42 protein-coding genes, 1 tRNA gene and 2 pseudogenes (1 of these 45 running past the window's edge) are annotated in these 57,671 nt (G+C 59.6%); 20 read left to right on the top strand and 25 right to left on the bottom strand.

Translation table 11 applies throughout. The annotated features are described in order from the left end of the window. Positions 1-145: 145 nt before the first annotated feature. From Ga0102493_RS02070 to Ga0102493_RS15870, 9 genes are all read right to left on the bottom strand, one after another. Positions 146-940, bottom strand: coding sequence for a hypothetical protein (locus Ga0102493_RS02070; protein ID WP_034901658.1), 795 nt, complete (start codon positions 938-940; stop codon positions 146-148). After that, the gene (locus Ga0102493_RS02065) at positions 927-1,928 is read right to left on the bottom strand and encodes a hypothetical protein (RefSeq protein ID WP_174544528.1); all 1,002 of its coding nucleotides are present in this window, start codon (positions 1,926-1,928) and stop codon (positions 927-929) included. The genes Ga0102493_RS02070 and Ga0102493_RS02065 overlap by 14 nt, the downstream gene beginning before the upstream one ends. Positions 1,929-1,938: 10 nt before the next feature. Further along, the gene (locus Ga0102493_RS02060) at positions 1,939-2,481 is read right to left on the bottom strand and encodes a 4'-phosphopantetheinyl transferase family protein (RefSeq protein WP_051697665.1); all 543 of its coding nucleotides are present in this window, start codon (positions 2,479-2,481) and stop codon (positions 1,939-1,941) included. Between the two features lie 191 nt (positions 2,482-2,672). Next, the gene (locus tag Ga0102493_RS02055) at positions 2,673-7,334 is read right to left on the bottom strand and encodes a MupA/Atu3671 family FMN-dependent luciferase-like monooxygenase (RefSeq protein ID WP_034901660.1); all 4,662 of its coding nucleotides are present in this window, start codon (positions 7,332-7,334) and stop codon (positions 2,673-2,675) included. Positions 7,335-7,361: 27 nt separating this feature from the next. Beyond that, on the bottom strand, positions 7,362-8,366 hold the full coding sequence (locus Ga0102493_RS02050) for a glycosyltransferase family 2 protein (RefSeq protein ID WP_081845563.1): 1,005 nt from the start codon (positions 8,364-8,366) through the stop codon (positions 7,362-7,364). 4 nt (positions 8,367-8,370) lie between these two features. Further along, complete coding sequence (locus tag Ga0102493_RS02045) at positions 8,371-14,862, bottom strand: type I polyketide synthase (protein WP_051697667.1); 6,492 nt, start codon at positions 14,860-14,862, stop codon at positions 8,371-8,373. Beyond that, positions 14,855-15,658, bottom strand: coding sequence for a WecB/TagA/CpsF family glycosyltransferase (locus Ga0102493_RS15580; protein WP_081845550.1), 804 nt, complete (start codon positions 15,656-15,658; stop codon positions 14,855-14,857). Before Ga0102493_RS15580 ends, Ga0102493_RS02045 begins: the two co-directional genes overlap by 8 nt. Further along, on the bottom strand, positions 15,648-17,099 hold the full coding sequence (locus Ga0102493_RS02035) for an exopolysaccharide biosynthesis polyprenyl glycosylphosphotransferase (protein WP_181443738.1): 1,452 nt from the start codon (positions 17,097-17,099) through the stop codon (positions 15,648-15,650). The genes Ga0102493_RS15580 and Ga0102493_RS02035 overlap by 11 nt, the downstream gene beginning before the upstream one ends. Next, on the bottom strand, positions 17,084-17,404 hold the full coding sequence (locus Ga0102493_RS15870; RefSeq protein WP_150132396.1) for a hypothetical protein: 321 nt from the start codon (positions 17,402-17,404) through the stop codon (positions 17,084-17,086). Before Ga0102493_RS15870 ends, Ga0102493_RS02035 begins: the two co-directional genes overlap by 16 nt. Before the next feature lie 447 nt (positions 17,405-17,851). Between Ga0102493_RS15870 and Ga0102493_RS02030 the strand changes: the two genes are divergently transcribed. The 4 genes from Ga0102493_RS02030 to Ga0102493_RS02010 all read left to right on the top strand — a co-directional run bounded on the left by Ga0102493_RS02030 (position 17,852) and on the right by Ga0102493_RS02010 (position 23,793). Beyond that, the gene (locus tag Ga0102493_RS02030; protein ID WP_081845551.1) at positions 17,852-18,496 is read left to right on the top strand and encodes a polysaccharide biosynthesis/export family protein; all 645 of its coding nucleotides are present in this window, start codon (positions 17,852-17,854) and stop codon (positions 18,494-18,496) included. A 261-nt stretch (positions 18,497-18,757) separates the two neighbouring features. Beyond that, positions 18,758-21,541, top strand: coding sequence for a TonB-dependent receptor (locus tag Ga0102493_RS15865; protein ID WP_150132395.1), 2,784 nt, complete (start codon positions 18,758-18,760; stop codon positions 21,539-21,541). After that, positions 21,538-23,004, top strand: a complete 1,467-nt coding sequence (locus Ga0102493_RS02015) for a GumC family protein (protein ID WP_051697669.1) — start codon at positions 21,538-21,540, stop codon at positions 23,002-23,004. The genes Ga0102493_RS15865 and Ga0102493_RS02015 overlap by 4 nt, the downstream gene beginning before the upstream one ends. A 27-nt stretch (positions 23,005-23,031) precedes the next feature. Continuing rightward, a complete protein-coding gene (locus tag Ga0102493_RS02010; protein WP_051697670.1) occupies positions 23,032-23,793 on the top strand; it encodes a CpsD/CapB family tyrosine-protein kinase in 762 nt (253 codons plus the stop codon). Between the two features lie 973 nt (positions 23,794-24,766). Here the strand turns inward: Ga0102493_RS02010 and Ga0102493_RS16565 are convergent. Both Ga0102493_RS16565 and Ga0102493_RS16560 read right to left on the bottom strand, forming a co-directional pair. Continuing rightward, positions 24,767-25,084, bottom strand: a complete 318-nt coding sequence (locus Ga0102493_RS16565; RefSeq protein ID WP_418251671.1) for a hypothetical protein — start codon at positions 25,082-25,084, stop codon at positions 24,767-24,769. Then, on the bottom strand, positions 25,021-25,185 hold the full coding sequence (locus tag Ga0102493_RS16560) for a transposase (RefSeq protein WP_418251651.1): 165 nt from the start codon (positions 25,183-25,185) through the stop codon (positions 25,021-25,023). Before Ga0102493_RS16560 ends, Ga0102493_RS16565 begins: the two co-directional genes overlap by 64 nt. A gap of 446 nt (positions 25,186-25,631) precedes the next feature. Between Ga0102493_RS16560 and istA the strand changes: the two genes are divergently transcribed. The 4 genes from istA (at position 25,632) to Ga0102493_RS15570 (ending at position 30,200) form a co-directional block, all read left to right on the top strand. Next, positions 25,632-27,134, top strand: a complete 1,503-nt coding sequence (istA, locus tag Ga0102493_RS02000) for an IS21 family transposase (RefSeq protein ID WP_034901634.1) — start codon at positions 25,632-25,634, stop codon at positions 27,132-27,134. Further along, a complete protein-coding gene (gene istB / locus Ga0102493_RS01995; protein ID WP_034901636.1) occupies positions 27,131-27,967 on the top strand; it encodes an IS21-like element helper ATPase IstB in 837 nt (278 codons plus the stop codon). Before istA ends, istB begins: the two co-directional genes overlap by 4 nt. A gap of 89 nt (positions 27,968-28,056) precedes the next feature. Beyond that, positions 28,057-29,198, top strand: a protein-coding gene (locus tag Ga0102493_RS01985; protein ID WP_150132394.1) for an IS3 family transposase whose coding sequence is annotated in 2 segments (ribosomal slippage) — positions 28,057-28,270 and positions 28,270-29,198 — 1,143 coding nt in all. Because the reading frame shifts where the segments join, the coding sequence is not laid out codon by codon here. A gap of 241 nt (positions 29,199-29,439) precedes the next feature. Next, positions 29,440-30,200 (top strand): IS5 family transposase gene (locus Ga0102493_RS15570; RefSeq protein ID WP_150132387.1). Its coding sequence is split into 2 segments (ribosomal slippage): positions 29,440-29,773 and positions 29,773-30,200, totalling 762 coding nucleotides; the frame shifts between segments, so codons are not numbered across the junction. Between the two features lie 201 nt (positions 30,201-30,401). On the opposite strand, the gene Ga0102493_RS15860 is transcribed toward Ga0102493_RS15570, so the two are convergent. Further along, entirely contained in the window at positions 30,402-30,995 is a 594-nt protein-coding gene (locus tag Ga0102493_RS15860; protein ID WP_150132393.1) for an isopropylmalate isomerase, read from the bottom strand. Between the two features lie 438 nt (positions 30,996-31,433). Continuing rightward, positions 31,434-31,784, bottom strand: a pseudogene (locus Ga0102493_RS01970) (integrase core domain-containing protein); the annotation flags it as partial. Between the two features lie 63 nt (positions 31,785-31,847). Between Ga0102493_RS01970 and Ga0102493_RS01965 the strand changes: the two are divergent. Next, a pseudogene (locus Ga0102493_RS01965) lies at positions 31,848-33,047 on the top strand (IS256 family transposase). A 181-nt stretch (positions 33,048-33,228) separates the two neighbouring features. On the opposite strand, the gene Ga0102493_RS01960 reads toward Ga0102493_RS01965, so the two are convergent. From Ga0102493_RS01960 to Ga0102493_RS01950, 3 genes are all read right to left on the bottom strand, one after another. Continuing rightward, entirely contained in the window at positions 33,229-33,531 is a 303-nt protein-coding gene (locus Ga0102493_RS01960; RefSeq protein WP_034906658.1) for a HigA family addiction module antitoxin, read from the bottom strand. Continuing rightward, on the bottom strand, positions 33,521-33,811 hold the full coding sequence (locus Ga0102493_RS01955) for a type II toxin-antitoxin system RelE/ParE family toxin (protein WP_034906655.1): 291 nt from the start codon (positions 33,809-33,811) through the stop codon (positions 33,521-33,523). The genes Ga0102493_RS01960 and Ga0102493_RS01955 overlap by 11 nt, the downstream gene beginning before the upstream one ends. A 668-nt stretch (positions 33,812-34,479) precedes the next feature. Further along, positions 34,480-35,550, bottom strand: coding sequence for a COG3904 family protein (locus tag Ga0102493_RS01950; protein ID WP_034906654.1), 1,071 nt, complete (start codon positions 35,548-35,550; stop codon positions 34,480-34,482). Between the two features lie 859 nt (positions 35,551-36,409). Here Ga0102493_RS01950 and Ga0102493_RS01945 point away from each other — a divergent pair. From Ga0102493_RS01945 to Ga0102493_RS01905, 9 genes are all read left to right on the top strand, one after another. Next, positions 36,410-37,732: a S41 family peptidase gene (locus Ga0102493_RS01945; protein ID WP_051698455.1), complete on the top strand. Its 1,323-nt coding sequence runs from the start codon at positions 36,410-36,412 to the stop codon at positions 37,730-37,732. Beyond that, on the top strand, positions 37,729-38,754 hold the full coding sequence (locus Ga0102493_RS01940) for a GlxA family transcriptional regulator (protein ID WP_069297425.1): 1,026 nt from the start codon (positions 37,729-37,731) through the stop codon (positions 38,752-38,754). Before Ga0102493_RS01945 ends, Ga0102493_RS01940 begins: the two co-directional genes overlap by 4 nt. A gap of 2 nt (positions 38,755-38,756) precedes the next feature. After that, positions 38,757-39,494 carry a DUF4336 domain-containing protein gene (locus Ga0102493_RS01935; protein ID WP_034906652.1) on the top strand — a complete coding sequence of 246 codons (738 nt, stop codon included), beginning with the start codon at positions 38,757-38,759 and terminating at the stop codon, positions 39,492-39,494. 112 nt (positions 39,495-39,606) lie between these two features. Next, positions 39,607-40,740, top strand: coding sequence for a DJ-1/PfpI family protein (locus Ga0102493_RS01930; protein ID WP_034906649.1), 1,134 nt, complete (start codon positions 39,607-39,609; stop codon positions 40,738-40,740). 489 nt (positions 40,741-41,229) lie between these two features. After that, positions 41,230-42,090 (top strand): ABC transporter ATP-binding protein, encoded by an 861-nt coding sequence (locus Ga0102493_RS01925; protein WP_034906645.1) that lies wholly within the window; start codon positions 41,230-41,232, stop codon positions 42,088-42,090. Continuing rightward, positions 42,087-42,776 carry a hypothetical protein gene (locus Ga0102493_RS01920; protein ID WP_150132392.1) on the top strand — a complete coding sequence of 230 codons (690 nt, stop codon included), beginning with the start codon at positions 42,087-42,089 and terminating at the stop codon, positions 42,774-42,776. The genes Ga0102493_RS01925 and Ga0102493_RS01920 overlap by 4 nt, the downstream gene beginning before the upstream one ends. Next, the gene (locus Ga0102493_RS01915; protein ID WP_150132391.1) at positions 42,731-43,528 is read left to right on the top strand and encodes a hypothetical protein; all 798 of its coding nucleotides are present in this window, start codon (positions 42,731-42,733) and stop codon (positions 43,526-43,528) included. The genes Ga0102493_RS01920 and Ga0102493_RS01915 overlap by 46 nt, the downstream gene beginning before the upstream one ends. Beyond that, positions 43,525-45,510, top strand: a complete 1,986-nt coding sequence (locus tag Ga0102493_RS01910) for a M13-type metalloendopeptidase (RefSeq protein ID WP_034906638.1) — start codon at positions 43,525-43,527, stop codon at positions 45,508-45,510. The genes Ga0102493_RS01915 and Ga0102493_RS01910 overlap by 4 nt, the downstream gene beginning before the upstream one ends. Positions 45,511-45,691: 181 nt before the next feature. After that, positions 45,692-46,798 carry an FAD-dependent monooxygenase gene (locus Ga0102493_RS01905; RefSeq protein WP_069297424.1) on the top strand — a complete coding sequence of 369 codons (1,107 nt, stop codon included), beginning with the start codon at positions 45,692-45,694 and terminating at the stop codon, positions 46,796-46,798. 385 nt (positions 46,799-47,183) lie between these two features. Here Ga0102493_RS01905 and Ga0102493_RS01900 read toward each other — a convergent pair. Then, positions 47,184-47,270, bottom strand: a tRNA-Leu gene (locus tag Ga0102493_RS01900). Between the two features lie 189 nt (positions 47,271-47,459). On the opposite strand from Ga0102493_RS01900, the gene Ga0102493_RS01895 reads away from it, so the two are divergent. Further along, a complete protein-coding gene (locus Ga0102493_RS01895; RefSeq protein ID WP_034906631.1) occupies positions 47,460-48,422 on the top strand; it encodes a complex I NDUFA9 subunit family protein in 963 nt (320 codons plus the stop codon). A 19-nt stretch (positions 48,423-48,441) separates the two neighbouring features. Here Ga0102493_RS01895 and Ga0102493_RS01890 read toward each other — a convergent pair whose 3' ends face one another. Then, positions 48,442-49,323, bottom strand: a complete 882-nt coding sequence (locus Ga0102493_RS01890) for a dienelactone hydrolase family protein (RefSeq protein WP_034906630.1) — start codon at positions 49,321-49,323, stop codon at positions 48,442-48,444. 114 nt (positions 49,324-49,437) lie between these two features. Between Ga0102493_RS01890 and Ga0102493_RS01885 the strand changes: the two genes are divergently transcribed. Further along, positions 49,438-51,615: a PQQ-dependent dehydrogenase, methanol/ethanol family gene (locus Ga0102493_RS01885; RefSeq protein ID WP_034906695.1), complete on the top strand. Its 2,178-nt coding sequence runs from the start codon at positions 49,438-49,440 to the stop codon at positions 51,613-51,615. 4 nt (positions 51,616-51,619) lie between these two features. Here Ga0102493_RS01885 and Ga0102493_RS01880 read toward each other — a convergent pair whose 3' ends face one another. From Ga0102493_RS01880 to Ga0102493_RS01850, 7 genes are all read right to left on the bottom strand, one after another. Beyond that, complete coding sequence (locus tag Ga0102493_RS01880) at positions 51,620-52,123, bottom strand: DUF2306 domain-containing protein (protein WP_051698448.1); 504 nt, start codon at positions 52,121-52,123, stop codon at positions 51,620-51,622. Between the two features lie 63 nt (positions 52,124-52,186). Further along, on the bottom strand, positions 52,187-53,053 hold the full coding sequence (purU, locus tag Ga0102493_RS01875) for a formyltetrahydrofolate deformylase (RefSeq protein WP_034906628.1): 867 nt from the start codon (positions 53,051-53,053) through the stop codon (positions 52,187-52,189). A gap of 4 nt (positions 53,054-53,057) precedes the next feature. Further along, a complete protein-coding gene (locus Ga0102493_RS01870) occupies positions 53,058-54,080 on the bottom strand; it encodes an NAD(P)H-dependent flavin oxidoreductase (protein WP_034906625.1) in 1,023 nt (340 codons plus the stop codon). An 11-nt stretch (positions 54,081-54,091) separates the two neighbouring features. Then, positions 54,092-55,291, bottom strand: coding sequence for a formate-dependent phosphoribosylglycinamide formyltransferase (gene purT, locus Ga0102493_RS01865; protein ID WP_034906622.1), 1,200 nt, complete (start codon positions 55,289-55,291; stop codon positions 54,092-54,094). A gap of 11 nt (positions 55,292-55,302) precedes the next feature. Continuing rightward, a complete protein-coding gene (locus tag Ga0102493_RS01860) occupies positions 55,303-56,331 on the bottom strand; it encodes a sensor domain-containing diguanylate cyclase (protein ID WP_034906619.1) in 1,029 nt (342 codons plus the stop codon). Positions 56,332-56,550: 219 nt separating this feature from the next. Then, positions 56,551-57,270, bottom strand: coding sequence for a helix-turn-helix domain-containing protein (locus Ga0102493_RS01855; protein ID WP_034906618.1), 720 nt, complete (start codon positions 57,268-57,270; stop codon positions 56,551-56,553). A gap of 129 nt (positions 57,271-57,399) precedes the next feature. Further along, positions 57,400-57,671, bottom strand: partial view of an aspartate kinase gene (locus tag Ga0102493_RS01850; protein WP_034906691.1) — the 3' portion only. It continues 994 nt past the right edge of the window; the window shows 272 of its 1,266 coding nt (coding positions 995-1,266); the start codon falls outside the window, past its right edge; it ends in the stop codon at positions 57,400-57,402.

The raw sequence follows: 57,671 nt of genomic DNA, 5'->3' as shown, positions 1-57,671 counted from the left end.
ATCCTTGACAAGACCTTCCGGTGCGAATGAGTGCTCGGCCTTCTAAGATATTGTAACACTTCCAATTTATAACTTGTGCTGATTCGGGAAGCCAAGCAGCCGAGACCGTGAAGCCAGCTTTCCCATGAATTTACATTTCATTATTTTAGCCAGTAACAGCAGTAGTGGCTTGCACAGCCTCCCAAGCAATGTCCTGCAGCACCTCGGCCAGCGCCGGCGAGGGAGACGAATCCACCCCGAGTGCCGACGGCAGCACATCCGGTTTCATGCCGTAGATAGTCGCGAACTGCACCAGGGTTATGAAATAATTGCCGATGGCGTTCGGATGTATGTCGTCTATAAAAACGTCAGAGATATCCGACACGCCTGGCACTTGTCCGGTCTCTATGCGGTCATGCAGAAGTCCCATGGCCTGACCTGCGGGCACAAGCCGAACGGGCGGCTGGCCGGGTCCAAGCTGCGCATTTACCTCGTCGACGATCCCGGTCCAACGGACAACGTCGTTGGAGATGCGGGTGCGCCATGGAATGTGGTCTTCGTCGTCCCATTGCACCGCCTTCCCCGTCCCGCTGTGCACAGAGTGCCAAGTTTCGTAGATATAGACGCGCACGTCCGGCTTGTTGGAAACAGCCAGGTCGTAGAACTTGCGCACAAAGACGGGAGTTTCCGACCACCTCAGGTGGTTGATAAGGGGAACCGCCTCCGTCATCACGACGACCTCATATTCACCGGTCGGCAACGCACGGCGTGAATCCACGCCTTCAGCTTCTGCGGAATGCTCCCAGTTAGCTTTGATAGACGCGCCATTGATGATTTGCGCTTCGACCCGCCCGGTTCCACCAGTGGCTGTCACGGCGGTCTCCAGCATGTCCGGCATGATGGGGCCCACGAGGCTGTGGCCAATGAAAAGGATGTCAAAAGTGAGGTCACGCAGGCTCATTATGATACCGCTCCGTCGCGAAGGTTAAGGGGGCCGTGTCCGTCCCGACGACCCCGGTCAGGGGCGTGGACGTGACTACCTGCCAAACCACGGCCTGCATCAATTCCGCTGTTTCCGCCAACGGCTCTTGTGCGGGGGTCCCGTCAGCGCGAAGAAGCGCGCTCGGCAATCCGACCGGGGAACGACCGAATAAGACAGCGAAGTGCGTCAAGGCAATTAGATAGGCGCCAATGTCGTTGAAGTGGATACTGTCGAGCATCAGGTCGCCAACGCCGGATACGTCCTTCAGCCCGCCACGCGCCTCAGCAGCACGCAGGAATGCTGCCATCACCTGCCCGCCGGGGATGACATAGATCGGCTCGGTACCACCGGTTTCGGCCAGCGCAGGCCGAAGGATCGAATCCAGCCAGTACCGGTTCAGATCTGCATCTATACGGTCCAGCCAGCCTTCCGGGTCATTGGTTTCGTGCCAAGTCTCGTAAAGGTAGATACGAATTGCGGGGTTCGCGGCCCGTGCTTCGGCCGTCCAGCGCCGAAGGAAATCCCAACTTGCGAAATACGCGATAGCATCCCGGATCTCAACCATCTCGGTCAAAATGAGCGCGTCATACTCTCCACTGTCGAGGGCATCGTGGGCATCACGATATCTTGGATGAGCGTTTTCGGTGTCAAACCCATTGATCGGTTCATCGCGATCCCAGTGTGCCCTGAGGCTCGTGCCCCAGCCAAGCTGGCTTTCATAAGCGTAGGCCCCGTCGGCCAGCTGCATGAGCATCGCAGGCATGTCCCTGCCCACTAGGCTGTGGCCAATATGGAAACCTCGCAGATCGCCGGAAATCGGTTCAAGCGGCTGGGAATAGAGCTGCTGCATTCGCTCGGCGGCCAAGGGCGCGGGGATGTTGGCTTCGGGTCGTCGACCCGTATGCCAAAGATACGCCGCGCCGCCGAATGCGGCGATACCGAGTAGTGCGGTTGGGACCGCAAACATTTGCCGACGACTAGGCATGAGCGGCCTGTTTGTCGCACGAAATCAATTTTTCCCACCTCTCGGTAGATATCGAAGCAACGGTCAACACGTGGTTACCAACCAAGGCATAGCCGCCATCGAGCGTATCGCCTGTTCGAAAACTGCCGACGCTCTTCTCGAACCTGGCCTCGAATCTGTGCGATTGTGGCATTAAGCGGATAGACAGGGCATCGAACCCGAGCATCGATCCGGTCAAGGGAAACTGGCATTTGTAAGCAGCTTCCTTGGCCGAGAAGATTCCCACGACGTCGTGCTGGGTTAATGGCGCGTTCCCGCTCTCGAGCTCCAGCCCATCGCCTTCATGGACGACCTCCGCCGCGATGTCAGGCGGAAGCGTCGCGTAGGGTTCGACATCAATGCCGATTGCGGCAAATCGTTCAGATCGGCTTATCGCGGCCAGACATACATCCGAGCTGTGGGTGATGCTGCCGATGATCCCCTTTGGCCAGATAGGCGCGCGGTCGATGCCGATGGGCACGGCGAATGGTTCGGAGCCGTCCTCCATCGCTGCCATTCGTACTGCGGTCCTGCCAGCCGCAAATTCCTCCCGACGCTGTGGCACCATGCCCGCTGTGCAGGTCAGTTCTGTGGGCAATAGATCGGCGACATCGCCCAATGCCGGCCGAGCATACCCGACAGAGACCGAGGGACCCAGAAGTCTTTTAGCGGCGCGCGCAAGCTCGACTACTCGTTCAGACGAATCTATCATATCGACTCTTTCCGCCGGGCGCGCATCTCGCGGCGGCGCGACATGGCATCCTTGCGCATCTGGCCGCGACCTTGACCCGCCTCGCTGGCGGCTCCCTGAACGACAGGCGCGGCGTCATCGGCTCCGGACCCCGACGGGGTCGGCGCAAGGTGTTGCGACAACGCCCCCAAGGTGGGGAATCGGAAGATGTCCGTGATACTCAACTTCGCCGGCCCGAAGATCGCCTTGAGCTCGCGGTGGGCCTGTACTGCAAGCAGTGAATGCCCCCCGAGCGAAAAGAAGTTGTCATTGGGTGCGATCTGGGAGACGCCGAGCACTTCTCTCCAAACCGCTGCGATCTGTTCTTCAACGTTGCCCGACGGCGCTGGTGCGTCAGCAGGGGTTGAAATGGCTTTCGGCGCCAATGTCACCTTGTCCAGGGGCGCGGTTTCGGCAGGTTCGGGCAATGCCTTGCGGTCCACTTTCTTATTCGGGGTCAGAGGGAAAGCGTCGACTTGAATATAGTGTGCGGGGACCATGAAATCGGGAAGCTTCGCAGAAAGGGCAGTGCGCAATGCTACCGGAGAGATGGTCGCATCCGACAACAGGTACGCCACAAGGCGCACGTCTCCTGGGGTGTCTTCGCGGGCCATCACCACTGCCTGCCGAATCGTCGCCTGCTCTTCCAGCGCGGCTTCGATCTCTCCAAGTTCGATGCGATGGCCACGGATTTTCAACTGGTTGTCTGCCCGTCCGAGGAAATCGATCCTGCCGTCTGGTCGCCACTTGGCAAGGTCGCCTGTACGGTAAATGCGGGCGCCTGCGGGGCTGACGAAGGGATCGGGGCGGAACCGTTCGGCCGTCAGATCCGGGCGCTTCCAATATTCCCGCGCCACGCCATCACCGCCAATAAAGAGCTCACCCGGCACTCCAACCGGCACTGGCCGTTCGTCCTTATCAAGCACATAGAATTGCGTATTCACGATCGGTCTTCCAATGTTCACCGTTCCCTCATCTCCAGTCGTCAACTCTGTCGATGACCAGATCGTCGTCTCAGTCGGGCCGTACATGTTCTGGATCGGACGTCCGACGATGCCTGCGAGGTCCCGGGCGAGTTGGCCCGGTAGAGCTTCGCCGCCAATCATCAGGTGCTCGACCCGGCCTAGTGCCTCGCGTGCGCCAGGATCGGCCAGCAGTAGGCGGGCCATCGACGGTGTGCATTGCAGATGCGTTACCTCGTGACGGCAGATCTGCGCGGCGATGGAAAAATCCTCGTCGTCTAGCTCGATGTCGAGATTAGTCTGGCGCAAGACTTCGGCGAGCGGGGCCAGTCCGTCAATGACTTGCGGCACCGGTATGCCGTAGTCGATGAGGCATGCGATTTCGTTGACCCCGATCGCCTTGAGGTTCTCTACACGCCGAACGCCATCGTCGATGGTCCCGAACAGGCCCGAGTCCTCAAAATAGCGGCTGAATGCGAATTCCAGTATCGCATCCATTTCCTCTTCGTTCGTGCTGCCGAGGTCGATCTGCATCGGGTTCGTCACGCCCTGCGGCTTCTTGAACGCTGGAAAGGCCCAGGCGTATTGCTTGATCAGTCCGGCGGCACTTCGCAGATAGTCCTTCATCGGCTCGCGCGCCGTTTCACGCGCTCTGTCGCGGCTGTCGGCAAGGTAAGTGTGCAGCATAAGCGTAACAGTGTGGGCCGCCGGATCGTATCCAGCCTCTCTCAGCGCTGCGTGGTAGACCCCAATCTTTTCTGCAACCTCCTCGATACTCTGGCCCAGAAGATGCGTGAGAACATTGGCTCCGATCCGCCCGGCTTCTTTCCAAGTGTCGGGGTTGCCAGCCGTCGTGACCCAAATAGGCAGGTCCTTGGACACCGGGCGCGGCTGTGTGACCACGTCGATCGTGCCGCCAAGCGGATGGTCGAACGCCACCGGTTCGCCGCGCCAGAGCTTACGCAGTGTTTCGATAGCATCCAGCATAGCGGGCTTGTTGTTGGGCGGTGCGTTCTCGGGCCGCAGGAGGAAATCGTCAGGCTGCCAGCCAGATGCAATCGCCAGCCCGGCCCGCCCGTCCGTGAGGTTGTCGATCACCGCCCATTCCTCGGCAATCCGAGCTGAATGATGCAGAGGCGCCACGCAGCTACCGGCGCGCACACCGATCCGCTTTGTTACCGCTGCCACAGCAGCACCCGTGACCGAGGGATTTGGGTAGGGGCCGCCAAATGCATGGAAATGGCGCTCCGGCGTCCAGACTGCGCAGAACCCGTTCGCATCGGCGAACTTCGCGCCTTCAAGCAGCAGCTCGTACTTTTTCGGGCCGACACCATCATCATTGCCCCAATAGAAAAGACTGAACTGCATGCCCTTGTCGGACCGTGCTATACCATCGGATGGATTCAGCCGGGCCTCTTCGCTGACCACCACCACCTTGAAGCCCCGGGCGAGCGTGTAGAACAACTCCAGCACCGAGATGTCGAAACTGATGCTCGTCAGAGCCAACCAAGTTCCTGCTGGCTCATGCGGAACGCGATCATCCATGCCGCGGAAAAAGTTCATCACGTTCCGGTGTTCCAGAACCACCCCTTTGGGCCGCCCCGTCGAACCGGAGGTGTAGATCAGGTATGCAGCGTCATGCCCCGTGGCGGCGCACTCCGGAGCATCAGTCGCAGCGGCACCAATCCCCTCATCGCGATCGATAAGGAGGGTCTGTGCGAGACTTTCAGGCAAATGAGCAGCAAGTTCGGCAGAGGTGACGATGACCTTTACCCCGCTGTCTTCGATGTAGAGGGTGGTGCGATCGGTGGGATAGGCTGGATCTAAGGGCACATATGCCCCGCCTGCTTTCAGGATCGCGATGGCGGCAATAACTAGATCGAGGGACCGATTCAGATAGAGACCGACGAACGTGCCGGGCGCTACCCCCATATCACGCAAGACATGCGCTACCCGGTTCGCACGGGTATCCAGATCGGCATACTTGAGCTCTTGCCCCTCGAAGACAAGCGCTACCGCATCGGGCGACCGTCTGGCCTGTTCTTCGAACGCGGCATGCATCGTCTGATCGTGATCGTAGTTGACCTCCGACTGGTTCCAGGTCCGGGTGACAAGCTCCAATTCGTGATCCGACATGATGGGGGCTGACGCGAGCATGATCTCCGCGTCGTAGTCGATTGCCGCGGCGAGGCGCTCGATGCGCGCAGCAAGGAGCTTCGCCATATCTGGGTCGATCCTTGCTCCGTTATGGAACATGCGAAGCCCGGTGTCGGACAAGTGCACTGTGACCGCCGTGCCTGTGATCAGGCCAGGCTCGCACGCCTCGCTAATGCCGAATTCGGGGACGGCTACGGCGGCGATAGACGGATCCCTGAGTACGATATCCAAAGCGAAACTCGGATGCGCGCGCGCGCGATCGATCTGCGCGTGAGCATCGCCCGCGAGCGCCTTCATGGTGACGTTGCGGTCGACAGCGATGCGCACCGGGACCCAGTCGCTCATATAGCCCGAGGAACAGGGCAACGGGTCGCCAGCATAAGCGATGTCGATTGCATCCCTGTGGGTGCTTCGCAAAGCCGCAGCAGCCAGAACACCGACTATCCGAGTTCGGTCAAGGCCGTCGGGAACTACAATTGGTATTTCCCCGACAGCAGTCGTACCTTTCGAGGGACGTGACAGTCCTAGGTCCGACGGCACCGGATCGGCAAGCAGGGCCCGCACAGCGTTTTCGCGCGGAGCTGCCTGCGCCAAAGCTGCGTTGAGACTGTCCGCGCCGTCCATTGCGGGAAGCATGGCGCCCGCCTTGGTGTACTGGTTCGGATCGACGGGCGCCCCGGTCGCATCGGTCAGCCCCGACAATCTAACGCTCCCCCCCTGTGTCGCTACGAGGATATTGTCCTTTTCAACCGCAAGTACAGTTCCGGGAGCAGCCTCACCGCCGGGTAGCTGCACAGCCTTTCGGATGCTGGCTACGAAGCCGCCGAGGTCCACCTTAGGTGTGGTCAGCGGATTAAGGTAATCGCCATGATCCAGTGCGCGAACAAAAGCAGCAAGGCGGTCGGCGGACCATTTGAAATCAACCCTTCCTGCAGCATGCGGGCGATCCGCGCGGGCAAAGATTGTCCGGGTGCTGAAATCCTGAATTTCGGTGGAAAGGTTGTCGACTTCTAATGCCTCGATAAGGGGCCCAAAGCTTTCGATTGCGGCAGCGAAGCATTTCGCGTTCAGGGTAAAAGCCGTCTCATCATCGTCGATCGCAATGGCCTGGCGCATCACGATCTCACCGGCATCTACCTCGTCGGTGATCATGTGCCAGGTGATGCCGTGGTTGCGTTCGCCATTGAGAAGTGCCCAGACCGGAGCATTGAGGCCGGCATAGGCTGGCAGCGGCCCGTCATGGAAATTGATTGCCCCTTTGCTGGCGAGAGAAAGAACGTCTTCCGGTATCAAAGAGAGGTTCGCGATACTAAAAAGCCAGTCTACAGTGACGTCGCCAAGGCGCATGGCGAGACTTCTGCCGGGTTTCTCGACCCGGATACCGTTTTTCTGGGCCCAGTCCGCGATTGGTGGCGTCCGTGTAACAACCACGCCGATGGTGTGCCCGCGCCGGAGAAGCATTTCACCGCACTGCACAAGTAATGCTTCATTGCCGATCAGGATGGAGGAGAATTTTGTCATAGTGAAATCCTTCTTGGCGATCCTGAATCAGTCGACAACACGAGCCTTGGCTGAAATTGCCGGGGCAAGAGACTTGTTTGTTTTTGGGAATTTGAGGCTGTGTTGGATCAGATCACGCAGAAAACGCTCAGGCGCATGAGCTTGGCGGCCCGAGATCAAACAACGCAGGCGCCAGATTGATGCACCGGCGACATGTGCGAGAGTGGCAGCAGTTTCGTAGGCGCGCCCGTGGTTCTTGACGAAGTAGTAGCGACGGGAGTCGAACCAATAAGAGGGTGTGCGGTGCCACTCCTTCATCCCTGTCGAAGCCGAGCCGATATGTGTGACCTCGCTTTCGCGCACGTAGATGGTTCCATAGCCCGCTAGATTGGCCCTGCGGCAGAGATCAGTTTCCTCGTAGTAAAGAAAGAAGGTCTCGTCGAAATACCCGATCTCGTCGAGCATGGGTCGGCGCATCATTACGCTTGCGCCGGCCAGCCAATCGACCTGAACGGTGCACTCTGGCAAAGGCAGCGGCACGATCCAGTTTTTTAAGAATCGGCTAATCAGCCCGGTACGCGCAGCGCCTTCGAACTCGCCCGCAATCGAAGGAAACCGAAAAGCCGTTTGATGCGGGTCTCCATCCGGGCCTTTGATATAACTTCCGGCCAGACCGAGCTCGCTATCGGATTCCAGCACATCAAGCAGGGCCCGGATCGCTCCGCGATCTGGAAAGGCATCGGAATTCAGACAATATATATAGTCGGGTTTGGCCTTATCCGACATCTTCTGCTGAATGCCGAAATTATTGCCTGCACCGTATCCACCGTTGCTGCCCGACGCGACCACCCTGACCTTCCCCTGATCTGCCCATCCGCGCTGCAGGACAGCCTCACAAAGCATTTCAAACGATCCGTCACCGGAGTCGTTATCGACGATGACCATCTCGGCATCGAGCCCGTCCATTGCACGTAGGGCCGCCTCAGCTGCGAGCAGCGTCATTTCGGCGGTGCGATAATTCAAAAGGACGACAAGAATACGCGGCCGTGCCATCACGTCACTCCGCAGCCTGAGAAAACTCGATCGATCGCGCCGAACGAATCTCCGCTTCTTCTATGCATCGCTTCATCTCAGCCGCAAGAACCCGGACATTGGGTTCCAACACCATCGAGTCGTGGTCGCCCGGCACCTCGATCACGGTCAGATTTTCGGCCCACTGGCCCCATTCGTTGTCCTCAAAGACATATTCTTTTGCGGTGCTGACGTATCGATCGCCCGAGACCTTCCAGCGTCGGTCCAGCGGCGGGCGGAACAGTACTAGATTGCCGTGCCACCGTTTGAGGTCAAAGTGTGCAAGGGCGTTGATGAAGGCTGCCTCGATCGCTTTGTCGTGGAATAGCCCCTCTTCCGCAGCAGCTTCTTCCATCGGTTGGAAGCGCCGCATCTCCCACGCGTAGCGGGCCTTGACCCATTTGAACGCGTAGCCGAAACCTTTTTCGCGAAAATGGCCAAGCTTTATCAGGACCTTGTCGGGTGTGGAAAGCTTAGGGCGCAGCGGCAGCGGTGTGTCTAGCATCACCAACAGGCCGACTTCCTCGCCCGCGGCCTCCAGCTGGTGGGCTATCTCGTAGGCCGTGAGTCCGCCGCCTGAAAAACCCCCGACTAAATAAGGTCCGCGCGGCTGTATCTGCTTCATCTCAGCGATGTAATCCGCCGCCGCTTCGCTCAGCGTTTCGTGCGGTTTGTCGTCGCCGTAGAGCCCTCGAGCCTGCAGCCCATAGAATGGCCTGTCCGCACCGATAAGGTTGGCTAGGTGGCGCAGGTTGAGGACATTGCCAAACATCCCGGCAACCAGGAAGAATGGCGTCCGCTGTCCGCCCTCGCCGCTATGCATCGGCACAAGATGAGTAAAGCGGCGCGGCACCGCAGCGGACCGCCCTTTAGGTTCTGCGGCAACGTCGTCGTCACCGACAGCGTGGGCGTCATGACCAATCCGTTCCGCAATGCGCGCGGCAATGCTGGCCACGGTGGGCGTCTCGAAAAGCACAGAAATCGGAAACTCAACCCGGTAGGTCTTCTTAATCAGCGCGAAGAGCCGAACAGCGATCAGGGAATGCCCTCCCAAATCGAAGAAACTGTCGTCTACGCCGACCATCTCCAGTCCCAACAGGTCCTGCCAAAATCCAGCCAGCGTCCTTTCAATATCGTTGCGCGGCGCCAAATAGTCGCTTTCGATGTCGGGTCGTTCAAAGCTCTCGCCGATTGAGCGATCCGCTTGTGCCTGCGCCTCCGCCTGCAGTTTCAGGGCTTGGACATCGAGGGACGAGACGACGATCTGTGCGTTGGAGTGCCCAAGAGCGCGCCGAAATGCCTCGGCACCCTCTTCGGGCGCGATGCCTTGAGTAAGGTTGTGAGCAAGTCGTTCCTCGGCGGGTGACAAATCGCGGTGCTTAACCTTGGCCTGATCAAGGAAGACGACGTTGCGCAGATTGGCGGCATCGGACCGCAGGTTCGTGGCGCTCTCCAGGCGGCGGATCGAGAAATCGCTGATTTCGACGACGATCTGTCCTTCGGTATCCATGATCGTGACATCGAAGGACGCGAAGCCACCTTCCGATCTGTCAGTCGCTATTCGAACCCAACTGCGGAGCTCGGCTTGAAGCGGACCGTAGACCCTAATCGATCCATACGACACCGGCACCCATAGATGGGAGGTGTCGTACCCTTCGATGAGGTCCATTGCCCAACCCGTCGCCAAGTCAAGAAGCGCAGGATGCAGAACCACCCCTTCCTTGAGGTCGCGCTCGAAATCAAGCGGCAGGGACAATTCGGCCAATCCCTCACCGTGTCCATAGGCCATGCTACGGATAACCCGCCAGCGTGGCCCGAAGGCAAGGTTAGCTTCTTGCTGCGAGCTAAGGGTTTCGTTTTTAGCCGCACGTTCGGCTGGGCCCATACGCTCAGATATCGCGTCGAGTTCGATTTGCGCGGCACAGGGGATATGGCCAAGCGCCAAGCTCGCCTGAGCGTTCAAATGATAGCCGGTGCGGCCATCAACTGTGACGTCACTGGCTATCTCCACACGGTACCCTTCTTCGCTGCGTATCAGGGTCACCCGTATTTCGCGCGTCGTGCCATCATCGACTTGCAACGGCGAGAAGAAGTACAAGTCACTGATTTCGAATGGTCCGGTCTCGCCATTCCCGCGCAATGCCTCAGCGATCAGTTCGATATAACCGGTGCCGGGCAAAAGGGCAGTGCCGTCAATGGTGCGGTGCTCGTCAAGGATCCAACGGTCTGAGGGCGTGTAACTGGCCGTGAAAACCCGGTTCCCAGCCTCATCGAACGTCGTTTCGTCAAGAAGCGGGAAGTCGACCGGGCACGGCGCAAGCTGCGGAGCGTTGCCCTGACGCTCGGCCATCGCTTCGGCGGCCATGCCGACGTCCTTCCAGATGCCCCAATTTATCGCGACAACACGCGTGGCATCGCCGGTGCGCTTCCTGGCATAGGCGTTGAGGTATTCGTTCGCGGCAACATAGTCGATCTGACCGGCCGGCGCGGTAATCGTGCTGGTCGAGGAAAATAGCACCAACTGCTTGACCGACCCGTCCGGAAACAACCCATCGAGAACCTGGGTGCCGTGGATTTTGGCCGAGAAAACGTTTTCGACCGAACTTACATCCTTGGTTAGAAGCGGCGCATCGTCGACCGCGCCAGCCGCATGGATGACGCCGTGGATTGGCCCAAATCGTTCGGTGGCCGATGCGATTGCAGTCCGCATCTGTGACACGTTACAGACATCGGCGGTTGCGACCATGACTTCTGCGCCCGCCGCTTCCAACAGCCTTACCGCCTCAATCCGGTGGACGGTCTTATCATGGGGCGGCCTGTCACGAAGCGCACGGTCCCATTGGGCTCTGTCCGGAAGGGCCGATCGAGACACCAGAACGAGCTTCGCACCTGTCTCGCGCGCCAGCTTTTCTCCGACGCTAAGGCCGATGCCGCCGAAGCCTCCGGTGATAAACCATACACCGCCCTCCGGCGCGGTTTGGGCCCAAGACTCGACTGGTTCGAGCGGCGCAGCGCGGATTCCGAGTTCATAGCGCCGTCCGTCGCGCAAGGCGGCGTCGGAGTTCCCTGGTTCGGCCAGCATTTCTTCAAGAAGCCGAGGAACGAGGCCCTCGCGCAGGTCTTGTTCGTCTTTGCCCCGTCGCCAGCCACGTTGTGTGGATGGCAGAGTCAGGTCGATAGTGCGACAGGTAACGCCAGGCAATTCCCGAGGGATCACGCGAGTCGGACCAGCCACGATTGCCTTTTCAGGATAAAGGAGAGCTTCATCGCGCACCTGAACGGCGCCACTCGTTACGATCGTGATACTAACAGGTGACGGAAGATCTTCCTCGCTGATCGCTTGGGCAAGGAACAAGAGGCTGTAAAAGCCCTGTTCTATGTTTCGATGGAAGAAGCTTGATCCTGGACGAAACTCTTCCTCGCGCGTGACCAACCAGAAATGCGCGATGCGATCGGGCGTGATCCCACGCTGTACAAGGCTGGCCAGGAGCAGGTTGTACCCTTCGCGGCCGCGCTCCGGTGCGAGCGTGTAACTCATATCGCCCGTCTGCAAGAAGCTGTCGCCCGCACGGACCTCGAAAACCGTGTGCCCGGCGTCACGAAGCCTTGCTGCGCAATCCGCTCCAAGGCCGGCACTGTCGCAGAAAACCAACCAAACATGTCGTTCGGCTCGCGCGAGCTCATGCGTAACATCCACGGGACAAGGTGCCGATCGAGGCAACCACGCCGGAACGAAGCCCCACTCGGTGATCTCTTCGTTGCGTATCAGCGGCGACTCTTTATGGGGGCGCACACTATCAGCGGGGTCTATGAAGTAGCGCTTACGTTGAAACGGATAGGTCGGCAGCGGCACACGCCGGCGTTTCGCTTCTCCCCAGATCTGGCCCCAGTCGATCTGGATGCCACAGGCCCATAAACGGCCGAGGGTTTCGAGAAAGAAAAGATCGTCTGCAATGTTCTCGTCCGGGTGGCGGAGGGAGGTAAGCACGGCCTGCGCCTCGATTTTTCCGCTGGCTTTCGCCAGCGAACTCAGCGCCTTGCCAGGCCCAACCTCGAGATAGACACGGTCGCGTTTTCCGGCGAGGGTTTCAATCCCATCGGCGAAAAGGACGGTGTGACGCAGGTGCTGCACCCAATAAGTGGGATCGGTCGCCTCTTCGGGGGTCAGGGGCTGGCCTGTCCGGTTTGAAATGATCGGAATCTGCGGCGGTTTCAGGGTAATCGATTGCAGATAGGCTTCGAATTCCGGGAGGATAGGATCGAGCATACGCGAATGCGCGGCGATGTTGATTGGGACACGGTTGGTCTCGATCTCGCGCCTGGCCAGCCGATCGGCCAGCTCGGCAAGCTTTTCGTCCGGGCCTGAGACTATCGACAGGCCCGGCGCGTTTAGACCGGCGACATCGAGGTCGTCGCCGATCTCTGCACGGAGGCTCTCTTCGGACAGCGGAACGCTAAGCATCCCGCCCGGCGGCACCCGGTCGAAAAGCGTGCCCCGCAGGTGGACAAGTCCGAGACAATCCTCGAACGACAAGACCCCGGCCAGGCAGGCGGCGGTGTTCTCGCCCATGCTGTGACCAATCAGGGCCGTTGGCTTCACGCCCCACGACATCCAGAGCTGCGCAAGTGCGTACTCCGTGATCATTATGAGCGGAAGTTGGATTGAGGGGGTCTTCAACCTCTCACCGGCCCCAGCAGCGGCATCCCCTTCTGCGAGCCAAAGGGCCCGTATGTCATAGTCGATTTTGCCATCGAGGATATCGAGGCCGTGATCCATCGCATCTTGGAAGACCGGCTCCGTCTCATAAAGATCGCGAGCCATGCCAACATATTGTGCGCCGCCGCCCGGCAACATAAAGACTACGTCGGCGCCAGATCCGAGATCGGTATGGGTGAAGACGCGCCCCGTGCTGCCCTTTTCAAGGCGATCTGCTGCCTCGGCATGAGATTCGACCGCAACGACGCGACGCTTCTCGAAAGCACGTCGCCCCTCTTTCAGGGTGAAGGCGATGTCCTCGAGCGGCTGATCGGGGTTCGACCTGAGATGCGCGGCAAGGTTTTTCGACGCCTCGTTGAGCGCGGCCTCGGACCGTGCAGAAAGGGTCAGGATTTGAGCCGGCCAATCGCTTGGCTCGTGCGCATCAGGTTCCGGGGCTTCCTCCAGAATAGCATGCGCGTTCGTTCCGCCCACACCCAGCGAGTTGACACCGGCCCGGCGCGGACCCGAAGTCGCCATCCAATCGGCGAGGCGGGTATTGACGTAGAAGGGGCTGGTTTCGAAATCGATGGCCGGGTTCGGTCGCTCAAATCCAAGGCTGGGTGGTATCTGCCGATTTTTGAGCGCCAGCGCCACCTTGATCGTGCTCGCCACACCTGCGGCGGTATCGAGATGGCCAATATTCGTCTTGACCGAACCTATCCCGCAGAAACCGGCTTTTTCGGTGCTCTCCCGAAACGCCTGCGTCAGTGCGGCAACCTCGATCGGGTCACCCAGACGCGTGCCTGTTCCATGGCATTCTACATAGTCGATGGTATCTGCAGGCGTGCTCGCCATATCGAGCGCTTCTGAGATTGCGGCCGACTGGCCATCGACGCTAGGAGCAAGATAACCGGCTTTCGCCGCCCCGTCGTTGTTAACGGCGGTGCCGCAAATCACAGCGAAGATGTGGTCGCCGTCCGCAAGCGCGTCTTCGAGCCGGCGAAGCACAACCGCACCCGCGCCACTTCCGAAAACCGTACCTTCGGCACGATGATCAAAAGCGTGACAATGCCCGTCAGGTGAGAGGATTTCGCCGTCTTGGAAAATGTAGCCGCGGCCCTGCGGCAGTTCGATTGTCGATCCCCCGGCCAGCGCAAGGTCCGTTTCACCCGCCAAGAGACTCTGGCAGGCGTAGTGGATCGCTACAAGGGAGGTCGAGCAAGCGGTTTGGATATTGATGCTCGGACCCTTGAGGTCGAAAACGTGGCTCACCCTAGTCGCAAGAAAGTCTTTGTCGTTGCCGGTATGGCGCAGCAGGAACATACCCACGTCGTCCACAAGATCGGCATTCGAGCAAACGTTGAAATAAAAGTAACTGCCCATCCCGCAACCGGCATACACGCCGATTGGCCCGTTGAAGGCCTCGGGTGGGTGTCCGGCGGTTTCAAGAGCCTCCCATGCGACCTCGAGGAACTGGCGGTGCTGAGGATCCATCACCGCGGCCTCCTTAGGGCTGAGACCAAAAAATCCGGCATCGAAATCGGCGAATCCATCAAGCGGAGCAGCCGCTGGCACGTAGTTGCGGTGAAGTAGGCGCGCCTTATCCTCTCCGTTGGCGAGAAGCTCGCTTTCGCTGTATTGGCGGATGCACTCAAGCCCGTCTCGAAGGTTCAACCAGTACTGCTCAAGCGTTGCGCTCCCGGGAAGGTGCGCTGCCATCCCCACTATCGCGATGCGATTGTCCAGCCCGCTACGGCGATCGTCATGCCCATCAACCATCGGAAACTTCTCCCGAAGAATTTTTTCCTCTGACAAAATCCTGACCGCGCTTGAAGCGCCATACGATCCAGAAGATCCGGGGGGCTACAATCAGATATCGTCGCGCCAAGCGGCGTGGTTCGCTGAGTAGACGGAAAAGCCATTCGAGGCTTAGACGCTGCATCCAAATGGGCGCGCGTGGTTTGCGCCCAAGCAGGAAGTCAATCGAGGCACCAACACACAGCGCGACTCCTCTAGAGCGCCCAGCAGACTGGCATTTCAGGGCAATGATTTCGCTTTGTGGTGCCCCGACTGCAAAGAGGGCGTACTCAGATTGGGAATTTGCGAGAAACTCTTCAATCTTATCTATTGCGTCCGGATTATTCAAAACTCCCATTGGTGGGATATGTTGAACAATGCCGACAGCTGGGTAGCGCAGACCGAGTTCTTCTTGCATCGCAGCGTCGCCCCCGATCAATGCCACCGTCTTACCGTCGAGTTTCCCGCGTTTGAAGAGATACGCAGTAAGATCGCTTCCCGTTACGACTTCTAAAGGCATCCCTAGGGAACGAGCCAAAATTTTTAGCACACGGCTGTCACAAAGGCGAAAGCACGCAGCTGCACAAGCCTGACGGAATAATTCTGCGATCTCGGATTCCTCATCATGCAAGAGTACGAGATGATCAACGTTTGGGGTGACGACGAAAGAGAACGCGGCGCTTCGTGATAAGCGCTCCAGCTCAGCCGCCAAGCGCTCGATGCTCACGTTCGCAAAGTCGATGCCCAGAAAGCGTTGAATGTCGCTATCAGTATGCATCTTTATCCCAAGCAATCTTTATGATCGTTTCGATCATGATTCTAATGTCGAGGAGAGGCGACCAATTCTCGATGTAGTAGATGTCGTATTCCACGCGTTGTTTAGCGCGTTCCGTTGTCGCGATTTCCCCCCTTAGACCCCGGACTTGCGCAAGGCCTGTGATCCCCGGCTTGACCCTGTGACGGGCTGCGTAGCCCCTCACGGCATCAAAGTAGAATTTATCGCCGACGCGCATCATCGTTGCGTGCGGGCGCGGCCCCACCAGCGACATTTCGCCCTTTAGCACATTGAAAAGCTGCGGGAGCTCGTCGATGCTGGTCCTGCGGATAAACTTTCCGACGCGAGTGACGCGCGCATCGTTCCTCTCAGTACGCTTGACGCCGCTTACATCCCCAAGATCTGCATACATCGATCGAAATTTGAGCACAGATATTTCGTTATTGTTAAAACCAACCCTTATTTGCCTGAAAATTACGGGGCCGCGACTTTCGAGTTTAATTGCCAATGCCGTTAGGATCATGATTGGCGAGAGCAGCAAAAGCGCCAGTGTTGCTAGGACGTAGTCCAACGTCTCTTTAAGCAGTCCATCAATGTCTCTCATCGGCTGCTGCCAAACAGCGAATACGGGAAGCGATCCGAGATAATTGACACGGTAGCTCGTAGATAATTCGAGGGTCTCTCGGGGCAGGATACAAATATCAATGGAAGCTGCACTCAAGGCTTCGGTGATTTCATCCAGCCGTGATTGGGAGATTCTAGGCACAGCGAGGATGACCTGATCTAATTGACCAGTCCTCGCCAAATCAAGCAGCGCAGAAAAACCGCCGAGATGCACCATGCCATCTGTAACCTCATTTTTTTGCTGGCGTTCGTCTGCGTAGCCCAACATCCGCAAATGGGGCAGCCTTTCGAGGTTGATCAATTGGGTGACTTTCCCTGCGAGCTTCGCGCTTTCGGCGTAGACGGCAACCCTCTGGCCGATGAAGCCCCTCTGCATCAAAATGTAAGCGAGCCTTCTGAATGCTATACGGCTTAGAAATAGAAGAATTATCACGAAGGATGTGAAAAGTAGGCTCAGGCCGAGAGAAAATTCTGCAAGCCTACCCAGTTGCATGACAACCAATATGGTCAAAGTGGTGGCGAGCAGAAAGTCCGCCATCGCGGCCCCTCCAACATCTTCTCCTTGGCCTTTGAACGGCGCATATCCATCTCTGGAAGTCCGTATTAACAAAAAGTTGATGGTCAGGATGATGGCCGCGCTTTGGTGGATCTGGCCGTCATAGTACTCGCCGATCGTCAATTCATAAAAAATGATGGTCAAAAGAAACGCTAGGAAAAAGCAGCCCACGTCATTCAGGACGCCGAGCGTGCGCACCACATTTGAGGTAAAGCGCAAATGCCCATTGGTCCGACGAGGCAGTGTGGTCAGATGATCGCGCATACGCTCCCCACCACTCGGCGAATTTGCCCCGGAGTTACATGAGAAAGAAGGCGCCCTGAACGTGCGGATTCCGTCGCATCATTTGGCGCTGCCTGTTCCATCGCTTGGATCGCACGTGCCTTTCCAGCCGCAGTGATTTGGGCCTTAGCGAGCACGATCTGGCGATTATGCTCTTGGCGGGTATCCGCGAACAGAAGAATTCGATCTGCGGCCTTTTCAACCACCCGGCCTTGGCCTGCTTTCAGACCTAGCTGCCCAATTTTCGGCGGAGCCTTCTGATCATCAGCCCCGACCTCTAGGGTCATGGAGTGAGCGTCAAAGGCCCTCACTGAATTTCTCGCCTGGAACTCAAACCTATCACGGCGAACCATAACATCATCGTACTCCATGATAGCTTGCACGGCGTTTCGCCGTGCCCCTTGCGAGTTGCCAGCGGTTAGTTGCGGTTGGGCTATGCCGGCACACTCAAACGCTTCACCAATGCGGCCACCACAACCCGCTACGAGTAGGATGCCGCAACGCATAGGCCTTCCCACTCTGAAACAGGCGAAACAGTCCAGGGGAAAAAAGATCCGGCGCGAGAGGGTCATCAGGAATGGGAACGTGTTTCCGTTTTGAGCCAAATATAAACTCTGATAGCGTCAACCCTATGTAAATTCTGTTAGCACAATCTAGGCTTCGAGTGGCCCCTGTGAGGGGTCCTTTTTAGATGCGTCCCGATTTTGGGCAGTCTGATCATGGTGGGAGGTTGAATGAGGCGCGCAAGCAGTTCGTTCCGCGTAGGTTTATTCGCAATTTTGCTCATATGGAGCAATCTTGGAGGGGATGATGCGGCATTGGCTCAAGTTGGGGCAGACGCTGAGCTAAGAGATCGCCGATCGGCATCTGGCCCTGACTACCGAGTCAATTCGGGCGATCAGCTAGAGATAAGTGTCTGGCGCGAGGATGAGCTACAGCGCGAGGTGATGGTCTTGCCCGATGGCACCATGAGCTTCCCACTCATAGGGACGATCACGGCCGCAGGAAAGACCGCTAGCGAAATTGAACAGCAGATTTCGAGTAGGCTCGAAAGTAATTTCGTCGATGGCGACGTGCCCGACGTGACTGTCACAGTTGCGAGGACAAGTGGGCTGCAGTTTTCGGTGATTGGCAAGGTCCAATCACCAGGCATTTTTACGCCCGGCCGATACGTCACCATCTTAGAGGCGCTCAGTTTCAGTGGCGGCGTAACTGAATTCGCTAGCCTCAGTAATATAGTCGTGGTCAGAAAGTCTGGGGAAACTTTGACCGTCGTCCCAGTGGACCTGTCAGATGTGCTGCGTTCCAAATCAGTCAGCGCTGCGGATGTAAGTGCCCTGCCCATGATCCGAAGCGGCGATACGATTATCGTACCTTGAATCCGCCGTGGCAGTTGCGATGGTTATGCTCGGCTTGAACTATCATTATGCTTCAGGGAGCGGTGGGTTATGGTTTCCACTTTACTTATCCAACGTCATCTAAAGCATTGAATTGTCCGGCGGGCCCGGTAAGCCTCTTTCCGATTAACTGCGGGCAGCTTCATGAAACCTGGATCAAAAATCAGAACTTTTTGCAAAGCGCCTGCTGGAACGCTTCGTTCCTTCTCTCGGAAGAGGATTGTTAGAGCGAGCACCTTTCTCATGACCGGGGCCGCCTTATCGATTGAGGGCGCTGTATTGACGTCTGGCCAGGTGCAGGCTTCGACGATTTGGGGACATGGTGGGAATGAATTATCGTCAACTTTTCAGGCGAATGCCTATTATCCACTAGTGTCAGGCAGCATAAAACTGCGGATTCCCGATGAATCGGTCGAAGATCAGTCGACAATGGCCAGATCATTTGCCCCAAGGCGGATCAAAGGCGTGTCTCTTCTCAAACAAACCTTGATCAATCCATTCAGAGATGGGCCCGCGAACTCCGTGATCGCTCGCAAAGCTCTGCTTGAGGAAGATTTTTCGCCATCCATCCAGAATCACGTTCTGCCTCTGGGCTCGGATGAAGCAGGGCGCATCCGTGTTTTTGTGGGCTCCAATGTCGAAGACGCTTTGATCACTCGAGTGATTCATCCTGTGGGATTTCCAATCGTGGTGCCCGAAGGCGAAGTATCGCCCCTCTGTGAATTTGGGGCGCCCCCGGATCAAGATCACTCCATTGCGATTGGCATGCAAATTCAAAATTTTGCACGAATTCCCGTACGCAGCGAAATATTCACCCAGCATGAGGGCGCTGAAAAACGCGGGAATAATACGAATGCGGTGGCACGTGAGGTAGCGGCGACAGAAACGCCGACTGCTCCTTTGGCACCAGAGCTATGGGCGCATTCCTACCTGAGCGGGACTGAAGTTTTCGCAAGGGAAGGCAGCGAAGACACCGTATCTAATGTCGGCGACCGGGCCATTGGCATCACCGTCTCCAAAAGCGAGGCTACTTTGCTCGAGACGGCAACAGGGCTTCCAGGCAACGCCCTCGAGCATCGCGAAGACTTTGCAGGCCCAAATCCCACACCACCGCAAAGGCACTCACTTTCTGTCGCACACGAATCCAAAAGTCAGTCTCTCCTCAGCGATCTAGCTACTCACGAATATGGCAAAGTATCGCTAAGCACGGGCCCGAATGAGGCTGCATGTGGCTTTGTGACCGCTCACAATTGCCGTCCCAAGGCAACCGGCGCTGAGGCTGACAATGCGGTCCGTCCTGCGAACGCTAAACAAACCCAGACGCTACTCGGCCTTTACTTGGAAGCTGAGCATATCGGTTCGGCCATAGCGCGATCCGCTCCCAGAAGCGGGGCGAAGGCCCAATCGAAAAGAAGCCAAGAGGTTCTTACTACGACCAAAACCGGCGATGGTTGGTCCACGAATCCACGCGTGAGCATAGCTTCCGATGATACAAACATTGGTGAGAACGCTCGGAATCTATCACATCCCAAAGTGCTGCTGCCTGGCGACGTTGCGAAGGGGTTCCCTTTGCCTGTGCCACCACTGATGCTTGACGACGATCGCACACATCGAAGCGCAAGTGGATACGAGATTGGCCTACCTCGCACTTCCTTGAAAGCGCTTGACGAGGCAATGGCCGTTCGTTCAAGTTCATCTTCCTTTGCAAACGCAATGCCGTCCATTGCTACTTTTATTTCTCCGCCATTTCCTGAATGGTATGACTTGAACGTTCCCGTTATTCACGAGATTGGTGTTGATACGATCGCACAACCGGGCACTCTGATCCCTTTAGGTGCTCAAGTGAGCACGGGGACTGTGCCCGAGATTACTGATAATGCGGACCCAAGCGGCCGTATAGGGGACTTTGCCCTTGAGATAAGTGCTATAGCCGGCTTCGAGACAAACCCCTTCTTGTTTGACTTGCCAGAGACAGGAACTGCATCACTGAGGTTGAGTTTCTCACCGACATTTACAAGACAAGGGCCCAAAGGCGATCTTCGTGTCGGCGCTCGCATCGAGCATATCGAATATGCCGAAAACTTCGATGCGGTACAGAATGTGGGGGCCAACCTTGAGTCTCGCTTCATACTAGACGAACGGCTTGAGGGGAATGTTGACCTTTCTTACGATAGTGGAGTTTTTGTCACTAACCTCGCTGACTTGGGGCTCGTCAATGGCGCGCCAGATGACGTTGGACCGGTACCAGGTGGAGGTGACGTCACCCTTCTTGGGCTAGACCAGCCGCGCACCGAATACCAGGCGGGGGGCGGGTTACGTTATCGACTTAGCGAACGTGATGATCTCGACTTATCAATGTCATTCCGAGCCGACCGATTTGGAGGACAAGACATTCCAGGTCTTGTAGAAACAAATTTCCTTTTTGGACGAATATCTTACGCGCGCCAAGTCGGCAGTGGACTGGCAGTTGGCGTAGCCTTTGAAGCAAGCAACATTGACTTAGTCGAACCGCCTTCAGGGAGAATCGCCACAATTTCCCCTCAAGTGCTTGCGGACTTCGCATTTTCGCCCTCTTGGGAGCTTTCTGTAAGCTTGGGCTTGACGAGCATTCGATCAGACACAGATTTCTCCGAAGAAAACTCGAAGGCCCTAGCTGGTGACGTCTCGATTTGTCGCAGTGGCATCCGCGCCAACTTATGCCTGACCGGAGCGAGGCAGGTAGTCCCTCTTGGGATCGGCGGCGCAGGCTTGCAGTCGAATGTCGGTGCCTCGTACTCTTTAAGTTTATCAGAACGCGAGATATTTTCATTGAGTGCGGATTATGGGAAGGCGTCAGAGACGTTCCTCGCTGAGGGGCTCACCTTCGAGACTATTAACGGGTTCCTTAGCTACCAGCTGGAACTCACGGATAGGATCCGACTATCAGCAGATGCAAGGTACACGGATCTGAGGGTCGACCTCGGGCCCGATGTTTCAAATTTTCAGGCCCTATTGGGCTTCACAGTGAGTCTGGGACGGACGCAATGAGTCGAGACGACGACGAGTACATGGAGAGTAAGCCGGCAATCGGGAATTTACTCCCTTACTTGCCAGCCATAATACGTGAGAGGTGGATTATTGTTGCCCTCCCGACATTTTTCTTTCTATGCATGGGGATTGCGGCGACTTTTATATTACCGGAAGTCTACCGCTCTTCCGCTACTTTATTGGTCGAATCTCCTGAAGTCACCGAAGATGTGCTAGGCTCAGACTCCGTACCTGTCGACCGGCGGATTGAGATATTTCGTCGGCAGATCTTGAGCCCATCCAGACTTGTCGAGCTGGTCCAGAAATACGGCCTTTACACTGATGAGCGAATGGATGATTCTCTGTCCAGCGCTGTCGCGGAGATGCGTGAGGCCATAAATATCGAAGCTGTGCCAACCAGCATTCAAAGTTCAGGCTTCGGACGTTCATCTACGATCACAATTGAGTTGAGCTACGACTATACGGAGCCCTCATCAGCTCAAGCGGTAATTCAAGATATTACCGAGCAGATGCTATTCTTCGATGCAACGCAGAGTTCCGAGCAGGCAGATAACACCGTACAATTTCTAACCGAGCAAGCTACATCTCTCCAATCACAGATCGATGAAGTCGCCTCTGAAATTCGACGTATAACGGCTGCGAATGGCCTATCGTTATCCAATCCTGGCATGCTGGCCCTCAACGATTCGAGTGGGAGCTACGACGTGCAGATCATTGCCCTCCAGCGCGACAATTCGCTGCTTAGGGCGCAGCGAGCCGCGGAGCAATCTTCTGCGGAGCGCGATCCCATTGTGTCGGCTGCCGAGGCAGATCTCGCCGCTGCTCAGGCGAAATACACTGAGAACCATCCTGATATCGCACTCGCGAGGCGCAGGCTAGAAGAGGCACGACAGCTCGCAGCTCAAAATCAAGAGAGGCTTCCAGATGATACAATCGACCAACAGATTGCCGCCAACAACGCTCAGATTGACGCGCTCAGGTCGATGAAGGCGCAAGAGGTTTCACGCCAAGCGCGCGCGCAAAGTGCGTTGGCACGCTCTCCTCTCATCCAAGAACAGATTGCTCAAAAGCAACAGAGACTGGATCTTTTCAATGAACAATACGAAGCGGTAACAGAGCGATTACGCCAGGCGCAGGCAAGTGCGAAGGCGGAAAATGAGCAAAAGGGCGAGCGCCTTTCTGTAATTGAGCCCCCAAGCCTTCCTGAGGTTCCGATATCCCCAAACCGTTCTCTTTTGATTGCTGGCGGCTTGGCAGGAGGCGCTGGGTTGGGTTTGTTCCTGATCCTCGCTTTCGAGCTCTTTCTGCGCCCTATTCGCGATCCCAGTGATATTCTAGCGGTCACGGGGGTAGCGTCGCTGGGATCGATACCCACAATAGAGAGCGGGGCCGGAGATGGACCTAAGTCGTGGCTGTCACGTATAAGCTTCGGCCGACTCGCTCGTCCCGAAGAAACTGTCTGAGGGAGACAAAACATCGACAAGGATAGCTTGGGTTCGAATCCATCGCAGCAGGCTGCGGTTTCGCGATCGGACTTCCTGCTTGACAGTCTTGAGCAGGTCCCCGCAACAGATATCAGCGCCAACATCGTCGGCTTTCATGAGACTGACATCAAGGCGCGCCCATTCAAGTTTTTGCGCAGCGCACTCAGGAAGAGGATGAGGGAGTACGGATGCCAAATCATTGGCATCACTTCGCCCACCCCTAACAACGGGAAGTCATTCATTGCGTCTAATCTCGCAGCGTCGCTCAGCCGGGTCGCAAGGGAGATAACCATTCTCGCAGACCTCGATCTGCAGCGTCCCACTCTTCGCAGTCTATTCAACCTCGCACCCGCTGCTGGGCTGGGAGACTACTTGGCGGGAGAGGAGTTGTCCCTCACTGCGATCGCGCGACGGATTGAGGGCAGCAACATGGTGATCATGCCTGCATTCCCGCAAAAGGGGGCTACGGCCGAATTGGCAGCAAGTGAGCGAATGACGGACCTGATTTCAGAAATAAGGAACTTTGGTGGAAGGCCAACTATTATTTGTGATCTTCCGCCGCTATTCGTGAACGATGATGCGGTACTTTGTGCAGAACAGCTTGATGCAGTTGTCTTGGTGGTTGAGCAGGGCGTAACCACACGAAAGCAGCTCGAGACTTCGACCCAGGTCCTATACCCGACCAAGATACTCGGCACAGTGCTCAATCGTTTCTCGGGTAGCATCGTAGACCCACTCGATTATTCGGGATACTTGGATTATTATTGAGTCAACTGGAGGCTGCCCGAAGGACTTATCGAGGGTTCCCCGGAGAACAGTTGTCGTTGATCGCGCGCTATAGCCTGATTGTGCCTAATAATTGCGATTGGTGATCACGCGCCCCCTTCCCTCCGGGACTGTCAGCAATTTTGTGGCGAGGTCAAAAGTTAACTTAGAGTCGGGCCTTGAAGGAAGGACAGAAGATGAAGCGGAAAACGTTTTGTGCTTTGCATGCCTTCGGCTGCATAAGTGCAGATCATTGGTGCGCTGGAGGAGGCTGGGGCGGATGAGAAAACCGCTGAACTGGCTACGCGTCACCGGATGTAGGCAGCTACGAGCTACAACGGGACACCTCGAGAACCAGCTGTTCTCGGTCTGAAGGAGGCGCAAAGGGCCTGATAACGACCTTTAGGCCGTCAGTGTCAACCTTGTGGGTCTTGTTCTACTTGTTTTCGAGGCCGGGGCGCTGCTCAGAGTCCCGCCTTTTTGCTATGCAGGGCCTCCTCGCCTTTCGAGCCGCTGGAAGTCATAGTCGATGCCGACCATCCCGAACTTGATCTGGGCGCGGGCGATACCGAGGGTCCTGATGAATCGCCCCATGCGGTGCTTCTAGCCTACGAACGCGTGCTCGATCGTCGAGCGCTCGATGGTGGGGCCGCTTGGCATTGACCCTGGCAGTATGCTCGGGCAACGGGCGACGCCGCTTGCGCTTTTCGTGGATGTCGCTCTTGAGCATCTCGCGCTCTAGGAACGCCTCGTTCTCCGGCGACCGATAGGCTGTGTCCGCCGCAATACGCCCCCGAGCCAATGTTCTGCTTTCTGATGAGCTCGAGCAGCAATGCGCCATCATGGGCATTGGGCGCGCGTGCATCCGAGGTACTGATCAACCCATGGGCTCGGACAATGCCGATGTGGTTCTTGTAGCCGAACAGCGGGATGGCGAGATGCACCAGCTTGAACCCGTTGGGCTCGGCGCCCTCTTTCACCTTGGCTTTGCTAAATTGCAGAATCGAGGGCGCATCCAGGTCCTTCTGACGGATCTGGAAGGCTTTTCCTTTCGGCGCTCCGGGATCTTGCCCTGTTTGATCGCCGCCTTCTTGTCCTCGCTGTTGCGGTGTTGCGCTGCTTCGGAGCCCGCACATGACGGCATCGACGATCTGCCCGCCCGTCGCAGGTAGTCAAGATAGGTGAGCGAAGCATCGGAGCGCACGAAGAGTCCGTCGATCGCCTTGGCCTTTACCAGCCTCTCACGGAACAGCCACTCCGTGGCGGTATCAGCCACCTTGGCATCGAGCCACATGCGAAGAACCGCTGGAACGAAAGCCAGTCCTTGATCTGGAACTCGGTTGCTTCGTCACAGAGCGAGTAGAGAGCCTGCAGCGCCAAGATCTTCAAGATCATCACAGGATCGAAAGGCGGCCGTCCGCCTTTGCCCCGATCGCTCCGCTGCAGCGCAGCTATCAGCGGCTAGCGAATCACACTGCCTCCACCGCTGCAACCGCCACCACACTGATCGGCCTTTTCCTTGGCAATCGTTGCTTCGCGGTGGTCTGAGCCCCTAGATTTCCTCCAGAGATGAGTAGAGTCCGGCCCTGACAAGGAGACGGACGAGATGAAGCGGAGCAGGTTCAGCGAGGAGCAGATCATCGCTGTATTGAAGGAACAGGTGTCGCGCGACAATCAGGATGAGAAAGCGCGACAATCAAGATGAGAATCCGGTGTGGGGGAACCGGCGCAGGGCGTAGCCCGTAGCCGGTTCCCCCACACCGGGGCGCCCTTTGCTGGGCTGCCGAGATGATCGCGGTGTCAGGTATGGTTGGGTTTTCCTTCTGCGGAGGACCTGCCGTGTGCCTGGCCGTCACATAACCGATCATCAGATGAGGCTGTTCATGACATTGAGGAAAGATCACTCGGTAGCGCAGGCTGCGGTGAAGGCCGGGATGAGTCCCGCGACGGGCTATCGGCTGTTGCAGGATCCGCAGCGGCCGTTGCAGACGAAAGCGCCGCGCGGGCGGCGGCGTCCCGATCCGCTGGCAGGATACTTTGACGAGGAGGTCGTGCCGTTGCTGGAAGCAGCGCCCGGGCTTCGTCCGATCGCGATCTTCGAGGAGCTGCGCCGCCGGCATGGCAGCCTGCCGTTTGCGCGCCGGACGCTCGAGCGACGGATCAGGGCCTGGCGTGCGCTGCATGGGCCCGAACGCGAGGTCATCTTCCGGCAGTTGCATGAGCCTGGCAGACTTGGCCTGTCGGACTTTACCGATATGGGCGATTTTGATGTCACGGTCGCCGGCGTGCCGCTTGAGCACATGCTCTATCACTTCCGGCTGACCTATGGCGGGTTCGAGCACTGCCATGTGATCCTGGGCGGCGAGAGCTTTGTTGCCTTGGCCGAGGGGCTGCAGAATGCCTTGTGGTCAGCGGGCGGCGCACCGCGGCTTCACCGGACGGACAGCCTGTCGGCGGCGTTCCGCAATCTTGCTGCTGATGCCCGGGCTGATCTGACCACGCGATATGATGCGCTGTGCCAGCATTACGGGATGGAGCCGACCCGCAACAACACAGGGGTGGCCCATGAGAACGGTTCGATCGAGAGCTCTCATGGCCATATCAAGGCTGCGGTGAGGGATGCCTTGCTGCTGAGGGGAAGCAGCGACTTTGCCGATCTGGCGGCGTATCGCTGCTTCATCGATGAGGTCGTGACCGCGCGCAACCGGCGTCATGCTCCCTCGATCGATGCCGAGCGCCGCACCTTGCAGCCGCTGCCTGACACGCGCACGAGTGATTACGAGGAGGTGCTGGTCGCGGTCACCTCATCGGGCGGCTTCACCTTGCGCAAGGTGTTCTACACCGTGCCCTCGCGGCTGATCGGACACAAGCTGCGCGCGCGGCTTTACGATGACCGGATCGACCTGTTCCTGGGCGGCACCCAGCTGATGACCCTGGTGCGCGGCCGCGCTGGCGACAATGGCAAGCATGGTCATATCGTCGATTACCGGCATGTGATCCACTCGCTCAGGCGCAAGCCGATGGCGCTCATGGGGCTGGTCTATCGCGACAGCCTGTTCCCCCGCGAAGCCTACCGGCGGATGTTCGAGCATCTGCTGGAGCAAGAAGGCGAGCGCTCGGCTTGCAGGATCACCGTTGATCTGCTGGCCATGGCGCACGAGCGGGCCTGCGAGGCTGAACTTGCCGGACTGCTCGAAGCCGATCTTGCCGCGCGACGATGCCCTGACATCGGCGCCCTGCGAAGCCGGTTCTCCCCCGATCCCGCTCAGCTGCCCGCGGTCACGGTCAAGCTCGGCGGGCTTGCATCCTATGACAGCCTGATCGGATGGGGAGAGGCGGCATGAGCACAGGTCCGATGATCGATGCCCAGCGCCTCAGCCTGATGCTGAACGAGCTGCGCTTGCCGGCAATCAAGCATATCTGGGGCGACTTTGCCGCGCGCGCAGACAAGGAAGGCTGGCCTGCGGCCCGGCTTCTGGCCGCGCTCGCCGAGCATGAGATCGCCGAACGGGATCGGCGGCGGACCGAGCGGCATCTGGCCGAAGCCAAGCTCCCTGCCGGAAAGACCCTCGATACCTTCGCGTTCGATGCCGTGCCAATGGTCTCCAAGGCGCAGGTCATGGCGATGTGCGCCGGCGACGGATGGCTCGAGCAGGGTGCCAACCTCATCCTGTTCGGCCCTCCTGGTGGCGGCAAGACCCATCTGGCCGCTGCCATCGGCCTCGCGCTGGTCGAGAATGGTTGGCGCGTCCTGTTCACGCGCACGTCCGATCTGGTGCAGCGGCTCCAGATCGCCCGGCGCGAACTGGCGCTCGAATCCGCGCTGGCAAAGCTCGACAAGTATCATCTGCTGGTGCTCGACGACTTCGCTTACGTCAGCCGGGACCAGGCCGAAACCTCGGTCCTGTTCGAACTGATCAGCGCCCGCTACGAACGTCGCTCGCTGCTGATCACCGCCAACCAGCCCTTCGGCGACTGGAACAGTGTCTTCCCGGATCCGGCCATGACGCTCGCCGCGGTGGATCGTCTGGTCCATCACGCAACAATCTTCGAGATGAACGTCGAAAGCTACCGGCGACGAACCGCCGAAGCGCGTCGCTCAGGCCCAGGCCGACCAGCGACCTACACGACGCCCAAGGTCCTCGAAGCCGTCCGCGACAATCAGGACGACAAATAGCCCTTGCCAGCGACAATCAGAATGCGCACAAACTGTCGCGCCGCGACAATCAACTTCTCATCCTGATCGTCGCGCAACTCTCACCTTGAATGTCGCGCTACAAACAGGAGGCTGGGATGCCAACGGCGGATGTGTGCCGCCGTCACGGGATCAGCTCGGCGACCTTCTACAAGTGGAAGTCGAAGTATGGCGGACTGGAAGTGTCCGATGCCCGGCGTCTGAGCCAGCTGGAGCAGGAGAACGAGCGGCTGAAGAAGCTGCTGGCGGACTCGATGCTCGACAACGCCATGCTCAAGGAGATCAACGCAAAAAAGTTCTAGCGCCCGGTGCCAGACGGCAGGCGGTGGCTCATCTCCAAGAAGTATTCGAGGTGAGCCAGCGCCGTGCCTGTGCGGTGCTGGGCGTGGATCGGACCATGGTGCGCTATGTCAGTCGTCGGCCGGACGATGGGAAGGCGCGCGAGCGGATCAGGGAACTGGCCAGCCAGCGTCGCCGGTTCGGCTATCGGCGGTTGCACTGGCTGCTGTGCCGGGAAGGATGGACGATGAACCACAAGAAGTTCCGGCGGCTCTATCGCGAGGAGCGGCTGCAGGTGCGCCGTCGTGGCGGTCGCAAGCGGGCCTTGGGCACACGGGCACCGATGACGGTCCCGCAGGGTCCGAACCAGCGCTGGAGCCTAGACTTCGTGTCCGATGCCTTTGCCTGCGGACGCAGGTTCCGGATCTTCGCCGTGGTCGATGACTACAGCCGGGAGTGCGTGCGCCTGATCGCCGACACGTCGATCTCCGGCGCTCGGGTCGGGCGTGAACTCGATGCAGCGGTGTTCGAGAGGATGGCACGGCCCCACACGATCGTCAGCGATAACGGCACTGAGCTGACCAGCATGGCGATCCTGCGCTGGAGCAAGGAACGCAACGTCGAGTGGCACTACATCGCGCCGGGCAAGCCCTATCAGAACGGGTTCATCGAGAGCTTCAATGCCCGGCTCAGGGACGAGTTCTTGAACGAGACGATCTTCACCAGCCTTGCCCATGCCCGCCAGGAACTGGAAGCCTGGCGACAAGACTACAACCACTTCCGGCCCCACTCGAGCCTCGGGAACCGAACCCCGGCAGAGATCGGGGCAGGATCAAGCGGCAAACCGTATCGGGGGCATGCCCCCGATACGGTTGTTGCCATCACGCCCAGCGACGGGCATCAAACGGCCCAAGGCTCTACTCGTAGCTGGTAGCAACTTCGGGCTCAGACCAAAACTTCTTTCGCTCGAATCGGCGTCGTGACCAGCCCCATCTTCGACGTATCGTAGTTATCAGGTGCGCCTGCTCTTTTGAAGCGCGAAAATCAACGCTGTCCCTAAGTTGGGCAGAGTTAACGAACCAAATGAAATAACTGACCTAGGCTCAGGACCCATTAAATCACTTGCGCTGGCGGCAGTCGATTGATTCAATAGCGGCAGCAAGGAGGTGCTGCCGATGTCCGGGCTGTGGTTGTTGAGCGAGGCGCAGATGCGCCGGATTGAGCCCTATTTTCCGTTGTCGCATGGGATCCCACGGGTCGATGACCGGCGGATTGTGAGTGGTATCATCTTCGTGATCAGGAATGGATTGCGCTGGCGTGATGCGCCTGCCGGCTACGGCCCGCACAAGACGATCTATAATCGCTTCATCCGCTGGAGCCGCCTGGGCGTGTTCAACAGGATCTTTGCCCAGCTCGCCGCCAAGGGCGGAAAGCCCGATCAGCTGATGATCGACGCCACCCACCTCAAGGCGCACCGGACGGCGGCAAGCCTGCTAAAAAAGGGGCTCTACCCAGACGTATCGGCCGCACCAAAGGCGGACTGAACTCCAAGCTGCATGCAGTCTGCGATGGCAAGGGCCGGCCATTGATCATGCTGCTCAGCGAAGGGCAGATGAGCGACTACAAAGGGGCTGCGCTGATGATCGAAGCCTTCCCCAAGGCCGAGGCGTTGCTCGCCGATCGGGGCTACGATGCCGACTGGTTCCGCGCCGCTCTGGAACAGCGCGGTATCGCTGCCTGCATCCCGTCAAAAACGAACCGCAAAGTGCCCATCCCCCACGACGCGGTGCTCTATCGCCAACGCCACAAAGTCGAGAACATGTTCGGCAAACTCAAGGACTGGCGACGCATCCACACCCGTTACGACCGATGCGCCCACACGTTCATGTCCGCCATATGCATCGCCGCAACCGTCATCTTCTGGCTGCCGCAATGAGTCCTGACCCTAAATGATACCAGCTGAAAGGGGCCGGTCAGCATCCGGCCCCAGGCTGACCTTAGCGAATGGCTGGTTTTGGGAGGCGCAGAGGAAATCTCTCGCGACCGCAACTGGCTGGATCCTTGGGCGCACGCTCCTCCGGGGACCGACGGGCCAGTGATCGGCCCATTACCAAGGGCTGCCCACACCGCAACCTATTCAAGATTGTGTAGTCGAGATCTTAACCCGCAATCTCGCTCGGGTCTGCCGGTGCGAGTATCGCATGGCGCAAACCGCCACTAAAAAAATACCGGGCAATTCAAGAATTACGTTCCAGTTTAGGCCTAAGAAATTTCTACCAATCAGATCGTCAACTTTATGGAACGAAGCTGCTCTTATGACAACAAAGCATATCACAAGGTTCATACCAAGCGCAGCGATTTTTATATCGGCGCAATATCTTCGGAGGGTCACAAGAAGCCCTAAGATGGCAATGGCCCCCGCCACACCAACTAATAAGAGTACGGCCTCCTGATAAACGTGACGATCTCTGTACCAACCGCCATCCTTTGCCATGATTCTCGCCAAATCAGTAAGGAGCGATTGCAGGTCCAACTGTTTATTGATGCCAAGTCCAAGCATGGAGAGGGCGAGAAGGATCCAAAAGAAGGCTTCACTTTGCCATCGGTGACCGGAGAATTGAGACACGCGCGCCGCTCTGACCGCAAGAAACGCAGCAACAAAATAGGCAGCGACTGTAATCCAGCCCCAAACCGTTGGATCGCCTATGCCGGGACGCCAGTTAATCTCCATCTAGCGACCCAATTGTGGCGGCACTTTCTGCGCCGTTGTGCCATCCTTCATTCCCCTGTTGCAAGACTGTGATCTGCACGTCATGGCGACCGAAGCGGAAAAGAAATAGCTCAGTGCAAAACCAAATGGCCGCATATCGGCCATGCTAACCGGTCCGACCGGCCTGGCAATTAGCCAATCAGACACTGAGAACGCACCATAGCTGAGCGCCCCGCTTACCACGGTGCAATCTCGATCGTTCACAGAACAACGCTCCAAAAAGGGGGCGAACTGTGGTTGTTGCTGCCGTTAGCATAGGGGCCTTAGAGTAGCTACAGGCTTCGTGTGTGCAAGGGGGCGCTTCGAGATTGGCAGGAATCGGGCAGCGAGCCTCTAGAAGCCGCCCGTCGGCTCGCGATCTGAACCGCCCCGGGATTGCCGGAGACCAGTTGGCTTGAGTTATGCTGCCATGGGGCGTCCGTCCAGCATGGCGTAGTATCGTGTTTCGGCTTCGGCAGGCGGGATGTTGTCGATCGGCTCAAGCAACCGCCTGTTGTTGAACCATTCCACCTATTCGAGTGTCGCGTATTCGACGGCCTTGAACGACCGCCATGGCCCGCGTCGGTGGATCACATCGGCCTTGTAAAGACCATTGATCGTTTCGGCCAAGGCATTGTCGTAGCTGTCCCCAACACTGCCCACCGAAGGCTCGATCCCGGCCTCGGCAAGGCGTTCAGTATACCTGATCGAGACGTACTGGCTGCCGCGGTCGATGTGGTGGATCAACCCGCCGCGATGGGCGAGTCGCCGAGCATAGGTTGTGTCAGTAATTTGTGGGCGAGGTCATAAGATGAGGAAGAAAGGCCCCTCACTATGGCAATCGACAAGGAGTTACTGGACCAGCTGCTGGCAGAGCGCGGTCCGCAGGAGCTTTCTGCCGGAGACGGTTTGATCGACGAGTTGAAAAAGGCGCTGTCGGAGCGAATGCTCACTGCCGAACTGGACGATCATCTTGAATCGGAAGCCGAGGCCGGCGTCGCGAACCGACGGAACGGCAGTTCGAGAAAGACGATGCTGACCGGCACGTCGAATGTGACGCTGGACATTCCGCACGATCGCTCCGGCACTTTCGATCCCAAGCTGATCGCCAAATACCAGCGGCGCTTTCCCGACTTCGATGCACGGATCATCTCGATGTATGCGCGCGGCATGAGCGTGCGTGAGATCCGCGGCCACCTGGAAGAGCTTTACCGGGTCGATGTGTCGCCCGACCTGATCTCGACGGTGACCGATGCGGTGCTGCAAACGGTCACCGAGTGACAGGGCAAGCCGCTCGATGCGTGCTATCCGCTGGTGTTCTTCGACGCGATCCGGGTGAAGATCATGGACCAGGGCTTCGTGCGCAACAAGGCTGTCTACATAGCGCTTGGCATTCTTCCTGATGGAACCAAGGAACTCCTCGGCATCTGGATCGAGCAGACCGAAGGCGCCAAGTTCTGGATGCGCGTGATGAACGAGCTCAGGAACCGCGGCATCGCCGACATCCTGATCGCTGTCGTGGATGGCCTGAAAGGCTTCCCTGACGCGATCAATGCCGTGTTCCCCGAAACGGTCGTACAGACCTGCATCGTCCACCTGACCGAGGGCTCCAGGAGCTTCGCCTCCTGGAAGGACCGGAAGGCCGTCACAAGCGCGCTCAGGAGCGTCTATCGCGCCGAGAATGCCGAAGGCGGGCCTGGCCGCATTGGACGCCTTCGAGGAGAGCTTCTGGGGCCAGAAATACCTAGCCATCTCGCAGAGCTGGCGCCGACACTGGGAGCAGGTGATCCCGTTTTATGCGTTCAGCGCCACGATCAGGCGAATGATCTACACCACCAACGCGATCGAGGCGCTGAACTCGAAGCTGCGCCTCGCTGTTCGCACCCGCGGACACTTCCCAGGTGACGAGGCCGCAGTGAAGCTGCTAGACCTCGTTCTCAATCATGCGGCCGAAGAATGGAAACGGCCGCCGTGCGAGTGGACAGAGGCAAAAATCAGTTCGCCATTATCTTCGGCGACATGTTCACACTCTGATGAATGAAACCGGCCTTGCGCACAAAATTACTGACACTCCCAACTGGACAATGGCACCACCGCCAAGAGATATGGTCACACCACTCATGTCCTAGCCATCGGTCCTCGCGCAATCTGTCAACTTGGACCTAGCGTTCGATGACTTTCTGCTCCGCGTTGCGCAGACCAACGCCAGCGGTTGTCAAGCTGCCCCTGCAAACTTCCTGACCTTAATATTACCCTCATGCGCACGCGCTTGTGCTAGCTCATAAGCTGTCTGCATCCGCAGCAAGGTATCGGCCTTTACTCCAAACGCCTTCTCGAAGCGGATCGCCATATCTGCAGAGAGACTGGCATTGCCGTTTAGCAGCGTGCTCAGCGCCTGCCGCGAGACACCGAAGTGTGCGGCAAGATCAGTCACGCTGACACCGGCAGGTTCGACAATTTCGCTCTTGAGCCAATCACCGACATGGACGGCGAGCGACGGGTGCATCTTAAGCGCCATGATAATCCTCCAGATCCATATCGATCAGTGCGCCCTCTTCATTCATCCTAAATGTCAGACGCCAGTTGCGTGTCACGGTCATCGACCAGGTATCTTTCCGATCTCCTGCAAGCTCGTGGAGGCCGAAGTTTGGCGGAACGAACAGCTCATCCATACTTTCAGCGGCATCAATGAAGGCAAGCATCTTGCGCAGCCTACCCACATCACCCACCAGGCCTTTGGCATTGCCGGTCTCGAAGAAGCGGCGCAGGCCCTTATGCCCGATGGACTCGATTTCCATGATGCCCAACTAGCCACGATATCTCACATTGTCAAGTGTCGCGCGACAAGCGACAATCAGTTCCATCTCCGAGATCTGGGCCGATCTTCATGACAACAAAGCAGGTCGAATATCGGCTCTGCGGGCCTTTGAATGTGGTTCTCGAGAAAGCCCCCAAGAAGGCCCGCAAAAATCTGAGGCTGGGATTATCAGGGACGAGTCGAAATTCAGTCGGGCAAGGCCGCAAAGTGCTGAAAAATTAGACGAAAGACAAACAGAGACAAATTCCGAAAACCGTTGTGAGCCCTCGGAATCATTCATTTTATCTATATATTTCAATATTTTAAGCTACTGGTGCCCCATAGAGGACAAAGATGGGCACTCAAATCATTGGAGAATTCAGGCCGACCTGCCTTAGATATGATCGCTTTGCACCTAATCTTGGTCGCAAGCTCCATCGCCCGCAGCTCCAGAAAGCGGTCTAAGCCGCCACACCTGGGTGAATGTCCGCTCTCGGGGCTTTCCAAGCGGCCCATGAATGTCGCGAAGTGGGTGGGAAGCTGAATGGCAGGTATCGGGTGTCGATTGCCATCATCAGACGATCGAACACAACTTACGGCATGGGTTGCGTCTGCAAAGCCGGGAAGGTCTTTTGATCACAACTACGCAAAGAGTAGCAACGCAATAGGTCAGCGGCAGGAGTTCAGAACGTGCGGAGCGATCTCATCCATGTTCGAAGTCGGGATATCGAACTGTGGACCACCAATCGACGACATGTAAACCCAAGGAACATCGATATCGATGTTGAGCTGATCGTTAGCCTGCACGATGGCGGCCAGAATTTTTGGACCTTCGGTAAAGCTCAAAACGATCATTCCGTCTCTGATCGTTACATCAGCAATCTTCAGCGGGTACGACCATTGCGTTTCATCTAGTGTTAGATCAGCTCCGCGAATAGCTTCGGCCAACTCTTCAAGCCCATCCCCTGTCATTTCTAACCCCAGATGGAAAAAACGGCAATCAGCGGCTAGGTAGGCGGTGCGTCCGTTGGTCTGTTCTTGGCTGGCACGAGCGACTAGCTGGTTCCCCGCCGGCTGCAATGCCCACGTCGAGAATTCCTTGAAATTGCGGGACGTGAGCAGGTTCATACGCTCCATATCCCTAGGTTCCAGCCAGAGCATCCCTTCAGGCGGAGTTGCCGCCGCCAATGTCAGGACAATAGGATCAATATCCATCTCAATAGCATAAGCTTGCAAGACCGCTACGGTAGTCTGCGTCGATGAGATGGTGGCGGAGCTGCTTTCCATCCCGTCTAGCGATGGCGTAAACTGATGGACGCCGACCATGCTGTCTGTGCTGATCTCGCGGCTCACGCCACCCATCAGGACAAATACACAAGCGCTAGCGCACACGCCGCCACCGTAAGACTGTAAGACCTTTCCCGCGGGCTCGTAGAACTCCGATTGAGTGCTTGAAACGATGACTCTCGATCGCTGAATTCGAAGATATCGTCCCAGCTCGAGAGCTTCAGCAACATTCCCGCCTGGTGAGTTTATTCGGACGAGATACGGTCGCTCCCACCCTTCGCGCTGAAGGAAGGCTTCGAGCTTTGCGGTATCGCCCTCTTCGATGTCACCTTCAGCGGCGATCCATACACACTCCGAACAATTGCCGCCAGTGTTCCCGACGCTGTATTCGAGAGCGTGTGCGGGAGCACAAAGGAGCGAAGCGAAAAGAGCCAGGATTGCGATTAGTTTCATGGCTTCGGTTAGATTGGTTTCGGATCGCTATCTAGCGAAATCTGTTTACTTAGACCACCGAAAGCTAGCCGAAAAATCCCGCTAAAGCGTGGCGTCCGCTTTCAGGTAACCCCGAAAGTCCGGCGAATGTCTGCAACGGGTCGCAAGCGGAACGGCAGCTATTTTTGGATAGCAACGATTTCCTGCCATTCAGCACCATCGGACGACGGCTGCCGTTCGGCAGCGCCGCCCTTTGAGCAAAAAACGTGCACTGAAACCTGCAACCCTGCGGGTGTCTGGACATAAAGTTCTCGTCTGTCCGGAACGGGGGCCGAGAAAATCCCAGAACTCTGCAATTTTGAAATATTGGTGCCCTGGGGAGGACGAAGATGGGCACTCCAAATCATTGGGAAATTTCGCTTGAAATACCGTAACCTGGCGCGAAATCCAGCTCCGGGATCGCTGCAAATGGGCCCATTGCCTGCTTGGACACGGCGGATAGCGAGAGCTGGAGAACTGACGTCCAGCCTGCCTTGGGAATGAGCGGATCACGACCCAACGTCAGTGATTCACGAGAGCCACAACAAAGTCTGTTTTTGAGAGAAGCTGCCAATAGGGTGCCAGAGGGCGGCGAGTCAGTTTTGCGCCCCTTTCAAGACGTAGCCTTCCCATTTCAGGCTGCCCGTTAGCGGACACCCTCTGCGGCGAATCAGGCCTCGGAGAAGAACGGTGAGCAATACGAGATATGACACGCACCCAGCGAAATGCTTTCAATGTTCCCGGGCTGCTAGCGAAGGTGGCGCATTCTGCGGGTCCTTTGCCGGTTCCGCCAGTAGGAGCCTTGCGCTACGTTGCTAAAGCGCAGTCACTGGGTCGATAGATGTTACTGATCGAAAAAGCCAAAGCCTTGGCCCTTGTAATAGCGCTGGCATTTTTCGTAGCGGCGAACGACGATAATGCCGTCCAAGAGCCGGGAATCGATACGGCCGAGGCTTGGGAAGAATTCGAGCGCCTACTTCGCTCGCATTACGCATATTTCGACCGGCTCGGCGGGGACAGCGCGGACCGACAGCTCGCCCGATCGCGCAAGCTCGCTCTGGCTGCGGAAACGCCAGACGAGTTGCGCCGATTCATGCAGCAGACGGCCCTCACTTTCATGGATCCGCACTTGATCGTCGGTCCGTTCGATGAGCAGGACTTCTCGATCATCTACTCCGGCGCCGACCTGCGTGCCGCATACGCAGAAGGTCGATACGAAATCGTCGAGGTCCGGCGCGATAGCCACGCCGCTGGGGCGGACGTGCGGCCAGGCTGGCGCGTGCTCAGCGTCGATGGCCAGCCTGTCAGGCAGGCAGCAAGCCTCCCTTTCGGAGATGTGCTGCCCAATCCGAGCGATGCGCAACTCAGCTATGGAATAACGCTAGCCGTCAACGGGCGCCGCGGTCAGCAACGCCGGGTGCTCTTCGCGAAACCGGATGGGAAGCAGGTGGAACTGGAATTGCCCGCACCTTCAAAGGGCCGCCAAGCAGGACCGAGCGAACTGGTTTCGGTCGAAAGGGTTGGCAAGAGCAAAGGCTTCGGCCGTATCCTCATTCAGAACTCGCTCGGCGACAATGACACGATCGCCGCTTTCGACGAGGCCATCGCCCGGCTCGCCGTCGCGGAAGGTCTCATCATTGATCTGCGCAATACACCGAGCGGCGGGAACACCGACGTGGCGCGGTCGATAATCGGACATTTCCTGACTGAGCCCAAACCTTACCAGGTTCACACGATTCCCGCGGTGGAGCGCGAGCTGGGCGTGCCTCGGACCTTCATCGAGCTTGCCTCACCCCGACGGCCCCAATTCCGCGGACCGGTCGTCGTGCTTCATGGAACCTGGACAGGGAGCATGGGCGAGGGGCTGGTCATCGGCCTCGACGCCGCAGCTGGCGCCTACACGATCGGCTCGGACATGGGCGATCTTCTCGGCGCGCTCTGGAATTTCGATCTCCCGGCATCGGGCGCGCGGATCGACATGGGTGTCGAGAAGCTGTTCCACCCTGACGGCACACCGCGGGAGGACTATGTCGCCGACCTGGCAATGCCTCACGGGGATATCGGCCCCGACGGCAGCGATCCGCTCTTGCCGCTAGCAATCTGGTATCTGGAGAGAGCCGCGCGAGATCGGACTGCTCCCAGGCGCCGCGGAAGCAGCACATGACAGCGTCGCCTTCGACAAGCAATGAGGCGGCGTGCGCGCCTCCCACCCTGCGCAAGGTTGTCATTGTCGCTTTTGAAGGCGCGAACCCGCTTGACATTGCAGGCCCGTCTTCGGCGTTCGATATGGCGAACCGGTTCGCTCCGGGGAGTTACGACATCTGTCACGCAAGTCTCGGAGGCGGAGAATGCGAGACCGAGAGCGGGCTGCGCCTGGCGTCTCTTTCTCCGCTTGGCGGGATCGAAGGGCCTATCGACACCCTGATGATTGCAGGGGGCGACGAAGCCGCATTGATCCGGGCGGGCAGGGACCAGCAGTTCCTCGACGAGGTCAGGCGGCTCGCTTCCGGAGCGAGGCGCGCAGGCTCGGTCTGCACCGGGGCATTTCTTCTTGGCGCGGCGGGGTTGCTCGAAAACAGGCGCGCAGTAACCCATTGGGCGTCATGCGACCGTCTCGGCGCGATGTTCGAGGGAGTCACCGTGTGTCCGGACGCGGTTTTCGTGCGGGACGGAAAGATCTTCACCTCAGCCGGGATGAGCGCTTCTCTTGATCTCAGTCTCGGGCTGATCGAGGAGGATCTGGGTCACCGGGTTGCCGCGAAGGTCGCCCGAACGATGGTTCTTTTTCTCCGGCGGCCGGGTGGGCAGTCGCAATTCAGCGAAGTGCTTGCGGCGCAGGAAAAGGCGGGCGGGGCATATGGCGATCTCGTATCGTGGATTGTCGAGAACCCGTCAGCGGATCTCAGCGTAGGCGCGCTCGCAGAGCAGGTGGGCAACAGCGAGCGCACGTTCCAGCGCCGGTTCCGCAAGGAGGTCGGCCGAACGCCGTCCGAATTCGTGCGCGCGGTTCGCGTCGAGGCCGCGAGGCGATGGCTCGAGGAAACCGACTGGCCGCTCAAGCGTGTGGCCGAACGGTCCGGCTTTGGCTCGGTCGACACGCTCGAAAGAGCCTTCCAGCGGGCCTACCAGCGTCCGCCCGGGGCGCTGCGGGCAGCTTTCGCACGCCACGATCGTGAGGGCGTCTGATTATGGCGGGGGATTACCTTCCCTACGTGCCGCAAGGTGAGCCCGTCCTGATCGATGAGGGTATCTGGACGGTTGAAGGACCGACCGTCCTCTACCCGTTCGGACCTTTCAGGATTCCCTGCCCGACCCGGGCAACGATCCTGGCCGATCCTAGGGGCGGCATTTGGCTCCACTCGCCCGTGGCCTATTCGGACCAATTGCGCAGCTCGATAGAGGCACTTGGCCCAATTTCGGGGTTGATCGCTCCAAACACTTTTCACCATCTCTACATCCGAGACTGGGCCGGGAATGTCCCGCGGGCAGCGGTCGTGCTGGCGCCCGGGCTCGAAGCCCTTTTCGAGGATCTGCAATCGCGCTCTATCCCGCTTACTAGGATGAGGTCAGAAGGCGGCCCCGACTGGCTCGGTATGAACATCGTGGACGGGACCGAATGGCGCGAGGTCGCCCTTTTTCACAAGACATCCCGGTCATTGATTCTCACCGACATGCTGCAGAATTTCGAGCTCGGCCGCGTTCATGGCCTCCTGCCGAAGAGTCTCTTGGCACTATCAGGAGCAGGACGCGGTCCAGTGGTCTCCATCGAACTGCTGGCCACGGCCTGGCGGTCCGGGATGCTCGACCAAGTCCGCGCCAGCCTGAGGATGCTAAAAGGCCTCTCGGCGCGACGCGTGCTCATCGCGCATGGCAAGCAACCAGAGCCACGGGACTTACGTAAGAAGGGCTGGGCGATCGAAGACTGAGCTTCGCATCGAAACCGCCCCTCACAATTCGCGATCTGGCGCAAATTGCGGCTGATCATGCGTAGCGGCCATCCTCAGCCTCCGCCAATTTTGTGCGGAAAAGGAGGATGCCATGGACCGCAGACTTTTTCTTATCGGAGCCGCATCAATGAGCGCCGTCGGCGTAATCGGTGGGTGCGCCCTAACGCCAGCAAGCCCGTCGGCGTATTCGATCTCGCCAATCGATCCGGGCGAGCATTCGAAGACTATCGAGGCTCTGAAGCCGCCGAAGAGAAAGCGACCCGTTATCGCGGTGGTCGTCGACAAAGAGGGTTCCGAGACAACCGACACAATCGTCCCCCATGCGGTCCTGTCGCTCTCGGGACTTGCGGACGTGCACGTGGTTGCGGCGTCGAGCTATCCGGTCGAGCTCTTCCCGGCCCTGACGATCGTGCCGCAGATGACCTTCGAAGACTTCGATGATCGCTACCGGGAAGGAGCAGACTACGTCATCGTCCCGGCCAGCCACCGGATCGACAGCCCTAAGCTCGTTCCATGGATCGCGCAGCAAGCTGGAAAGAACGCAACAGTCATCGGTATCTGCGCAGGAGCCCGGACTGTCGCAGCCGCAGGATTGCTTCGCGGTCGCAGGGGCACGACGCATTGGTATGAAGTCGAGGACCTGTTGAAGGAAGAACCCGGGCTCATTCCCGTGACGGATCGCCGTTATGTCGTGGACGACGGGATCGTTACGACAACCGGAGTGACAGCCTCGATACCGGTATCGCTCGCGCTGGTCGAAGCTATCGGAGGATTCCAGCAGGCCGAAGCATTGGCCTCGCGCCTTGGCGTATCGTCTTGGACCGCGGCGCATAACTCGGAAGCTTTCTCGGTCACGCGAGAAGCGGTCTGGGCGGCGATTTCCGGCCGCGTGGCGTTCTGGAACCGGCAATCTATCGGGATACCTGTCGAGAGCAGGAGCTCCGCAATCGCGCTGGCGCTAACTGCGGATGCCTGGGCGAGAACCGATCGTTCGCGGACGATCGCGATAGGACACGAGCCGAGGGTCGAACTGGATAGCGGCTTGGCGCTTGCTGACCTGAGTGATCCGGCGACCAAAGTTTCGAGGATGGTCGAGGTCGAGCGTGGCCCGGCTGCGCGAGCGCTCGACGAGACGCTGGCTGCTATTTCGACGGCTTACGGCGAAGATGTAGCGCGCTATGTCGCGATCCAGGTCGAATATGCATGGGCTGAGGGCCGATCATAGCACCATCGAATGCCTGGTGATCATTCGAGCGTTCGATCGGTCTTTCGCGTCCAACTCATGCTTGGTGAAGTCGCCCAGTCCATTTTTGGTGCAGTGGGTGCTCATCGACAGGCTTCTTTCTTGATGCTCGCCCCGATGTTCGAGCAGCACGATACCTCGGAATCTTCGCAAGTGACGCTTGCCGTGTCGCAATGTGCCGGAACGTCACTTCGCGCCAAACTGACCTCATTGCCCGCCAATACGCTCAGGAGCGTCGCCTTTCGACAGGCACGCGCTTGTTCGGACGATCAAATTCGTGCGACAGCCACCAAGGTGTTCAGAGGAAATGCTGACAGAACGCGGGACACGAGAGCGACATCATGATCCCTGCCAAGGGCATTTGCCCGTCGCCGGTGCTTTGGGGTCGACAGGTCATCTTGCAGCAAAGAGACCATCATATGTGCCATCGGCTGGACGACACACAACCCTCGGCGGGGTCGTGAGCCCGACATGACTGATACCATCCTGATATCGACCCTACGCTTTGGCTACAGACGATCGCAGGAAGTTCTGAAAGGTCTCGATCTGACGGTTAGGGAAGGCGAGGTCTTCGGAATACTCGGGCCGTCCGGGTCGGGTAAATCGACGCTGCAATCCATCCTTCTCGGCTTCGAGAAAAACTACTCGGGGACGGTTCGCGTTCTGGGCTGCGAAGCGCGCAACTTGGCGAGGGAGTTCTATCGAAGGGTCGGGGTCTCTTTCGAGCTCCCCGCCGCCTACCAGCAGCTGACTGCCCGAGAGAACCTCGAACTCTTTGCATCGCTGCAAGGGGGAACGGAGCCGCCCCTCGATGAGGTGCTGGCTCAAGTCGACTTGCTCGAACACGCTTCGAAGCGCGTTCAGGACCTGTCGAAAGGTATGAAAATCCGTCTGAACCTGGCGCGGGCGCTCCTGCATGATCCCGAACTCTACTTTCTCGATGAGCCAACCTCAGGACAGGATCCCGCAAGAGTGCGGCTCATCAGCTCCCTGATCCTTAATTTGAAAGCGCGTGGCAAAACCATCCTCATGGCCACACATGACATGGCGGTAGCCGAGCGCATTTGCGACCGCGTGGGGTTCCTGATCGCGGGTCGCATCGTCAAATCGGGGGCGCCTTCGAACCTGAAGCGGAGCATGGCCGAGCCTCGGGTCGAGGTCGCGCATCGGGCGGGCGAAAGCGACAAAACCGAGACTTTTCCGCTCGCCGCGCTCGGCGAGAACAGTAGGTTTCGCGAATTGCTTGCAGCGGACCGGATCGTGTCGCTGCGAAGCGTTGAACCCAGTCTTGATGACGTATTCATCAAAGTGGCGACCGAGATCAGCGAATGAAAATGGGCCTGGCGCTGCTCGCAAATGAATGTCGGGTTGTTCTGCGCTACCGGATCGTGCTGGCCGCTCTCTTCGTCCTTGCCGGCTATGCCGTGATCCTCGGATTCGGCGTCGGACGGGTTGCCAATGACGTGACGACCTTCCTGATCTTCTCCGATCCTTCCATGCTGGGCCTCGCGTTTGCCGGGCTACTCGTCATGCTTGAGCGCGAACAAGGCGCTGACTTCCAGGTGTTTCTGGCCGGTGTGGGCAGGCTGCAGCGTTTTGCATCGCGAGCCCTCGTTATCGGGGGCATCGCCGTCCTTCTATCAGCGGCGCTGGCAGTGTTCTTCGCGCGAGTTGAGCATTGGCCCGCGTTCCTTCTGACGAGCTACGCAATCTCGATCACCTATTCCGCGCTCGGAATGGCGATCGCGCTCCGGATTCGGCGGATAACGGCCTTCTTTGCCGTGGCGGGAATTTGCGTGCTTTCGATCTATCTCAACATGGCGTTGGCGCTTGGCTTCGGGCCGATAGGAGCTCTATGGCCTTTCCAAACGCAGTTTGAGGCCTTGAGGTCGGCTTTGGGAGCTGGCTCGGCTCAAGAGCCGGCAGTGCTTGGCGCGACTTTGCTCTCGCTCCTTTACGCAGTGCTCGCGCTATGGGCTTCGGCCAATCTAGGTGGGCGCAGGCTGTCTCCGGCATGAGGAGCGCTCCGCTAAATCGCATTCGTATTGGCTATTTCCTAGTGCGGAGCGAACTGCTCTGCATTGTGCGCGACCCCGCGCTTGCTGCAGTGCTCGTCATGGCTACGCTGCCGCTGGCGGTGATCCATTTCTTCGGCGCAGAGGTCGACCAGACCGTCATGCTTCATGCAGGGATCGAGGATGCATCGCGGCTTGTCGGAGGCTTTCTCGTCGCGCTGCCAGCGCTCCTCGTTGGCTGGATCTTCGCGATGCGTTTCCTTGAAGAACGCGACGAGGGACTGGAGCAAGTTTTTGCCACGAGCGTGTCCGGAATCGCAGGCTTTGCTGTCATGCGGCTCGCTGCGGGGAGCCTGATCGCCTTCCTTCTGACGTTCCCGACCGCGGCCGCGATTGGAAGCCCACCCGAAATGGCCTTGCTAGTCTCCTTATGCGGCAGTCTTCAGGCTATCGCTGTCGGGTGTCTCCTGCCGATCTTCGCCGCGAACCGGCTTGAGGGCATTGCCTATTCGAAGCTGCTCAGCCCTCTCGCCCTGGTCGCGCTTGTAGCTCTTGCAGATGGATTCTGGCGCGTGATCGCGGCGCCTTTCCCGACCTTTCATAGCGGGGTGCTGCTGGCGGCCACATCGGGCTCAGGAATTGGCACAATCGTCGCCGCGCTCGCGGTCAATCTCGCTTGGGCGGCGTTGTCGATAGTCGCGCTAGCTCGGACATCCGGGCTGCATTTCCAGCGGGGCGAAGGAGAAACAGAATGAAGATCCTGAAGCTTGGTGCCGTCACGGCCTTCCTGGGGTTGCTCGTTGCGAATGCCGCCGAAGTTCCGCCACGCCCACAGGACGATTTCTACGGCCACGTCAACGCGGCTTGGCTCGCGACTGCGCGTATTCCGTCTGAAGTTCCGTGGACCGGTCCCTTCGTCGAGAATACGCTCGCCATCCAGGCCGAGGTCGCGGCAATCATCGAGGACCTCACCGAACGCCCGTCCGATTTCGGGCCGGTCGGCGCGCAGATTGCGGCATTTCGTCAGAGCCTGATGGCAGAGGATCGCTCCGCCGGGATAAGGTCTCTCGAAGCGGTGCTGCGGGACATCGCGGAAATCGAGGACAAGGAGCGCCTCGTGGGAGAATTCTGCCGGCTCCATGCTGACCACTCGGATTTCGACCCGAACGCGATGCAGCCGGGGGTAACGCCAATCTGGCTCGGCTCGCGATCGATACCGTCAGACGCTGCTCGGCAGGCGCTCTTTGTCGAGCCGGCGGGTTCAGGGCTGCCCGACGCCCCCTACTATGTTGAGCCGCGCCATGACACGGTGCGAGGCGCCTACCTCGCGATGATGTCGGACCTGATGGGCGAACGGGGCATAGCTGCTACCCAATCCGAATTGATGGACGTCTTCGACCTCGAAGCCGCACTCGCGAAGGCGCGGCTGTCCGAAGCGGACCGACACGATGCCGCATCGACCTGGAGCCTCGAGCGCAATCATTCCGGACCAATCCAGTCCTTCGACTGGAGTGAGTTTTTCGCTGGATGCAACCTCGAACCGGACGAGTGGCTCGTGGCTGACACGGGGTATTTCGCAGCGCTAGCCGAATTGATCGAAAGCCGTTCGACGAAGACCTGGAGAAACTATCTTGGATGGCAGGTGATCCGCCGCTACGCCCCCGTCCTTTCGGACGGGACGCGAGCAGCGCATTTCGGGTTCTTTGGCGGCGTCTTACTCGGAAATGCGGAGCCTCGGCCTTCGGAGGAAGAGGCGGCCCTATCCATCGAGGCTGCCTTCGGCGCAGAGATCGAGAAGATCTGGCTTGATCGGCATTTCGACCCAGCGATCAGAGAGAAGGTGCGCTCGCTCGCGGAGGATATCAGGTCAGCCTATGGCCGGCGCATCGCGCGAAGCGACATGTTTTCCGAACAGACTAAGGCCGAGGCCCTAAGGAAACTCGAACGGCTGACCATCCAAGTCGGCCATCCTGACGAATGCGATCCATCCAGCCCGACCAAGTTGTTGCCTTCGGATGTCGTCACGAACCTGATGGCGCTTCGAAGGGCATCATTCGGCCGGGAAGTTGCCGAAGCCGGCAAGCCAAGGGATCGCTCGAAATGGTATGCGCCCGCCTACGACACGAGCGCCTACTACGTTCGCAGCACGAATACCCTCGCGATACCCGCAGGCATGCTGCGAGCACCGTGGTTCGATGCCAATGCTGCCGATGTCGAGAATTTCGCCGGAATCGGATCGATCATTGCGCACGAAATGGCGCATGCTTTCGACGACCAGGGTTCCCAGTATGACGCCGATGGGGTGCTGAGGGACTGGTGGACGACCGAGGACCGCCAGCGCTTCGATGACGAGATCGCCAAACTTGTCGAGCAATATTCGGCGTTCGAAGCTCTTCCCGGGCTTCGCCTCGATGGTCGGCTCACTGTCAGTGAAGCCTATGCCGATCTTGCCGGCTTGATCGTTGCACATCAGGCGATGCTGGCATCCCTTGGCGATCGGAGCGAGGATCGGAAGCATGCAGCGACCAGCACCTATCTGGCCGCGAATTGTCGCATGAAGAGAGCGATCTTCAGGACCCAGCTTTTGGAGCGCATCGTGGCCACCGAAAGCCATGCGCCTGCAAAGCAGAGATGCAACGGGCCAGTAGCCGCATTCGAACCATTCTACGATGTGTTTGGCGTTGGAAAAGAGGATGAAATGTATCTCGCCGAGGATAATCGCGCTTCGCCTCTGTGACCCAAGAACCGATCCCGCGAGCCGCAGACCAGCTTCTCCGATCGTAGAAAGCTCACTCGCCAACCCGGCTCGCCCAACAATCGACGCTGCCTGCGTGTCAGTTTGGATTCTTCTGCGGTAACTCTGACATCTCGGCGAGAGGCGCGGTCCGCTAAGGGCCTAGAGAAGAATGAGGAATTGAATGCGAAATGCCATCATCGTAGGGGGCGGCGTCGCGGGATTATCGGCGGGTATTGCCTTGTCGAAGGCTCGCTGGGACGTGGTAGTGCTTGAACGTGCGCCGCGGCTCGAGCCGATTGGAGCCGCGCTCAGCTTGTGGCCGAACGCCTGCGCGGCGTTGAAGAGCCTCGGGGTCTTTCCAGCTGTCGAAGCGGGGGCCTCTCCGATCAGTTCCATGCTGCTAGGCACGCGTGACGGCGGGCGGATCTTGGATAGGCTCATTCCTGAGCCAGCACTCTTGAGCGCGCGAAGTCATTTGCAACACGCTTTGCAGGATTCCCTGCCGCCGGGTGCATTAAGGCTCGGCTGCGAGGTCCTTCGCGCCCGATCCGGATGCGTAGAGATTGCAGATGGAGAGACCATGACCGGTGACCTCGTGGTCGACGCGGGCGGCATTGGCGCGATCAGCGGCGCTTGCGAGGAACCTCGTTATGCCGGCTACGGAGGCGTTCTTGCCCTTTCCGGGCCCATTGAGGGGTCCGGTTTCGAGGGGCAGGCAGCGGAATTCTGGGGTTGGGGCGAACGCTTCGGAGTGTTCGAACTCCCAAAAGGCCAACGCTACTGGTTCTATATGCGAAGCCAGCCGGCTCATTCCCGGATGCCGAACATCGATGAATGTGCCTGGGCAGCCAGAGGTTGGCCGGAGCAGGTCTGCAAGGCCATCGCGGCAACGCCAGCAGATGCCCTCATCCCGTTCGCAGTCCATGCGAGGAAGCCTCCGCGCTCGTTACTTCAAAACGGCATTCTCAAGGTGGGGGACGCCGCGCATGCTATGGAGCCAAATCTCGGTCAGGGTGCATGCCAAGCCTTGGAGGATGCGGTGGCGCTGATGCATGCCGCCTCACGAAACTCCGCTGCCGAAATCGGCCAAGCCTATGAGAAAGCGAGGCTCGATCGGGTGCGTATGCTGGTGCGGGAGGCCGCCCAGGCCGGGCTTGGCGTGCATGGCCCTCGCGCTATCCAGCTTCTGGTGAGGACCGCCCTCAAAGTGGTTCCGCGAGCGCTATCCGAGCCAAGGATCAACAAAATGCAGATGTTGCCCGAATACAGATCGAGAACGGAACTCTGATTACGAGATGCACCGAAGATCAGACTCATTCTTTCAGAGCCCACCGATGCGTTCCGCATCCCAACGGACAAGTGTCGCCCAATCGCTGCCGTGAACTGCCCTTCAGCTGGCGGCCCAGCTTACTTCGCTATGCAATGCCGCTCGCGCAAAGTTCGAATGTCTGCTCCATCCAAGAGCCGACGTTCCGCTCGCAGTCTGTGTGCGGCAGGAAAGTCCCGGATCCAGTCATGAAACTCAGCTGCCGAACCTGTCCGCTTCAAAGCGAGCGGCAGGTGGTCAAATATGGCCGGTTCGAAAGCGCGTGGCTGAGGAAATCTGGCTCAGATTTCCCAAGCGTCCTCTAAGGGGTGCGGGAGAATTCCGGTTTTCCGCCATTTTGCGAAAGTGGTGCCCAGAAGAGGACTCGAACCTCCACGGGGTTGCCCCCGCCGCCACCTGAAGACGGTGCGTCTACCAATTCCGCCATCTGGGCACACATCAGCAGCAGAGCCAGGTTGCATCCGCGCTCGGTAGGCGGGGCCAATAGCGAGCCGGCGCCCCTCGTGTCAACGACAACCTTGCGCCCCGACGCAAAGGCTGGTCGAGCCTTGCCCCCGGGAGCGGATTGACGCATGGCGCGTTGGCACATCACCCCCTAGGCCAGCCAAGCACCAGCGCGATCATGACCAACACTTCTTCTCTATCCGACACTCTCGTCACCGTTTTCGGCGGGAGCGGCTTCATCGGCAATTACGTCGCTCAAAGTCTGCTCCAGCGCGGCGCCCGGCTGCGGATAGCGAGCAGGCATCCCGAGCACAGCCATTCGCTCAAGCCGCTCGCAAATCTCGGCCAGCTCCAGTTCGCTAGCTGCGACATCACCGACGAAGGATCCGTCGCGGCCGCTCTCCACGGAGCGACTCATGTCGTCAATCTCGTCGGTGCCTTCGAGGGCGACCTGGAGAAGCTCATGGGGGAAGCCCCCGGCACCATGGCCCGGATCGCCAAGGCGAACGGCGCGCGCGCCTTCGTCCACATGAGCGCGATCGGGCCGGATGCGGATTCGACCGCCGCCTATGCCCGGGCCAAGGCGCTCGGAGAGCAGCGCGTGCACGAAGCCTTTCCCGAAGCGACGATCCTGCGGCCTTCGATCGTGTTCGGCAAGGACGACAACTTCCTCAACATGTTCGGCCAGCTAATCCAGTTCATGCCTGTGCTGCCGGTATTCGGTCCGGACGCGAAGTTGCAGCTAGTCCACGTCGACGATGTCGCCGAGGCGATCGCGGTCGCGCTGGAGCAGCCGGAGGCCCATGGCGGGCACATCTACGAACTGGGCGGCCCCGAACAGCTCACGATGATGGAGATCAACCGGCGCATCGCCGCAGCGCAGGGGCGCAAACGGCGCTTCCTCGCGATGTCGGATACGCTCTCGGGCCTGTTCGCGAGCCTGCCCGGCACGCCGATGAGCAAGGATCAGTGGACCCTGCTCCAGCCCGGTAGCACGGTCAGCGGCGAGCATCGCACTTTCGCCGATCTCGGGATCGAGCCAAAGCCACTCGGCCTGTTCCTCGACAAGTGGATGGTGCGCTATCGCAAGCAGGGCCGGTTCGGGCTCGACAACGTGCGGAGCGACAACCAGGCCACCTGAGCGCCGGCTGCGCGGCCGCTCAGAGAGCTGTCCGATAGAGTTCCAGCAGGTCCCCGTAGGCCCTTTGCGCGGCCGGTTCGGCATAGGCAGGGCTGTCGGGCACGGTCCAGCCGTGGTCGCCTTCATAGACGTCGATCTTGGCCGGGACTGCCGCTAGACCAGCAGCCTTGGCGAAGAGCAGTTTGGCGCTAGGATCCTTAGCGTGATCGTCCTCGGCAATCGCGATCAGGAGGCGTGCGTCAACCTCGTCCAGCATGTTGTGCGGGCTCATCGGATCGTCCTCGCGCACGAGACCCCCGCCGTGAAAGCTCGCCGCCGCCTTGATCCGGGAGGGGGCTGCGGCCGCGCTCCAAATCGTGAACGGGCCGCCCATGCAATAGCCCTGCGTGCCGATGCCCTTGTCGGTATCGACGCTGGGCTGTTCGTCGAGCCAGTTCACCGCAGCACTTGCATCGCGCCCGATCGCCTCGGCATCGAGCTTCTCGCGCCAGAGGCGGACTTTCTGGAAACCACCCTCGTCGATGAAGGCGGCGAAATCGGCGAACTGTTCGCCCGAAACGTCCCGGTAATAGGGATTGAGGACGAGCACGGCATAGCCCTCCTTGGCGAGGCGGCGCGCCATGTTACGCTTCGCCTCGCGCAGGCTCGCGATGTCGGGCCAGAAAATGACGCCGGGACTCTGGCTGGTGGCCGGGTGCACGAAAAAGGCGTCCATGGTCCCATCGGCGGTCTCGAAGGTGACCGGCGATTCTGCAATCGCGCCTTCCATCACTTCGGCGGTCGGGGCCCGCACGACGTCGTTGCACGCCGCCAGCATCGCCGCCCCGCCCGCCACCGCGCCGAAACGCCGGCGGCTGATCGCCTGCTTCGCCCAATCCGCAAGCTTCGCCTCATCGCACATGATCGCTTCTCCTTGACCCGCCCATCGGCAACAAGTGGCACGCCTGCGGAGAATGGACAACCGGCGGATTGCGCGGCAAGATGCCGGACCAATGGGAGAGTGAATTCAATGACGATGATGCGATGGGTGGCGGCGCCGGCGGCGCTGCTCGGCGCGCTGGCGCTTGGGAGTTGCGACGGAATCTTCAGCGAGGCGACCGCCGGGGAGAGCGGGATAACCGCGGCGATGCTGACGGGCGCGCAGAGCGATACCGCAAACTGGATCACTCATGGCCGGACCTATTCCGAGCAACGCTTTTCACCGATCGACAAGGTGAATGCCGACAATGTCGCAGACCTCGGGCTAGCCTGGTTCGCCGACATGGACACCGCCCGCGGGCAGGAGGCGACCCCGCTGGTGATCGACGGCAAGCTTTACGTGACAAGCGCGTGGAGCAAGGTCTTCGCCTTCGACGCGGCGACCGGTGAAAAGCTGTGGCAATACGATCCGCAGGTGCCGGGCGAAACCGCGGTCAAGGCCTGCTGCGACGTGGTCAATCGCGGCGTCGCCGCGTGGGGCGATACGCTGTATCTCGGCACGCTCGACGGGCGGCTTGTCGCGCTCGACCGGGAAAGCGGTGCGGTGAAGTGGCAAAAGGTCACCGTCGACCAGTCCAAGAGCTACACCGTCACCGGCGCGCCGCGCGTGATCGACGGCAAGGTCATCATCGGCAATGGCGGCGCGGAATTCGGCGTACGCGGCTATGTCGCGGCCTACGATGCGCGTGACGGCGAGGAGCTGTGGCGCTTCTACACCGTGCCGGGCGGCGAGGATGGCTCGGATGCCCCGGAGCATCTGAAAAAGGCCGCCGAGACATGGAACATGGACGTGCTCGGCTCTTCCGATGCGATCGGCGGCGGCGGCACGGTGTGGGATTCCATGGCCTATGATCCCGAGCTCGACCTGCTCTACATCGGGGTAGGCAATGGTTCGCCCTGGAACCGGGCCTATCGCTCGCCGGGCGAGGACGGGACCGGCGAGGGGGACAACCTCTACCTATCCAGCATCGTCGCGATCCGACCCGACACCGGCGAATATGTCTGGCACTACCAGACCACGCCGGGCGAGACATGGGACTTCACCGCGACCCAGCACATCGTCCTCGCCGACATGGAAATCGCCGGGAAACCGCGCAAGGTGCTGATGCAGGCGCCCAAGAACGGATTTTTCTACGTCATCGACCGCGAGACCGGCGAATTCATCAGCGCCGAACCCTACGTCTCGATCAACTGGGCGAAGGGGATCGATCCTGCCACCGGTCGCCCGATCGAGAATCCGGAAACCCGCATCGACAAGACCGGCAAGCCCGCGCTCGTTATGCCGGGCGCTCTTGGCGGTCACAATTGGCACCCGATGGCTTATCACCCGGGCGAGAACCTCGTCTACATCCCGGCCTTCGAGGCGGGGATGATGTATGCGCCCGAGGCGGACTGGAAACCCGACCGGGCGCGCGGCTTCAATGTCGGCTTCGATCTCGGGGCGGGCGACCTGCCGCCGGACATGGGGATCCGCCGCGAGGTCGCGGGCACGCTGCGCGGCATGCTGGTCGCCTGGGACCCGGTTCGCCAAGAGCCGCGCTGGACGATCGAACATCCCGGCCCGTGGAACGGCGGCCTGCTCGCGACCGGCGGAGGGCTGGTCTTCCAGGGCACGGCAGGCAGCGAGTTCAACGCCTATGACGCTTCAAATGGCGAAAAGCTGTGGAGCTTCCCGGCGCAGACCGGTGTGGTCGCACCGCCCATAACCTACACGGTCGATGGCGAACAATATGTCGCGGTCCTCGCCGGCTGGGGCGGTGCCTATGCCCTGTCGGTCGACGGGGCACTGATCGAGCAGAAGGCGCCGGTTCGCAACGTCTCCCGCCTGCTGGTGTTCAAGCTCGGTGCCGATGGTCAGCTGCCGCCCGAGCCCGAACTCGCGGACCTCCCCCTCGATCCCCCGCCGAGCCGCGCCTCGGCCGAGACGATCGCGCTGGGCGAAGCGAAGTACGGTCGCTACTGCGCGGTATGCCACGCGCCCGCGGCGGTCGGCTCGACCGTGCTGCCGGACCTCAGGCGCTCGGGCTCGCTCGGCGACCGGCGCGCATGGCAGGCGGTAGTGAATGACGGACTGCTGAAGGACAACGGCATGGCCGGGTTCGCCGCCTCCATGAGCAAGGATGAGATCGAGGCGATCCGCGCCTATGTCATCCACCGCGCAAACGAGGATCGGGACATGGAGCGCAAGCGCGGCAAGACGGTGGCGCGCCGCTGACGCGTCACCATCCGAACACCCAGCGACCGAGCAGGCGACCGGGAATGAGAGTGAACCCACCGGCGATCAGCAGGCCGACATAGAGCCCGATCATACCGCTGCGGTGCAGCCGTATGTTGCCGCTGCGCGCGCCCCACACCGCGACGGGCAGCGCGGCGAGCGTCCAGACGGTGAACAGGTGGATCCAGGAGAACCCCGTTCCCGCGATCCCCGCCCCGGGCGAGCGGATGAAGATGCTGGTTATCGCGGTAACCAGCATCAGGCCCGCCCAGGTCCGTCCCAGCGTCTTGTGCAGCGCGTCGCCCTTGCGCCTTAGCAGGATGAAAGGTCCGAGCACCGCCGCCGCGAGCGCGGTGACGAGGTGGATCATGATCGGCAGGGTCTGGCCGTGCCCCTCGCCTGCGCTCTCGCTGGAGGCGAAGCCCCCGCCGAGCGATGCGAGCGCCGTCAGCCCAGCGGTAATCGCGACGGTGAGGATGGCAGTGATGACGAGCGTGGTCCGGGTCATATGAAGATAGTCTTATGACATATCTCCAAGTTCCATGCCAACGACCGTAAGCGCCCGCGCGGTTCAGGCGCGGAAGACGACGGTGCGGTTGCCGTTGATCAGTACGCGTTCCTCGACGAAGAGGCGCACCGCTTCTGCGAGCACCCGCCGCTCGATATCGCGGCCCTTGCGCACAAGATCCGCTGCGCTGTCGGCATGGGTGATGCGCTCGACATCCTGGTGGATGATCGGCCCCTCGTCGAGATCGCCCGTCACGAAATGCGCGGTCGCCCCGATGATCTTGACCCCGCGCTCATAGGCCTGGGTGTAGGGGCGCGCGCCCTTGAAACCCGGCAGAAAGCTGTGGTGGATGTTAATGCAGCGGCCGGCGAAATGCCGGGCCTGTGCATCGGAGAAGATCTGCATGTAGCGCGCCAGGACCACGAGATCCGCCTGGTTCTCCTCCGCCAGGTCGCGCAGCGCGGCCTCCTGCTCGTCCTTGGTGCCGGGCGTGACGGGCAGGTAATGAAACGGGATTTCCCCAATATCGCTGCGGATCGCGATCTCGCGCGGATGATTCGAAACGATGGCGACCGGATCAATCGACAACTCGCCGGTTCGCCAGCGATAAACGAGATCGACGAGGCAATGGTCGAATTTGCTGACCATGATTATCACCCGGCAAGGGCGGTCCTGCCGGGCCAGTTTCCAGATCATCGCATGCGCCTTGGCAAAGTCCGAGAATTCCGCACCCAAGCGGCCTGAATCGATCCCGTCGGGGTCGAAGGCGACGCGCATGAAGAAGCGGTCGCCCGCCTCGTTCCCTGCCCGGTCGTTGAATTGCTGCGCTTCGATAATGTTGCAGCCGCGCTCATACAAAAACGACGTCACTCGCGCCGTGATGCCGGGCTGATCGGCGCAGGACAGGGTGAGGATCAGCGGGCCGCCCATCGCATCATGCCTTGCGCCGGGTCAGCGCTTCTTCGCATTCGTTCATCAATTGGGCAATGATGTCGGCGACCGGCTCCTCGCTCTTGACCATGCCGACCGACTGACCGGCCATCAGCGAGCCGTTTTCGACATCGCCGTCGATCACCGCGCGGCGCAGCGCACCCGCCCAGTAATGTTCGACCTGCAATTGGGCTTCAGCCATCGCTATTTCGCCGCGATCAAGCGTTCCCGCGATTTCGCGCTGCTTGACGGTGAACTCCTCGGTCCCCCTGTTCTTGAGCGCGCGCACCGGGATCACGGGCAGACGCGGGTCGACCTGCACACTGGCGATCGCATCGCGCGCCGAGGCACGGAAAAAAGCCTTCTTGAAATCGGGATGGGCTATGCTCTCGCTCGCGCAGGCGAAACGCGTGCCGAGTTGCACACCGGCGGCGCCCATTTCGAGATAGCCCGCGATCGCCTGCCCCCGGCCGATCCCGCCGGCGACGAACACGACATGCTCTTGCGAAAGCTCGGGCAGCATTTCCTGCGCCAGAACGCTGGTCGAAACCGGACCGATATGGCCGCCCGCTTCCATCCCCTCGATCACGAGTGCATCAGCGCCGGAGCGCAGCAGCTTCTTCGCCAGAGCTAGCGTGGGGGCAAAGCAGATCACCTTGGCCGGGTTCGCCCCGCCCTTTATCGCCTCGACACTGCCTTTGGGCGGGATCCCGCCAGCGAGGACGACATGGGTCACGGCGTGCTTTTCGCAGACCGCGATCAGGTCGAACAGATCGGGATGCATGGTGATGAGATTGACACCGAAGGGGCGGTCGGTGAGCGCCTTGGTAGCGGCAATCTCGGCATCGAGCAGATCGGGCGTCATCGCCCCGCAGGCGATCACGCCGAAGCCGCCCGCATTGGAAATGGCCGAGACGAGATTGCGCTCGGACACCCAGCTCATCGCGCCGCACAGGATCGCGGCCTCGCAGCCGAGAAATTCGGTTCCGCGCCGCATGAGCGCTTCGGTCTTGGGATAGGTTGTCATGAACTGCGCGCTTAAGCAGGTCCGCCGCGATAGGCAATCCGCACCCGCCCGGCCACCTTGGCCGCCAGCGTCCGGGCGGCATCGGTGTCCTCGGCGCGGGCGAGCGCAACGCCCATGCGGCGAAAGGGCCGCGTTGCAGGCTTGCCGAAGATCCGCACATCGACGCTGTCATCCGCCGCGAGCGCCTCTTCGAGCCCTTCAAACGCAAAATCCGCGCTGTCGCGGTCGGCGAGGATGACCGCCGAGGCAGCGGGCCGCGCCGCGATCAGGGCTGGCACCGGAAGGCCAAGGATGGCGCGGGCGTGTAGGTCAAATTCGGTCAGGTCCTGCGACGCAAGCGTGACCATGCCGGTATCATGCGGGCGTGGCGACAGTTCGGAAAAGATAACCTCCTCGCCCGCTTTCCCGGAGCGTACGAAGAATTCGACCCCGTAGAGCCCCCAGCCGCGCCCTTCCCCCTCGAGCGCCATGACCACCTTTTCCGCCATCTTCTGCGCATCGGCAAGCGCCTCCTTGCTCATCGCGGCCGGCTGCCAGCTTTCGCGGTAGTCGCCGCGGTCCTGACGGTGACCGATCGGCGAGCAGAAGCTGATCCCGTTCCTGTGCCTTACCGTCAGCAGCGTGATCTCGTAATCGAAATCAACGAACTCCTCGAGTATCACCCGCGCCCGATCGCCGCGCATATTGGCACAGGCATAATCCCAGGCCTCCTGCAAACCGGCCTCGCTCTCGACCTTGCTCTGCCCCTTGCCGGAGGAGGACATGACCGGCTTCATCACCAATGGAAAGCCGATATGGGCAGCTGCAGCATCGACTTCTTCGAGCGTCGTCGCATAGCGATAGCGCGAAGTGACGAGGCCGAGATCGGAGGAGGCAAGATCACGGATCGCGTCCCGGTTCATGGTCAGCTGCGCCGCGCGGGCAGACGGGACGACGTTGAACCCTGCGGCCTCAAGTTGAGCAAGCATTTCGGTGCGGATCGCCTCGATCTCGGGCACGATCAGGTCCGGCCGGTGCTTCTCCACCGCCTCGCGCAGCTTCGCGCCGTCGAGCATCGAGAAGACCTCGCGCTCATCAGCCACCTGCATGGCCGGGGCTCCGTCATAGGCATCGCAGGCGATCACCTTCGCGCCGAGACGCTTTGCCGAAATCGTGAATTCGCGCCCCAGTTCGCCCGAGCCGAGAAGCAGAATCGTCGCAATATATGCCATGGCAAGGACGCTTAGCGTCCGCCGGCGGCAACGCCAAACCCCCGGTTCACGACAAGAGCAGCCGGTTCGCACGAAGGGACCGCGGAATTGCGGTGATCGAGCGCTCGGCCGACCTGCATTCCGCCTGCGGCCCGCGCGATGACGAGGCCCAGTTCGGCCTGTCGCAGCGTTCGGTCGACCGAATGCTCGACCTCTGCCAGACCGGCGCTCGCAGCAACATGGGGCATACGGGCGGAGGACGGCAAGGCGAGCGCGGCAAAGGTCCTGAGCGCCTCCTCGGCCCAGTCCTGAGCTTCGCGCAGGGACGTCTCGGGCAAGATTACGCCGAAGCGTTCGGCATCGAGCTGGCCGAGCACGAAACCCGGGCGGACCATCGTCTCCAGGAACCGTGCAAAGCCCCACAGGAATTCGTCGAGCGTGTCCTGCCCGTACTGCATGAAGATCGCACGCATCCGGTCGATCGCGAAAACCGCAAGCATTGCAGGCTTCCCGCCGCGCAGGGAATCCGGAACCCGGTCGACGCAGCGCGCAAGGCTGGAGGCGAAAGCTTGGCGATTGGAAAGACCGGTAAGGGGATCGGTGGTGGCGCGCGTATGAAGTTCGCTCTCCAGCGTGCGCACCTGCTGGACCGAACGCATCAACCCGATCGCGCCGAGAACCGACCCGCCCTCGCCATGGAGCGGCCGCAGGGTCAGTTGATACCAGCGCAGGTGCCCGCCATAGGCACATTGGTCGGCCGAAGGGGAAGAATCCTGCGCGCGGCACAGGCTTGCGGGAAACTCGAGCGAGCTGTTGCCCGAATCTCCCGCGAGCACCCGGCTCGCCAACTCGTCTACGGCGGGCGCATGATCAGCGTCTGCCAGTTCGCAGATATGTGGCATCAACAGCAGTTCCGAAGGATCGAAGCCCAGATCGGCCGCGTTGGCCGACGCGTGAACGATGAACCCCTTCGCATCGAGCTTGAGGACTATATCGCCCGCGGCCTCTTCGAGGAGGCCGTGCAGACCGCGACCCTCAGCGTCGCTCCACTTCTCTATCATGCCGATTGCCCCCGGCTTTCTGCGACCCGCAACCATCAAGTTGCGCAACGAATGACTTACGCTTCTCCAGCGGGTTTTCCCCTTTTGCCCCGCATTCCTTATTGCCAGCCGCCCGCATGGACGAATGGGATTAACTAACTGAACTAAAAAACGAATCAGCTAGATACTTCGTTTACCATAATTTCGCGGAACGCATGCGAATCCAATGAGTAGGAAGCGCTAGGGAGCCCCATCGAGCTCGATCATAATACGGATATTGCGGGGCAACGTGCCGAAGGCCGAAGCAATACGTAAGCGACATTCCTGAACCACTGCGAGGCCGGCGTCGCGTTCCGGTTTATCGGTGAGATCTTCGCTCGACACGCCCAGAGCCGCGGCGATCGCGTCGAGCCGTTCGGGCAACGGTTTCGCCTTACCCTTCTCCCACGCCCAGACCGTCGGCTTGCTTACACCGAGCACCTCTGCAACTTCGGCGAGCGTCAGGCCGCGCTCGCGGCGCAGGCGGTTAAGGCGCATGCCGAGAGGTTCTCCGCGCGAGAGAGCGCCGGGCAAGCCACCCACACCCGGACCGTCCGGCTGGGCGCTCGAAATCTGCGGGTCGGCACCGCGCAACTGGGCCGCCGCAAGTGTAGCGCGCGGCAGCGTCTCTTCGAAAGCACAGCCGAACAGCCGGTCGCTCTGCCAAACGATCACGGCGTCGATCGGCCCACTCTCGGGCAGTTCGATGGCAAGCGAGTCCCCCTCGGCGAGATCGAGGTCGGTTTCCAGCAGCAGGCCGGCCGCCGAGAGGTTGTGGATCGTGACGTTGGCCTCGAGGCCGCCACGCAGCCTACCGCTCGTTTCGAGCCTCAGGGCACGGCGCGGCTCGCTGCGCTGTGTCCCGGAGGATGCGTTTTCAGAAGCCCTCGAGGGCCCTTCGAGATTGGCTTTCAGCGCCATTGGTTGCGACTCCTGTGAATGGAGACGCGAGAGTCCGGCGTGCGGGGTTAAGAAGGCGTTAGCGCGCGCTCCTAACGCGGACCGGCGGTGGCGCTCACCGGACCGGCTGCGTCGCGAAGCGGGGGACGGTCAGTCCGCGTCGAGCCCGTAGGCGGTATGAAGCACACGCACGGCGAGTTCGGTTTCGTCCTCGTCGATCATCACGCTGACCTTGATTTCCGAAGTCGAGATCGCCTGGATGTTGATGCCGCGCTCGGACAGGGCGCGGAACATCGTGCTGGCGACCCCGGCATGGCTCTTCATGCCGACGCCGACCACGCTGATCTTGGCGATCTTGCTGTCGGTGATGATGCGGTTGAACCCGATCTCTCCGCGCCTGTCCTCTAACAGGGCCTGCGCGC

The organism is Erythrobacter litoralis (genome assembly GCF_001719165.1).
Taxonomy (GTDB): Bacteria; Pseudomonadota; Alphaproteobacteria; order Sphingomonadales; family Sphingomonadaceae; genus Erythrobacter; species Erythrobacter litoralis.
This window is presented reverse-complemented; position numbering and strand designations above follow the sequence as displayed.

Excerpts from the sequence above, each read along its gene's own strand:
- Ga0102493_RS01910 (WP_034906638.1), top strand. The coding sequence starts at position 43,525 with ATGAAGATCCTGAAGCTTGGTGCCGTCACGGCCTTCCTGGGGTTGCTC.
- Ga0102493_RS01930 (WP_034906649.1), top strand. The coding sequence starts at position 39,607 with ATGGACCGCAGACTTTTTCTTATCGGAGCCGCATCAATGAGCGCCGTC.
- istB (WP_034901636.1), top strand. The coding sequence starts at position 27,131 with ATGAGCACAGGTCCGATGATCGATGCCCAGCGCCTCAGCCTGATGCTG.
- Ga0102493_RS01890 (WP_034906630.1), bottom strand. The coding sequence starts at position 49,323 with ATGTGCGATGAGGCGAAGCTTGCGGATTGGGCGAAGCAGGCGATCAGC.
- Ga0102493_RS15580 (WP_081845550.1), bottom strand. The coding sequence starts at position 15,658 with ATGCATACTGATAGCGACATTCAACGCTTTCTGGGCATCGACTTTGCG.
- Ga0102493_RS15860 (WP_150132393.1), bottom strand. The coding sequence starts at position 30,995 with ATGGAGATTAACTGGCGTCCCGGCATAGGCGATCCAACGGTTTGGGGC.
- Ga0102493_RS15870 (WP_150132396.1), bottom strand. The coding sequence starts at position 17,404 with ATGACCCTAGAGGTCGGGGCTGATGATCAGAAGGCTCCGCCGAAAATT.
- Ga0102493_RS01855 (WP_034906618.1), bottom strand. The coding sequence starts at position 57,270 with ATGGCGCTGAAAGCCAATCTCGAAGGGCCCTCGAGGGCTTCTGAAAAC.
- purU (WP_034906628.1), bottom strand. The coding sequence starts at position 53,053 with ATGGGCGGCCCGCTGATCCTCACCCTGTCCTGCGCCGATCAGCCCGGC.
- Ga0102493_RS02015 (WP_051697669.1), top strand. The coding sequence starts at position 21,538 with ATGAGTCGAGACGACGACGAGTACATGGAGAGTAAGCCGGCAATCGGG.
- Ga0102493_RS01895 (WP_034906631.1), top strand. The coding sequence starts at position 47,460 with ATGACCAACACTTCTTCTCTATCCGACACTCTCGTCACCGTTTTCGGC.
- Ga0102493_RS01940 (WP_069297425.1), top strand. The coding sequence starts at position 37,729 with ATGACAGCGTCGCCTTCGACAAGCAATGAGGCGGCGTGCGCGCCTCCC.
- Ga0102493_RS01885 (WP_034906695.1), top strand. The coding sequence starts at position 49,438 with ATGATGCGATGGGTGGCGGCGCCGGCGGCGCTGCTCGGCGCGCTGGCG.
- Ga0102493_RS15865 (WP_150132395.1), top strand. The coding sequence starts at position 18,758 with ATGACCGGGGCCGCCTTATCGATTGAGGGCGCTGTATTGACGTCTGGC.
- Ga0102493_RS01870 (WP_034906625.1), bottom strand. The coding sequence starts at position 54,080 with ATGACAACCTATCCCAAGACCGAAGCGCTCATGCGGCGCGGAACCGAA.
- Ga0102493_RS01920 (WP_150132392.1), top strand. The coding sequence starts at position 42,087 with ATGAAAATGGGCCTGGCGCTGCTCGCAAATGAATGTCGGGTTGTTCTG.
- Ga0102493_RS16560 (WP_418251651.1), bottom strand. The coding sequence starts at position 25,185 with ATGATCTTGAAGATCTTGGCGCTGCAGGCTCTCTACTCGCTCTGTGAC.
- Ga0102493_RS01955 (WP_034906655.1), bottom strand. The coding sequence starts at position 33,811 with ATGGAAATCGAGTCCATCGGGCATAAGGGCCTGCGCCGCTTCTTCGAG.
- Ga0102493_RS01935 (WP_034906652.1), top strand. The coding sequence starts at position 38,757 with ATGGCGGGGGATTACCTTCCCTACGTGCCGCAAGGTGAGCCCGTCCTG.
- Ga0102493_RS02055 (WP_034901660.1), bottom strand. The coding sequence starts at position 7,334 with ATGACAAAATTCTCCTCCATCCTGATCGGCAATGAAGCATTACTTGTG.
- Ga0102493_RS02050 (WP_081845563.1), bottom strand. The coding sequence starts at position 8,366 with ATGGCACGGCCGCGTATTCTTGTCGTCCTTTTGAATTATCGCACCGCC.
- Ga0102493_RS01880 (WP_051698448.1), bottom strand. The coding sequence starts at position 52,123 with ATGACCCGGACCACGCTCGTCATCACTGCCATCCTCACCGTCGCGATT.
- Ga0102493_RS01915 (WP_150132391.1), top strand. The coding sequence starts at position 42,731 with ATGGGCTTCGGCCAATCTAGGTGGGCGCAGGCTGTCTCCGGCATGAGG.
- Ga0102493_RS02045 (WP_051697667.1), bottom strand. The coding sequence starts at position 14,862 with ATGGTTGATGGGCATGACGATCGCCGTAGCGGGCTGGACAATCGCATC.
- Ga0102493_RS01905 (WP_069297424.1), top strand. The coding sequence starts at position 45,692 with ATGCGAAATGCCATCATCGTAGGGGGCGGCGTCGCGGGATTATCGGCG.
- purT (WP_034906622.1), bottom strand. The coding sequence starts at position 55,291 with ATGGCATATATTGCGACGATTCTGCTTCTCGGCTCGGGCGAACTGGGG.
- Ga0102493_RS01945 (WP_051698455.1), top strand. The coding sequence starts at position 36,410 with ATGTTACTGATCGAAAAAGCCAAAGCCTTGGCCCTTGTAATAGCGCTG.
- Ga0102493_RS01925 (WP_034906645.1), top strand. The coding sequence starts at position 41,230 with ATGACTGATACCATCCTGATATCGACCCTACGCTTTGGCTACAGACGA.
- Ga0102493_RS02060 (WP_051697665.1), bottom strand. The coding sequence starts at position 2,481 with ATGGCAGCGATGGAGGACGGCTCCGAACCATTCGCCGTGCCCATCGGC.
- Ga0102493_RS02070 (WP_034901658.1), bottom strand. The coding sequence starts at position 940 with ATGAGCCTGCGTGACCTCACTTTTGACATCCTTTTCATTGGCCACAGC.
- Ga0102493_RS01860 (WP_034906619.1), bottom strand. The coding sequence starts at position 56,331 with ATGATAGAGAAGTGGAGCGACGCTGAGGGTCGCGGTCTGCACGGCCTC.
- Ga0102493_RS01960 (WP_034906658.1), bottom strand. The coding sequence starts at position 33,531 with ATGGCGCTTAAGATGCACCCGTCGCTCGCCGTCCATGTCGGTGATTGG.
- Ga0102493_RS01950 (WP_034906654.1), bottom strand. The coding sequence starts at position 35,550 with ATGAAACTAATCGCAATCCTGGCTCTTTTCGCTTCGCTCCTTTGTGCT.
- Ga0102493_RS02035 (WP_181443738.1), bottom strand. The coding sequence starts at position 17,099 with ATGCGCGATCATCTGACCACACTGCCTCGTCGGACCAATGGGCATTTG.
- Ga0102493_RS16565 (WP_418251671.1), bottom strand. The coding sequence starts at position 25,084 with ATGTGGCTCGATGCCAAGGTGGCTGATACCGCCACGGAGTGGCTGTTC.
- Ga0102493_RS02065 (WP_174544528.1), bottom strand. The coding sequence starts at position 1,928 with ATGTTTGCGGTCCCAACCGCACTACTCGGTATCGCCGCATTCGGCGGC.
- Ga0102493_RS02030 (WP_081845551.1), top strand. The coding sequence starts at position 17,852 with ATGAGGCGCGCAAGCAGTTCGTTCCGCGTAGGTTTATTCGCAATTTTG.